Origin of the sequence: Enterobacter sp. WCHEn045836 (assembly GCF_003965585.1) — a bacterium.
GTDB lineage: Bacteria > Pseudomonadota > Gammaproteobacteria > Enterobacterales > Enterobacteriaceae > Enterobacter > Enterobacter dissolvens.
In genome coordinates, this window is sequence record NZ_RXPT01000005.1 from 1 (window position 1) to 57671 (window position 57671).

The 57671-nt window shown below is 45.9% G+C and carries 51 protein-coding genes and 7 pseudogenes (1 of these 58 running past the window's edge); 14 read left to right on the plus strand and 44 right to left on the minus strand.

Annotation, left to right across the window (positions count from 1 at the left end; genetic code table 11):
• Window positions 1-1153, plus strand: a 1153-nt coding sequence (locus EKN38_RS07750; protein ID WP_126521869.1) for an iron-containing alcohol dehydrogenase, incomplete at its 5' end; no start/stop codon positions are given.
• A 16-nt stretch (window positions 1154-1169) separates the two neighbouring features.
• On the opposite strand, the pseudogene EKN38_RS26215 reads toward EKN38_RS07750, so the two are convergent.
• From EKN38_RS26215 to EKN38_RS07780, 7 genes and pseudogenes are all read right to left on the minus strand, one after another.
• Window positions 1170-1299: pseudogene (locus EKN38_RS26215) on the minus strand (IS3 family transposase); the annotation flags it as partial.
• A gap of 730 nt (window positions 1300-2029) precedes the next feature.
• The gene (locus tag EKN38_RS07755; RefSeq protein WP_126521871.1) at window positions 2030-2626 is read right to left on the minus strand and encodes a TetR/AcrR family transcriptional regulator; all 597 of its coding nucleotides are present in this window, start codon (window positions 2624-2626) and stop codon (window positions 2030-2032) included.
• Between the two features lie 73 nt (window positions 2627-2699).
• On the minus strand, window positions 2700-4094 hold the full coding sequence (locus tag EKN38_RS07760) for an efflux transporter outer membrane subunit (RefSeq protein WP_126521873.1): 1395 nt from the start codon (window positions 4092-4094) through the stop codon (window positions 2700-2702).
• 105 nt (window positions 4095-4199) lie between these two features.
• The gene (locus EKN38_RS07765; protein ID WP_126521875.1) at window positions 4200-5099 is read right to left on the minus strand and encodes a helix-turn-helix domain-containing protein; all 900 of its coding nucleotides are present in this window, start codon (window positions 5097-5099) and stop codon (window positions 4200-4202) included.
• Window positions 5089-5721, minus strand: a complete 633-nt coding sequence (locus EKN38_RS07770) for a TetR family transcriptional regulator (protein ID WP_126521877.1) — start codon at window positions 5719-5721, stop codon at window positions 5089-5091. The genes EKN38_RS07765 and EKN38_RS07770 overlap by 11 nt, the downstream gene beginning before the upstream one ends.
• 104 nt (window positions 5722-5825) lie before the next feature.
• On the minus strand, window positions 5826-8960 hold the full coding sequence (locus tag EKN38_RS07775) for an efflux RND transporter permease subunit (RefSeq protein ID WP_038992669.1): 3135 nt from the start codon (window positions 8958-8960) through the stop codon (window positions 5826-5828).
• The gene (locus EKN38_RS07780; RefSeq protein ID WP_284733109.1) at window positions 8960-10126 is read right to left on the minus strand and encodes an efflux RND transporter periplasmic adaptor subunit; all 1167 of its coding nucleotides are present in this window, start codon (window positions 10124-10126) and stop codon (window positions 8960-8962) included. The genes EKN38_RS07775 and EKN38_RS07780 overlap by 1 nt, the downstream gene beginning before the upstream one ends.
• A gap of 55 nt (window positions 10127-10181) precedes the next feature.
• On the opposite strand from EKN38_RS07780, the gene EKN38_RS07785 reads away from it, so the two are divergent.
• Complete coding sequence (locus EKN38_RS07785; protein ID WP_126521879.1) at window positions 10182-10808, plus strand: TetR/AcrR family transcriptional regulator; 627 nt, start codon at window positions 10182-10184, stop codon at window positions 10806-10808.
• Window positions 10809-10951: 143 nt separating this feature from the next.
• Here the strand turns inward: EKN38_RS07785 and EKN38_RS25970 are convergent.
• The 5 genes and pseudogenes from EKN38_RS25970 to EKN38_RS07810 form a co-directional block, all read right to left on the minus strand.
• A pseudogene (locus tag EKN38_RS25970) lies at window positions 10952-11074 on the minus strand (IS1 family transposase); the annotation flags it as partial.
• A gap of 391 nt (window positions 11075-11465) precedes the next feature.
• Window positions 11466-11942 (minus strand): hypothetical protein, encoded by a 477-nt coding sequence (locus EKN38_RS07795; protein ID WP_126521883.1) that lies wholly within the window; start codon window positions 11940-11942, stop codon window positions 11466-11468.
• A 582-nt stretch (window positions 11943-12524) separates the two neighbouring features.
• Window positions 12525-13106, minus strand: coding sequence for a TetR/AcrR family transcriptional regulator (locus EKN38_RS07800; RefSeq protein WP_126521885.1), 582 nt, complete (start codon window positions 13104-13106; stop codon window positions 12525-12527).
• Window positions 13103-13447, minus strand: coding sequence for a multidrug efflux SMR transporter (locus tag EKN38_RS07805; protein WP_126521887.1), 345 nt, complete (start codon window positions 13445-13447; stop codon window positions 13103-13105). Before EKN38_RS07805 ends, EKN38_RS07800 begins: the two co-directional genes overlap by 4 nt.
• Window positions 13447-13761 carry a DMT family transporter gene (locus tag EKN38_RS07810; RefSeq protein ID WP_126521889.1) on the minus strand — a complete coding sequence of 105 codons (315 nt, stop codon included), beginning with the start codon at window positions 13759-13761 and terminating at the stop codon, window positions 13447-13449. Before EKN38_RS07810 ends, EKN38_RS07805 begins: the two co-directional genes overlap by 1 nt.
• 891 nt (window positions 13762-14652) lie before the next feature.
• Here EKN38_RS07810 and EKN38_RS25730 point away from each other — a divergent pair.
• Window positions 14653-14814, plus strand: a complete 162-nt coding sequence (locus tag EKN38_RS25730; protein WP_185812833.1) for a hypothetical protein — start codon at window positions 14653-14655, stop codon at window positions 14812-14814.
• A 248-nt stretch (window positions 14815-15062) separates the two neighbouring features.
• On the opposite strand, the pseudogene EKN38_RS07815 reads toward EKN38_RS25730, so the two are convergent.
• Window positions 15063-15868 (minus strand): annotated as a pseudogene (locus tag EKN38_RS07815) (IS110 family transposase); the annotation flags it as partial.
• A gap of 43 nt (window positions 15869-15911) precedes the next feature.
• On the opposite strand from EKN38_RS07815, the pseudogene EKN38_RS07820 reads away from it, so the two are divergent.
• Window positions 15912-16088 (plus strand): annotated as a pseudogene (locus EKN38_RS07820) (transposase domain-containing protein); the annotation flags it as partial.
• A 665-nt stretch (window positions 16089-16753) separates the two neighbouring features.
• Window positions 16754-17428, plus strand: a complete 675-nt coding sequence (locus EKN38_RS07825) for a MarC family NAAT transporter (RefSeq protein ID WP_126521891.1) — start codon at window positions 16754-16756, stop codon at window positions 17426-17428.
• Between the two features lie 72 nt (window positions 17429-17500).
• On the opposite strand, the pseudogene EKN38_RS07830 reads toward EKN38_RS07825, so the two are convergent.
• The 4 genes and pseudogenes from EKN38_RS07830 to EKN38_RS07845 form a co-directional block, all read right to left on the minus strand.
• Window positions 17501-17673: pseudogene (locus tag EKN38_RS07830) on the minus strand (type II toxin-antitoxin system VapC family toxin); the annotation flags it as partial.
• A gap of 8 nt (window positions 17674-17681) precedes the next feature.
• Window positions 17682-17909 (minus strand): annotated as a pseudogene (vapB, locus tag EKN38_RS07835) (type II toxin-antitoxin system VapB family antitoxin); the annotation flags it as partial.
• A 377-nt stretch (window positions 17910-18286) separates the two neighbouring features.
• Window positions 18287-19219, minus strand: a complete 933-nt coding sequence (locus tag EKN38_RS07840; RefSeq protein ID WP_085522083.1) for a DMT family transporter — start codon at window positions 19217-19219, stop codon at window positions 18287-18289.
• A 73-nt stretch (window positions 19220-19292) separates the two neighbouring features.
• Window positions 19293-19619 carry a gamma-glutamylcyclotransferase family protein gene (locus EKN38_RS07845; protein WP_085522085.1) on the minus strand — a complete coding sequence of 109 codons (327 nt, stop codon included), beginning with the start codon at window positions 19617-19619 and terminating at the stop codon, window positions 19293-19295.
• Window positions 19620-19734: 115 nt separating this feature from the next.
• On the opposite strand from EKN38_RS07845, the gene gcvA (EKN38_RS07850) reads away from it, so the two are divergent.
• Window positions 19735-20637: a transcriptional regulator GcvA gene (gene gcvA / locus EKN38_RS07850; protein WP_250899550.1), complete on the plus strand. Its 903-nt coding sequence runs from the start codon at window positions 19735-19737 to the stop codon at window positions 20635-20637.
• A gap of 59 nt (window positions 20638-20696) precedes the next feature.
• Here gcvA (EKN38_RS07850) and EKN38_RS07855 read toward each other — a convergent pair whose 3' ends face one another.
• The 3 genes from EKN38_RS07855 to EKN38_RS07865 form a co-directional block, all read right to left on the minus strand.
• Complete coding sequence (locus tag EKN38_RS07855) at window positions 20697-21299, minus strand: site-specific integrase (protein WP_024906933.1); 603 nt, start codon at window positions 21297-21299, stop codon at window positions 20697-20699.
• 227 nt (window positions 21300-21526) lie between these two features.
• Entirely contained in the window at window positions 21527-22459 is a 933-nt protein-coding gene (locus EKN38_RS07860; RefSeq protein WP_126521893.1) for a DMT family transporter, read from the minus strand.
• A gap of 74 nt (window positions 22460-22533) precedes the next feature.
• Window positions 22534-22860 (minus strand): gamma-glutamylcyclotransferase, encoded by a 327-nt coding sequence (locus EKN38_RS07865; RefSeq protein ID WP_126521895.1) that lies wholly within the window; start codon window positions 22858-22860, stop codon window positions 22534-22536.
• Window positions 22861-22976: 116 nt separating this feature from the next.
• On the opposite strand from EKN38_RS07865, the gene gcvA (EKN38_RS07870) reads away from it, so the two are divergent.
• A complete protein-coding gene (gcvA, locus tag EKN38_RS07870) occupies window positions 22977-23879 on the plus strand; it encodes a transcriptional regulator GcvA (RefSeq protein ID WP_250899551.1) in 903 nt (300 codons plus the stop codon).
• Between the two features lie 523 nt (window positions 23880-24402).
• Here gcvA (EKN38_RS07870) and EKN38_RS07875 read toward each other — a convergent pair.
• From EKN38_RS07875 to EKN38_RS07895, 5 genes are all read right to left on the minus strand, one after another.
• Entirely contained in the window at window positions 24403-25722 is a 1320-nt protein-coding gene (locus tag EKN38_RS07875; RefSeq protein ID WP_126521897.1) for an FAD-binding oxidoreductase, read from the minus strand.
• Window positions 25723-25977: 255 nt separating this feature from the next.
• Window positions 25978-26679, minus strand: a complete 702-nt coding sequence (locus EKN38_RS07880; RefSeq protein ID WP_126521899.1) for a GntR family transcriptional regulator — start codon at window positions 26677-26679, stop codon at window positions 25978-25980.
• A 95-nt stretch (window positions 26680-26774) separates the two neighbouring features.
• Window positions 26775-27083, minus strand: coding sequence for a hypothetical protein (locus tag EKN38_RS07885; protein WP_250899552.1), 309 nt, complete (start codon window positions 27081-27083; stop codon window positions 26775-26777).
• Entirely contained in the window at window positions 27058-28560 is a 1503-nt protein-coding gene (locus EKN38_RS07890; RefSeq protein WP_126521901.1) for an aldehyde dehydrogenase, read from the minus strand. The genes EKN38_RS07885 and EKN38_RS07890 overlap by 26 nt, the downstream gene beginning before the upstream one ends.
• 9 nt (window positions 28561-28569) lie before the next feature.
• Window positions 28570-29466, minus strand: a complete 897-nt coding sequence (locus EKN38_RS07895; RefSeq protein WP_126521903.1) for a dihydrodipicolinate synthase family protein — start codon at window positions 29464-29466, stop codon at window positions 28570-28572.
• Between the two features lie 395 nt (window positions 29467-29861).
• Between EKN38_RS07895 and yddG the strand changes: the two genes are divergently transcribed.
• The gene (yddG, locus tag EKN38_RS07900) at window positions 29862-30773 is read left to right on the plus strand and encodes an aromatic amino acid DMT transporter YddG (RefSeq protein WP_126521905.1); all 912 of its coding nucleotides are present in this window, start codon (window positions 29862-29864) and stop codon (window positions 30771-30773) included.
• 262 nt (window positions 30774-31035) lie between these two features.
• Window positions 31036-32418, plus strand: a complete 1383-nt coding sequence (locus tag EKN38_RS07905) for an MFS transporter (protein WP_126521907.1) — start codon at window positions 31036-31038, stop codon at window positions 32416-32418.
• 93 nt (window positions 32419-32511) lie between these two features.
• Here the strand turns inward: EKN38_RS07905 and EKN38_RS07910 are convergent, their stop codons facing one another.
• Window positions 32512-33528 carry a GlxA family transcriptional regulator gene (locus EKN38_RS07910; protein WP_126521909.1) on the minus strand — a complete coding sequence of 339 codons (1017 nt, stop codon included), beginning with the start codon at window positions 33526-33528 and terminating at the stop codon, window positions 32512-32514.
• Entirely contained in the window at window positions 33506-33994 is a 489-nt protein-coding gene (locus EKN38_RS07915; protein ID WP_126521911.1) for a MarR family winged helix-turn-helix transcriptional regulator, read from the minus strand. The genes EKN38_RS07910 and EKN38_RS07915 overlap by 23 nt, the downstream gene beginning before the upstream one ends.
• Before the next feature lie 96 nt (window positions 33995-34090).
• On the opposite strand from EKN38_RS07915, the gene EKN38_RS07920 reads away from it, so the two are divergent.
• The 4 genes and pseudogenes from EKN38_RS07920 to EKN38_RS25735 all read left to right on the plus strand — a co-directional run bounded on the left by EKN38_RS07920 (window position 34091) and on the right by EKN38_RS25735 (window position 38461).
• Entirely contained in the window at window positions 34091-34666 is a 576-nt protein-coding gene (locus EKN38_RS07920; protein ID WP_126521913.1) for a UbiX family flavin prenyltransferase, read from the plus strand.
• A 10-nt stretch (window positions 34667-34676) separates the two neighbouring features.
• On the plus strand, window positions 34677-36143 hold the full coding sequence (locus EKN38_RS07925) for a UbiD family decarboxylase (RefSeq protein ID WP_126521915.1): 1467 nt from the start codon (window positions 34677-34679) through the stop codon (window positions 36141-36143).
• Between the two features lie 448 nt (window positions 36144-36591).
• Window positions 36592-37767: pseudogene (gene umuC, locus EKN38_RS26220) on the plus strand (translesion error-prone DNA polymerase V subunit UmuC); the annotation flags it as partial.
• Between the two features lie 145 nt (window positions 37768-37912).
• Entirely contained in the window at window positions 37913-38461 is a 549-nt protein-coding gene (locus tag EKN38_RS25735) for a hypothetical protein (protein WP_256767805.1), read from the plus strand.
• Window positions 38462-38523: 62 nt separating this feature from the next.
• On the opposite strand, the gene EKN38_RS07935 is transcribed toward EKN38_RS25735, so the two are convergent.
• Complete coding sequence (locus EKN38_RS07935; protein ID WP_126521917.1) at window positions 38524-39195, minus strand: CPBP family intramembrane glutamic endopeptidase; 672 nt, start codon at window positions 39193-39195, stop codon at window positions 38524-38526.
• Window positions 39196-40164: 969 nt separating this feature from the next.
• On the opposite strand from EKN38_RS07935, the gene EKN38_RS07940 reads away from it, so the two are divergent.
• Window positions 40165-41064 (plus strand): integrase domain-containing protein, encoded by a 900-nt coding sequence (locus EKN38_RS07940; RefSeq protein WP_126521919.1) that lies wholly within the window; start codon window positions 40165-40167, stop codon window positions 41062-41064.
• A gap of 1208 nt (window positions 41065-42272) precedes the next feature.
• Here the strand turns inward: EKN38_RS07940 and EKN38_RS07950 are convergent.
• The 16 genes from EKN38_RS07950 to EKN38_RS08025 all read right to left on the minus strand — a co-directional run.
• Complete coding sequence (locus EKN38_RS07950; RefSeq protein WP_080940460.1) at window positions 42273-42863, minus strand: tyrosine-protein phosphatase; 591 nt, start codon at window positions 42861-42863, stop codon at window positions 42273-42275.
• The gene (locus EKN38_RS07955; RefSeq protein WP_126521921.1) at window positions 42864-43853 is read right to left on the minus strand and encodes a hypothetical protein; all 990 of its coding nucleotides are present in this window, start codon (window positions 43851-43853) and stop codon (window positions 42864-42866) included. It abuts the gene before it with no gap.
• A gap of 28 nt (window positions 43854-43881) precedes the next feature.
• Window positions 43882-44643, minus strand: a complete 762-nt coding sequence (locus EKN38_RS07960) for a hypothetical protein (RefSeq protein ID WP_126521923.1) — start codon at window positions 44641-44643, stop codon at window positions 43882-43884.
• A complete protein-coding gene (locus EKN38_RS07965; RefSeq protein ID WP_126521925.1) occupies window positions 44630-45760 on the minus strand; it encodes a hypothetical protein in 1131 nt (376 codons plus the stop codon). The genes EKN38_RS07960 and EKN38_RS07965 overlap by 14 nt, the downstream gene beginning before the upstream one ends.
• A 28-nt stretch (window positions 45761-45788) precedes the next feature.
• Window positions 45789-46433 carry a 2OG-Fe(II) oxygenase gene (locus tag EKN38_RS07970; RefSeq protein ID WP_126521927.1) on the minus strand — a complete coding sequence of 215 codons (645 nt, stop codon included), beginning with the start codon at window positions 46431-46433 and terminating at the stop codon, window positions 45789-45791.
• A 34-nt stretch (window positions 46434-46467) separates the two neighbouring features.
• Window positions 46468-47790, minus strand: coding sequence for a hypothetical protein (locus tag EKN38_RS07975; RefSeq protein ID WP_126521929.1), 1323 nt, complete (start codon window positions 47788-47790; stop codon window positions 46468-46470).
• A gap of 30 nt (window positions 47791-47820) precedes the next feature.
• Complete coding sequence (locus EKN38_RS07980) at window positions 47821-49143, minus strand: radical SAM protein (protein WP_185812834.1); 1323 nt, start codon at window positions 49141-49143, stop codon at window positions 47821-47823.
• A 50-nt stretch (window positions 49144-49193) separates the two neighbouring features.
• Window positions 49194-50234: a tRNA pseudouridine(13) synthase TruD gene (gene truD, locus EKN38_RS07985; RefSeq protein WP_126521933.1), complete on the minus strand. Its 1041-nt coding sequence runs from the start codon at window positions 50232-50234 to the stop codon at window positions 49194-49196.
• A 50-nt stretch (window positions 50235-50284) separates the two neighbouring features.
• The gene (locus tag EKN38_RS07990; RefSeq protein WP_126521935.1) at window positions 50285-50773 is read right to left on the minus strand and encodes a hypothetical protein; all 489 of its coding nucleotides are present in this window, start codon (window positions 50771-50773) and stop codon (window positions 50285-50287) included.
• On the minus strand, window positions 50754-51806 hold the full coding sequence (locus EKN38_RS07995) for an aminotransferase class I/II-fold pyridoxal phosphate-dependent enzyme (RefSeq protein ID WP_126521937.1): 1053 nt from the start codon (window positions 51804-51806) through the stop codon (window positions 50754-50756). Before EKN38_RS07995 ends, EKN38_RS07990 begins: the two co-directional genes overlap by 20 nt.
• Window positions 51799-52335 carry a GrpB family protein gene (locus EKN38_RS08000; protein ID WP_045359898.1) on the minus strand — a complete coding sequence of 179 codons (537 nt, stop codon included), beginning with the start codon at window positions 52333-52335 and terminating at the stop codon, window positions 51799-51801. Before EKN38_RS08000 ends, EKN38_RS07995 begins: the two co-directional genes overlap by 8 nt.
• 2 nt (window positions 52336-52337) lie before the next feature.
• Window positions 52338-52937 (minus strand): 2OG-Fe(II) oxygenase, encoded by a 600-nt coding sequence (locus EKN38_RS08005; RefSeq protein ID WP_185812835.1) that lies wholly within the window; start codon window positions 52935-52937, stop codon window positions 52338-52340.
• A 23-nt stretch (window positions 52938-52960) separates the two neighbouring features.
• The gene (locus EKN38_RS08010) at window positions 52961-54259 is read right to left on the minus strand and encodes an alkaline phosphatase (protein WP_126521941.1); all 1299 of its coding nucleotides are present in this window, start codon (window positions 54257-54259) and stop codon (window positions 52961-52963) included.
• A 54-nt stretch (window positions 54260-54313) separates the two neighbouring features.
• Window positions 54314-55165: a nucleotidyltransferase domain-containing protein gene (locus EKN38_RS08015; RefSeq protein WP_126521943.1), complete on the minus strand. Its 852-nt coding sequence runs from the start codon at window positions 55163-55165 to the stop codon at window positions 54314-54316.
• Between the two features lie 109 nt (window positions 55166-55274).
• Window positions 55275-56378: a hypothetical protein gene (locus EKN38_RS08020; RefSeq protein ID WP_126521945.1), complete on the minus strand. Its 1104-nt coding sequence runs from the start codon at window positions 56376-56378 to the stop codon at window positions 55275-55277.
• A 12-nt stretch (window positions 56379-56390) separates the two neighbouring features.
• Window positions 56391-57671, minus strand: the 3' portion of a protein-coding gene (locus EKN38_RS08025) for a peptidase domain-containing ABC transporter (protein WP_126521946.1). The gene runs 819 nt beyond the window's last position; the window shows 1281 of its 2100 coding nt (coding positions 820-2100); its start codon lies beyond the right edge, outside the window — the gene reads right to left on this strand; the stop codon is at window positions 56391-56393.

Below are 57671 nucleotides of genomic sequence, written 5' to 3' on the forward strand. Positions count from 1 at the left end.
CTATGCAGACCAGATCACCTCTGTGCTGAAAGCGGCTGGCGTCGAAACAGAAGTCTTCTTTGAAGTTGAAGCTGACCCGACACTGAGCGTTGTGCGCAAAGGTGCTGAACTGGCGAACTCCTTCAAACCAGATGTGATTATCGCACTGGGTGGTGGTTCCCCAATGGACGCGGCGAAGATCATGTGGGTCATGTACGAGCATCCGGAAACCCACTTCGAAGAACTGGCGCTGCGCTTTATGGATATCCGTAAACGTATCTACAGGTTCCCGAAAATGGGCGTGAAAGCGAAAATGATCGCCGTCACCACCACGTCCGGTACGGGTTCAGAAGTCACACCGTTTGCGGTTGTGACTGATGATGCCACCGGTCAGAAATACCCGCTGGCTGACTATGCCCTGACTCCGGATATGGCTATCGTTGACGCCAACCTGGTGATGGATATGCCGAAATCACTGTGTGCATTTGGTGGTCTGGATGCCGTCACTCACGCCCTGGAAGCATATGTTTCCGTACTGGCCTCTGAGTACTCTGACGGTCAGGCTCTGCAGGCGCTGAAACTGCTGAAAGAAAACCTGCCTGTATCTTACAACGAAGGGTCTAAAAACCCGGTAGCGCGTGAGCGTGTACACAGTGCAGCAACCATCGCGGGTATCGCATTTGCGAACGCCTTCCTGGGTGTCTGTCACTCAATGGCACACAAACTGGGTTCTCAGTTCCACATTCCGCACGGTCTGGCAAACGCCCTGCTGATTTGTAACGTTATCCGCTATAACGCGAATGACAACCCGACCAAGCAGACTGCGTTCAGCCAGTACGACCGCCCTCAGGCTCGTCGTCGTTACGCTGAAATTGCAGACCATCTGGGGCTCAGCGCACCGGGTGACCGTACTGCGGCGAAGATTGATAAACTGCTGGCATGGCTTGACTGCATCAAAGCAGAGCTGGGTATTCCTGGATCTATCCGTGAAGCTGGCGTTCAGGAAGCTGACTTCCTTGCACACGTTGACAAGCTGTCTGAAGATGCGTTCGATGACCAGTGCACCGGTGCCAACCCGCGCTATCCGTTGGTGGCTGAGCTGCGTCAGATACTGCTGGCCAGCTATTATGGGGAAGCTTATCGCGAAGGGGATGGAGTGACCACATCCCTGTAGACATTTCTTGTCATCACTACCGGACATGTTCAAAGCACTGTGTGCAAACGTCGCTGAGATAACTGTGACGGCGGGCACTGTTGTAGAAGACATTAATGTAATCGAAGATATAAACTCGGGCCAGTCCCGGGTTTATAGATCCGTTTTCACAGCCGTATTCATCGGCCCTGCCAGGCAGGGATGAAGGTGATATCTGCCAACCCGACTGGCCGATACAACGGTAAATTACCGTTGCTTGCAATTATGAGATATCGAATTCATCATTAATTGACATGACACCAGCTGAATTAATCCGGAGTCTTCTGCAAACCGAAGAACTTTGAACCAGTACTGTACTGATTTTTGTCCCGAATCAGAAATGATTAAATCCGCAATACCTATAACATAATTACCATGCGTTATTATTCCCAAACTGATGATAAATAAAATCCATCTTTGAATTAAATTCAATATGATAACTAAGCTGACGCATACCAAACCACAAGTGGCTTGACAAAGAAACAGGTTTTAGTATGATTATACTAAACCTGTTGAGCATAGTTTTGTTTATTGTTTAGTTATGATAAAACGGCTGAATTCTTGCTGGTAAATTATTACACATAAATTTCAACCTAAAGGAATTAGCAACAATCATGAAAAAAATATTTAGACTTCACTTATTAACATGCATAACTTTTATCTTTTGTAGTATGCTGGCAATATCATTTTCGTTCTATTTTTCACGACTGACTGAGTATGTTTTATTTAATTATTTGTTTAGGTGTGGTTTTATTGGTGCTGTGTTAGGGTTAGTTATTATAAATATTGTATGTATATTACTCACTGGTTATCTTGTTTACCGTTTATGTAGTAGGGGCATATTCAGGTAAGAAAATGTTAAATGATATTTTTAAAACCCGCCCCCAAAGGCCTGAACAGTTCGGTTATTTTTTCATAAAAAAACAGTGTTTCTTCATCATTGTTTTTTCGTGAATTCCTTTTCAAGGTAGTATCAGTAATAAAAAACTCAACAACCTCTGCCATTATCTTCGCCTCCTTTAATTTTATTGATTTATTAAAATTCGTCATATTGACGATGTGGCTTTCAAAGAGCAGACGGGATTCATGGTCAAAATCTCGCGCCAGATCTTTATAATACATTTTTTCTAAACAAAAAATTGTCTTCACGTCATATATTAAATGGACAGGATTACTTGAATCAATGAAATTAGCTTTTAATATATAGTAAAGTGGATTTTGTTGGGCGTACATATGTGGAAGTAACTTGATTTGCCGGGAGAAGTTTAGCTTAAGTGCTTCATGCATGATTTCCATTTTATCACTAAAGTAACGATATATATTCCCTTGACTCATATTAGAACCATTACTGATATCAGACATGGAAGTACCATTAATTCCTTTTTTACTTATGCAGTCAATAGCCACTTCAGTGATAAAAAACCTTTTCAAGCTAATATTGTTATCTGATTTCATTGTGGAACCTCAAGCTGAAGATATAATAAAAAGTTAAATGACGGCCACTTGCCGTCATTTCTTTATTCAGAAACTAGGCTTTCCAGCCTCCACCGAGAACTTTATAAAGGGTAACCTGTTGTGTAATTTCGCTTAAACGAGTCGAAATTTCAGTTTTCCTTGCCTGAAATAATGAACGTTCAGCGGCAAGCACATTGAGATACCCATCCACGCCCTCCTGATATCGACTATTCGCCAGAGTGTAGTAACGTTGATTTGCCGCGGTGTCTTGTACCCGAGCAGCCAGTTCATGTTTATAGGTCGCCTGACCCGCCAGGGCATCCGAGACCTCCTTAAATGCCTGCTGTATCGCTTTTTCATAATTTGCTATTTCAATTCTTTTGGAAATTTCCGCAACGTCAAGATTGGCTTTGTTTTTTCCCCCATCAAATATTGGCACACTTATGCTGGGAACGAATGACCAGGCAGCCGTGCCCCCTTCAAGCAAATGTCCAAGGCTGTCTGAAGCAGATCCTCCGGAAGCAGTAAGGCTGATGGTAGGGAAGAAAGCGGCTCTGGCAGCACCAATATTCGCATTAGCTGCCTTAAGGGTATGTTCGGCAGCGATGATATCTGGCCTGTTTGTCAGGACTTCTGATGATATTCCTTCAGGTAACGCCGGGAAATGCCATTTTTTTAGTAAAGTCGCATTTTCTACAATACTGACCGGTACATTAGTACCCAGTAATAGCTGTAAAGCATTTGTATCCTGTTTAACCTGCCGTGTATATTGGTAAACTTCAGCCTCAGCACTTCTTAATGAAGTTTCCGCCTGAACAAGATCCTGTTCATTAGCAATGTCCGTCGCATACCGTTGCTTAGTCAGGTCATACGTTTTACGCTGACTATTAGCTGTATCATTTGCGAGTTTAAGTAAATCTTTATCAGCACAAAGCGTCAAATAGCCCGATACGACCTCTGATACCAGGCTAATTTGTGTGGCGTGAGCAGTAGCCTCAGTCGAAAGGTATTTTTCAAGGGCCTGAGCTTTCAGACTCCTGAGCCTGCCAAAGAAGTCAATTTCCCAGGATGTTACACCAAGATTCGCTTCATACTGCTGGTATGAAACAGGTCCGGAAGACTGGGTTGAATAAAGATTACCCGGCAGATGAGCAGAAGTCTGACTACCATTAGCATCTAATGCCGGAAATAAGGCGGCTCTTTCAATCCTGTACTGTGCCCTGGCTGATTCAATATTTAAAGCAGCAACTCTGAGATCCCGATTATTTTCGAGGGATAATCCTACCAGCAGTTTTAACGTGTCATCATCGAAAAAATTTTGCCATGCAAGATCTGAAACTTTATTCATGTACTCATTACTCGCCCATTTTCCGGAGACCGGTACAGGTGGACGTTCATACTTAGGCTGCAGGTTGCAGGCCGTCAGACTGAAGAGTACTGGTATAACAATAAATAGATGTTTCTTCATAACCTGTCCTTCTGAGGATAACATATTGCAATGTCTGAATTCTAAGCCCTGAGACTTAAACAGAAAGCCCGCCTGACTATTTGAAACTGTCGCTTTATATACGTATTATATAAATCTGCCTGAATCAGATTTATATAATACATCCGAACATGGCACTAAATAGCTACAGGTTACAAAACTTGAATGTAATGAACGTTTCTTCGGCTCAGTAATAAAATAACGTTCTATGTCATAACCTTTTCGCCTTATAATATCTAATCTTGGCAAGTGATAACGGTTTATATCCATGATGAATTGCTGAAATCCGGCTTTTGTACCTGAGTAATTAAATTGTGCATAATGACCTTCAGGAATTATTATTTTTTTAACTTTATTATTCACTGTACATAAGTCATGATAGTCTATTGCAGTAAAGTACTTTATAACAATGCTTGAATTTACTGCCATCTCTGGTTCAAAATAACTGATGCCGTAGACGTAAGAAGGTAGTGCCTGGCAGTCCCTGAGAAACCTGTTAAAAAAATTCATTCTGACATCTATATTGAATTTACTGAGTTCTTCAAAGGCACAAGGAAAAGATTTTTCAATGCCGAAGAAAATTTGTTCAGGCAATGAAATAATGTCCGGTTCGGGTACCGGATGCATTATCCTCTGGAATGGTGGGTAGAGTTGTGAACAATCCCATTCGTTATTAGTTCTGTATTTTGCAGGTGTCTGATGAAAGTAACTTTTGAATGAACGGGTGAAAGCCTGTTGCGTCGTAAAACCATATTTCAAAGAAATATCGAGAATAGGTGTTTTAGTTATCTGCAATTCAGCAGCTGCGGCTGATAACTTCCTTAGCCTTATATACCGACCAAGTGTTATTCCTGTTAATATATGATAAGCCCGCTGTAAATACCATTTCGAATATCCTGATCTGGCTGCCACTATATTCACGGATAAATCTGATGCGAGTTGAGATTCGATCCATTCGGCAAGATCATAAATGAAATCATTTTTCATTACACACCGCCTTATTCCCGATTACCATATCAAAAGCGAAATCCAGCGCTGATTGAGAGTAACGGTGAATCAAAGTATCGCCTGGTGTCATCACTATTGACCGGAGCGCTCCCATAAAAACAAAGAAAATCATTGAGCTTAGCATTTTTGTTGAAATATCTGCATGAATCATTCCTTTTTTTTGCGCTTCTGAGAAAACAGAATCTATTACGACAAATACTTTATTCATCTTATCTTCCATATGAACATCATGGTCATTGACTTCGTCTGGATTTCCTCTGCGAAAGATGGTCATCTCAATTATATTTCTCAGATGATTATTTCTCTTAACACATTCAATTTCCCTTAATAAACAGTGACGCAATGCCATAACGGATTCCGAACGTTTTAAAACCCCTTCAATTTCTGTGAAAAGTAAAAGCGGCGTTCGCTCAATGACCTGTTTAAAAAGATCATTCTTTTCCCTGAAATGCCAGTAAATAGCACCTCGCGTACAGCCAGCTTTCATTGCTATCATCTGTAATGTTGTGCGATAAATTCCCGTATCCCGAAAGCATTGCTCAGCCGCATCCAGAATATGCTTGCGGGTTTCTTCAGCATCTTGCTTGGTTCGTCTGGCCATTTGCAAGCCTCCAGAATAAATTAAAACCTATCGTATAAATATTACTCATCAGATTAAAGATGTTAGTACTGGTACCCCCAGGGATACCAGTACCTTACACACAACTATTTATCTTCAATTACAGATAATACTTCTTTTTTGCTTTTCTTCTTCGCAAAAAAACCAGCAACAAGAACATAAAACAGCGGGATATAAAAAATAGCTAATACCGTCGCTGTAAGCATCCCTCCCACCACACCTGTACCTATGGCATGCTTGCTTCCGGAACTTGCTCCTGAAGCAACAGCAAGAGGAATAACACCAACAATAAATGCCAGTGATGTCATAATAATAGGTCGCAGACGAACTCTGGCTGCCTCAATGGCTGCCTGCGAAAATGACATTCCATGTTTTTCATGTAGATCGCGCGCAAATTCAACAATTAAAATTGCATTCTTTGCAGACAAACCAATCGTCGTTAATAACCCGACCTGGAAGAAAACATCGTTCCCCAGTCCACGTAAAAGGGTCGCACTGACAGCGCCAATAACCCCCAACGGTATGACTAACATTACCGAGAAAGGAATACTCCAGCTTTCATAAAGGCCAGCCAGACAAAGGAATACGATTATCAGTGACAGTGCATAAAGCGCCGGAGCCTGCGAACCTGAAAGACGTTCTTCAAATGAAAGACCTGTCCAGGCAACATTTAAGCCGGGAGGCAATTTTGCCGCGATCTCCTCTACCGCTTTCATCGCATCCCCGGAGCTGTAACCCGGTGCGGGCTCGCCAAGCAGTTCAACTGCCGGTAAACCGTTATAACGCTCCAGTTTCGGGGAACCATAGGTCCATTTCCCGCTGGCGAACGACGAGAATGAGACCATCTCTCCGTCACTGTTACGTACGTACCACTTATCGAAATCCTCCGGAGAAATACGTGAACTGGCTTCCCCCTGGATATAAACTTTTTTAACACGCCCGCGATCATTGAAGTCATTAACATACGTTGACCCCCAGGCTGAGGACATCGTGTTATTTACATCAGAGAGGCTGAGTTTCAGAGCCTGGACTTTCTCGTCATCAATCAGAATTTGATACTGTGGCTCATCATTCATACCGTTGGGGCGAACCATTTGCAGTGCGGGATTTTGGGCTGCCATCCCAAGAAACATATTCCGCGCCTGCATGAGTTTTTCATGGCCGCCTCCGGTTGTATCCTGGAGAAACAGGTTGAAACCAGTGGCATTACCCAATTCCATCACTGCCGGGGGGGCGAAAGCAATAACCGTTCCCTCTTTTATTGTGCTGAAATATCCCATTGACCTGCCAGCCAGTTCAAATACAGAACCTTTCCTTTCATTCCATGGCTTAAGTCCCACAAACACCATAGCGGAACCCTGACCACGCCCTGCAAAGTTAAATCCATTGACAAGCATTGTTGTGGCAACCATGTCTTTTTCCTGGGTCAGAAAATATTCCGATATTTTGGTTAATACTTTCTGGGTCTGCTCCGCACTACTGTTTGGCGGCATCTGCACCTGCACAAAGAGATTTCCCTGATCTTCATCAGGCAGGAAAGATGTCGGTATCTGTGGGAATAGCGCAATAAGTAGCGCGATGATTGCCAGAAAGAAAAGCATCGCTCGTTTTCTGGCCCGCAATGTACGTTCGACGCCATTGCGATAAAGCGAGGTGCCGCGTTCAAATTTACGGTTAAACCAGCCAAAAAATCCCTTTTTCGCCTGCGCACCATGATGCGTTTGCTTCAGGATCGTTGCGCATAATGCCGGAGTGAAAATTAGCGCAACGAGCACCGACAACGCCATCGCAGAAACAATAGTGATAGAGAACTGGCGATAAATCACACCCGTTGAACCACCGAAAAATGCCATCGGAAGAAATACAGCGGAAAGAACCAGACCAATACCAACCAGAGCGCCCGAAATCTGCTCCATCGATTTTCGGGTCGCTTCAAGCGGCGGGAGCTTTTCTTCTTCCATCAGTCGCTCGACGTTCTCCACAACCACTATGGCATCGTCGACGAGAAGCCCGATAGCCAGTACCAGGCCAAACATGGTTAATATGTTAATTGTAAAACCAAATGCAGCCATAATGCCGAATGTGCCCAGCAAAACGACCGGAATGGCGAGTGTAGGAATAAGTGTTGCTCTCCAGTTTTGCAAAAAAAGCAGCATCACGACAAAAACGAGAACGATGGCTTCAATAAGAGTATGTACCACTCCCTCTATCGAGGCACTTATAACAGGAGACGTATCGTAAGGATAGATAATCTCCACGCCTTCCGGTAGACCAGGCTTAAGCTCGTCCAGCTTGGCCTTAACCGCTTTAATGGTATCCAGCGCATTGGCACCGGTTGCCAGGCGCAACGCAATGGCTGTACTGGGAAGATCGTTCCCGTATTTTGACTGTATTGAGAAACTCTCGGATCCCAGTTTTACTTTGGCCACATCCTTTAGTAACACCCGGGCTCCATCAGGCTGAACCTTAAGGAGTATATTTTCAAATTGTTCAGGGCTTGTGAACCTGGTCTTGCCAATGACAGTTGCACTCAGTTCAATATTTTCATTGGTTGGTAAACCACCTAACTGGCCCGCTGATACCTGTACGTTTTGCGCCTGAATAGCAGAGCTCACATCCAGTGGGGTAAGTTTATATCCATTCAGCTTATTGGGATCCATCCAGATACGCATCGCATACTGGGACCCCATCATAGTGAAATCCCCCACACCGGTGATACGGGTTAAAGGATCCTGGATATGAGAAACCAGATAATCACCGAGGTCAAAGCTGCTCAAACGACCATCAGTGGATACCAGGCCGGCAAGAATCAAGAAGTTAATCTGATACTTAGCAACCCGGATCCCCTGGTTCTGAACTTCATCCGGTATTAAAGGCGTTGCCAGTGATAGCTTATTTTGTACCTGTACCTGAGCAATATCCGGGTCTGTTCCCTGATCAAAGGTGACGGTGATTGTGAATGAGCCATCCGAATTACTTTCAGATTTCAGATAGCGCAAATTATCAAGACCATTCAGCTGCTGTTCGATAACCTGCACCACAGTATCCTGAACGGTATCTGCCGATGCGCCTGGATAAGATCCGGTCACAGCAATCGCAGGAGCAGCAATATTCGGGTACTGGTTAACAGGTAACCTTATAATAGAAAGTACGCCAGCCAGCATAATAATGATGGCTACAACCCATGCAAGTACGGGACGGTCAATAAAAAAACGTGACATTACGGCTCCTTACTCAGGCTGATTTGCGACTTCAATCGAAGGGGGGGCGTCTGAGCAATCCTGACTTCACTACCTGGCTGGGCTTTTTGTGTCCCATCTACAATAACCCGATCGCCACTTTGCAACCCGTCTCGTATCAGCCACTGATTACCTACAACGCGATCGGTTACAACCGTTTTGCGGATCACTTTGTTATCTTTGCCAACGACAAGGGCTGAAGCCTGTCCAGTCGGATCGCGGGTGATTGCTCTTTGTGGAACAAGCAGGGCATTTTCGCTCACCCCCTCTTCTAATCTGGCGCGGACGAACATACCAGGCAGAAGCCGTCCGTCCGGATTGGGAAACTCGGCACGTATGATTACAGAGTCCGTACTTTCATCTACTGTTACTTCTGAAAGTTTTATACGGCCCGGATGCGAATATTCAGTGCCATTGTCAAGGATGAGTCTGACTTCAGCCTGCTGGTCGCCATTTCGTTTCAGGCGCCCTGCGGCAAATTCATCCTGCAGTTTAAGAAGAGCCGTTGAAGATTGCGGAATATCGACATAGATAGGATCAAGCTGCTGGATTGTTGCAAGTGCAGTGCTCTGATTGGCGGTCAGCAACGCCCCCTGAGTAACGGAAGATCGTCCGATGCGGCCTGATATTGGAGCTGTGATGGTTGTATAACCTAAATCAATGCGTGCTGAGTCAACATCAGCCTGAGCCTGTAACCAGGTTGACCGTGCATCATCCCGATCCTGCTGGCTTATCGCGCCCGTTTTTATCAGGCGTTCATAACGGCGGGCTAAGAGTTTAGATGATTCCAGGCTTGCTTCCGTTTTAGCAAGCGTCGCCCGGTAAGGTGCCGGATCAATCTGATACAATGCCTGTCCGGCTTCAACAAGGGTGCCTTCATCGAACAGTCTTTTCTGAAGTATGCCGCCAACCTGGGGACGCACTTCAGCCGTCCTGAAAGACGAGGTACGGCCAGGGAGTTCAGTCGTCAACGTGACGTTTGCTGCGGTTACCGTCACAACGCCCACTTCAGGAACCGAATTTTGTACTGGCCGCTGTGGCTTATCACATCCAAGGAGTGCAAGCGACAAAAGTACTGACAGCGCCGGATATGCAGGACGAAAAAGCACAAACATTGTGAGTGTTCTCTCTGTAGTTTGAATGTTCATTCTAGTATATTCATACTAAAATTAGACTTGCAAGAGATATTAAAGAGGTTAACAAATGAGCGACATACAGGACGAAGAAATTGGCGTGAAAAGCAGAGACAGGAGAAAGCAGGTGCTTGATGCAGCGGCCAAATGCTTCCGTGACCTGGGGTTTCATGGATGCAGTATTGCAAAAATATCGAAAGAGTCCGGTATGAGTCCCGGTCACATTTATTATCATTTTGCTAACAAAGAAGCCATCGTGGAAGCCCTGGTAGCACAACAGGAAAGCACCATGTTTGAATTGATCAATGATATAGCCTTGTCGCCCGTCGATGAAAAACTCACCGTGACGCTCAAAAGGCTAACGGCACGCATGGTTGAGCTCCATACCTCTCCAGAATTTATTAGTTTATGGCTTGAGATTGCCGCTGAAGCGGTGCGAAACCCTAACGTTTCACAAGTTCTTCAGGTGTCCCATAACACCATTAGCAACAGGTTCAATGAGCAATTACTTAAAAGAGCAAAAAAAAATGATGACCATGAAATCAGGCAGCTACGCGCACGTATGGATATCATTGCATCCATCTTTGCGGGATTATCGCAGCGCACTGCATTACAATCTCTTGATGAGAAAGGAGATAAAGAAATGCTGATTGAAATGATAAATAACATTATCGATCTCTTCTTCAAGGAATATTAGACCTTACTCATTCAGCAATATTGACTAAAAGCCCCTGCCCTCGTTTCAGAGGGCAAAGCGTAACGCTTTAGTGTTGATAAATAATGAATTTATCTACTAAAGTGTAAAAAACCACCCTTAATAATAATTTAGTTAATCCATATTTATTCTTTGATGAAGGCATTAATGGCTCTTTCGTATAATACTACAGAGCATGAAAAGCAGACTTTTCGCGGGGCTAGCTTTTTTCGGCTCCTCAGCATAAGGTTGTTATTTTTAATATGCTGAGTAAATACTTTTCAGTCAGATGCTTCTCCTTCGGTGACTCTCACATACTGCCTGTTGATATGTTAGTAATGCCTTCATCAGTCATATGAGGGTATCACCGCGCTGTTTAGCGGCTCCAAGCTTGAGCTTCGTATGCAGGCAACGGCCTGGGCTACATCGCTCTGATTAGTCAAGACAACTATGCGAAGTGCTGACTGAACTGTCCAGGCCTTTAGGCCTGACGCTTCTCGATAATCCGCTACGTGCGATAGAGTTGGTGCTGGAAGACTGTCCAGACACTTGAGCGCAGAACAGGAAGAAGCACTGGAAAACCTGATTGCTCTCCACTCGTTCAAGGGTGCCCCCCAACATGGATGCACAGATCCTGATCACCACGTGCTACGACAATGGTCATAGGTTCAAGACCATACTTTTCAAGACTGCTGGCATTGCAGCAGACCACGTCTTTTCGAGTTCGGTGGAAATGGTTGCTTCACCAGCCGTGAGTTCGATTTTTCCGGCGTTTCCGGCCAACCCTTTTCCGGAAACCGTATCAGCCATACTTTGTTGATCAATGGGGTGGGCCATGCGACCAAACGGATCTCCAGCGAAACCCAGCGTTTGCTCAATGGAATGACGGACGACAGCCAGTTTTATCTTGAAGAGTATTTTTATTTTGCCATAAGGCTGCTTCTTACTTAACAGGACGTCTAACTTTTTGAGGGCAGTCCACAGTCCCCGGCGAGGACGACCATTTACCATACAAATACGGAGAATCACATTATAAATAATACTTCCAATCATTTCGCGCACGAATATTACGCTTTCGACATCCGGCACACTGTCGTCATCAGCATGATCACCATCCACAGGCAGACGCGGCCCCATCAAAGGCACAACTGACTGACGACCAAGTGGCTTACCGTGCTTGTAACTTCAACGAGGAATTCGTGCTGATCACTGAAACACACCCTGCCAGACGAACTCGATTCGTTCTGCGGCTGCAGCGGTACCGTACAGGCCATTGTATTACAAACAGGGCAGCCAAAGGCCGCCTCACACATGTAAGTGACGGCCTACATGCAAGAATCCATGCCGGACATGGTGTGCAACCTGTAAAGACCGGTATACAGTCGCGCCTAGGAGTTGAGCACCGTGGACCTCACCAAGCAAGCCAGTGACTCCTGATGTAATAGGTGAACATCGCCACTCCGACCGCCTTTCTTTTTATCGAATTGCGTACGCCATAAAGCCCTGCTAACGGTATCAAGCAGTTATCCACATATCCATCAGCGTAACATGGAAGGCATCATAGCTGGGTAACTGCAGCAGAAATTCCTCGAAAAGGATGTGCTCGACGGCCTGCCTCTGTTCGAAGACTGAGTCTGATGACATGGTCAGAATATTCCCGTCTCGCTCTCAAGGAGTATCCTCCTACAGGATAGGATACCTCTTTTTTGTCTAGTTTAATCAGGTTCGCGACTTGCCCTCTCTCGCACCCCTCACCACGGCACTCATCGCAGACAGGAGATCCCCGATTGTCGGCAGACGAGCCGACAACAGCCCTTCGATCACAAAACCATCCACCAGTACAGTCAAGGCCTGAGTAGTCGACTCATCGGCAAAGCGTCGTATCGTGTCGCGCAGCACCTGGGTGGATGTTTCGCTGTAGAAGCTGAACGCCGGGCGACGCAGTGCCAGGAAGTAGAGTTCATAGGACAACACGGTTTCCATCCTGTCACGCGTCAGCCGGGTGACTATCAGTTCGGCCAGCCTGCCGATCAGCTCTTCCAGCGTCGAGATATCGGCACACCAGGCGCTCATCTCCTTTCGGCGTCGCTGTATCAGGTGTTCGATGGTCGCGATCAACAGTGCATCGAGATCACGGAAATAGTAGGTGGTCGACCCTAGAGGGACACCTGCCTCGGCAGCCACTGCGCGATGGTTGATCCCCTGAACGCCCTTAACCAGCATAATCGCCAGTGCCGCATCCACCAGGCGTTCTGGCCGTTCAGGGTCACCAAAACCTCGTTTGCCCCGAGCCTTCGTCATGCGATTTTTTTCCCCTTCCGGTTGATCAGGATTACGCCGACCACAATCAGAGCAATACCCCCAAGATTGGCAAGCGTCATCGCCTCGCCGAAGAACAACCAGCCGGACACAATCAGCAACAAGGTGCCCAATCCAGCCCAAACGGTATAGGCCACACTGGCAGGAATCCGCGCCAACACGTGAGAAAACAGTAAGAGAACCAGCACATAGCCTGCAAAAGATACTAGGCCGGGAGTGAGCCGCCGGAACCCGTCGGAATATTTCAGCAGCGACGTCGCAGCTGCCTCTGCAAATACCGTAACCACAAGCAGCATCCACGTACGCAAGTTGAGGGATTGCATTATGTTTGCCCTCCCAGAACTGCGATGCCTGCCAGAACGCAGAGGAAACCAGCCATGCGACTACCCGAGACAGGAAGGTGGAAATAAAAACGATCGACGCCTAACAACGCGAGTGCGACCAAGCCGGTCCACACTGCATGGGCCAGGGCGACAGGCATCAGGGTCATTGCCCGTGCTAGCAGAAAAGTCGAACCAGCATAGCACAGCAGTGCCAATACGGTTGGAATAGGTCTTTGAAAACGCTTTGAGCCTTTCAGCGACAACGTTCCAAGGGTGCTGCATAGAGCCCCGAAAATAAGAGTTTGTACAGCCATTGTACCCCCAAGAACACAAAATAGTGTACTACCGTACACATTTTCCCTGAGGACTTCACCAAATTCTGCGGTAAATGCGGCCTGTCGTTCATTTTATAATCAATTATTCGCTATTTAACATTTCACTCCTATGGCATCAGTAGGACAGGCTTGATCGTGCTTGCTGTCACCGCATCGGCCCATGCGCTGGCAATTATGTAAACGTATAGGTCTTGATTAGGCGACCGAATGGCCTGACATCAATATTCGGCCATGAGTGGAATTAAGGTTTGTGGGATCACCAGAGGATGGTGAAATAATTATCTATGATGATATAACTATTTAATCCTAGCCAAATGTAAGAATATCATGTGAGCACCAGTAAGTCTGAAATGCTCACTTCATTCGTCGAACTCGCCGACGCTGCCTTGCGGGCCGCACGCAAACGGCGGGGCTACCCGGCTCTAGCTGTGAGGGCAGACGTACCATTTGCGAACACCACAGCCTTCCTGTGTTGAGGTGATCCTAATGGACCGCCTACCTAACTCCGTTGATAGTCTGAAAGTCATGGCGTCACTGCCCCATCGACAGGATGGCGTAAAGCGTTCCGCTACGCATCGAGTGAGGCATGGCCCAACATCCGGCGAATGTTCGCCAATAATAACGTTTCAGTGGAAGTCGTTCTTTAGTGTGCATGAGGTGTCCACCGTCAAAATATGCGGGTGATGAAGTACAGGATTCTGAGCCAGACGGTATTGAGATGACGCTTACAGTGCGCCCAAATATCCATAATCTTACAAGAGTGGGTGGACGACATTCACCTGTTATCAAACTTTCAGCGCAAAAGGTCAAAAGATACTATTAAGATTGAATTAAGCTGAATGTCCGTTTATCGTCCGCAAAGGAACAGATATGAACAAAGATCCACTGGAAACCAGCGTAAGCGAAGGACTTGCAAAAATGCATGAGTCTGCGGAGTTAGTCTCCGAAGAAACTGCACTGAAACTTGCAGAGAAAGCACGTAAAGACGCTGAAGAAACTAAGAAGCAGTATCGCAAAAAGCAAGAGCGATAAGGTCCGCTTGCCAGGCAGAGGGTAGAATTTAAAATTCTGCCCTTTTCTTTGTTTGAATGTAAGCGTCCAGCGAGGGCCGTCTGGTCATAATCTAATGCATCCGACAAAGTGGCGTCCACCAAATATGTGTAGTGGGAACCAAAGTGTCAGATATGCAGAAAAATTTGACTCCCGGCGGGCGTAAGGGCTGTCCTAATTATTCTCCTGTATTTAAGTAGCAGCTCGTTGCTGCCTCCAGCGAACCCTGGATATTCCCCCGGAATTAACCCTATATTATAGGCCATGATTTGTTTGGATTAGTGAAACGAGAGAAATCTCCCAGTTCTGACGCCAGTGAGATGGCAATCGTTTTACCCACACCTTACAGCACCTGAAGTTGGCAGACCAGATTGTACAATGACCATTCGGGTAACAGCCGGTCAATTTCCTGATCCAGCTGTATTATCCGGCTTTCTATCTGTTCAAGGTTCTGGCAATAGTACTGAAATGCAATCTGCTGCGATGGCAGAGGAAAAGTCTGATTGGCCAGCCATATCCGATGTTTGTAACTCCACGGTTTCTTGTCATATCGTCGGTCATTACGCAGTAATATGCTCTGTATCCGCAGTCTGGCGATTCGGCTATCTTGCTTTGAAGCAGCCCTGGCCCGAACCAGATCACGCATAGCTTCGTGCGTCAGGTCAGGGATCCAGACAGGAGTTAATTCACCAGCACGTAATAATCTTGCTAGACCAACTGCATCACGGTGATCGTTTTTGATGCGGTCTGTGGGGGATTTTGGGATCCGTGATGGTGCTACAACAATACACTCAATGTCCATCGCTGTTAGCTGGTGACGAATATTGTATCCACAGGGACCCGCTTCATAACAAGCCATAATGGATGAGTATTGCTTTTTTATCTTTAAAAATAGGTAATTAATGCTTTGCTGTTGATTTGGGATGTTACCATAAAAGCGGATTTCTCCACCGCGCTCAGGACTGGCTATCGCGATAGCCAACGATTCTTTATACACATCCAGACCAACATAAATCGAAGGGGAATTTTGTAACATGATGACCTCCAATAATGCACCGATGCTAAAGTAATTATATAAAGGTCATACCATCTTCCTGTTCTTCGGCTCTGACCATGGTGGTGAGCGCGGAGCGCTGCTGTACAGCCTGATCGGTACATGCAAACTGAACGGCGTGGATCCAGAGAGCTACTTCCGTCATGTGTTCAACGTCATCGCTGAGTGGCCAGTCAATCAGGTCAGTGAACTGTTACCTTGACGTGTAACCCTGCCAACTGAATAACACATCCACGCCAATACGGTTCTCGCTGTACGCTTACGTTTGAATAACGGCAGAATCTGGAACAGAGTCACTATCAGCACCTCAATTATCTTACCCACTCGTGGATTATCTATGCTAATCGCGCAGATATTGCTGACCTGCATCGTGACGTTGGGTCACTAAATAGCTATATGGACACCGACCCAACTCAAGCATAGTTTGATTATTTCTGACAAAAGTACTAACAAACATATACCTAGCTTCGTGAGCCCTGATGAACATCCGCACTATCTGTAACGTGATGGACTGATATGGGCGAGTTATTACAGAACCATATAATCTTTTCCTTTGTTTACCTATGCCCAGCCCACTTGGGCACTTTTGTTCACCAGCGTTCCAACAGCCTTATTCACGCCGCCGCGAAAAATAAAACCCTTAGACACTTCTGCAAGGCACTACTTCGCTCATTCGGGAAGTTAACTCACAGCGACTATACCGGCCGATTATTATTCTAAAATTTGGGTTCGCTTTCAGCTGAAGTTATCAGGAATAGCTATTTTAGACATAAAAAGTTAAAAATAAGACGTGGATATTCACTAATATTACTGCTTTAGGCAGCCCCTATGCAGTAAGCGTATTTAATTATTTTGACAGGAACTTGCATGCTGGAACTCATTAAGGCTATCGGGCTGGGGCTGGTAATGATTTTGCCCCTTGCAAACCCACTCACCACCGTGGCCTTATTTCTGGGGCTGGCTGGGGATATGTCAGCCGGCGAGCGGAACAGGCAGGCCCTACAGACCTCAGTATATGTATTCATCATTATGATGGTTGCTTTTTATGGTGGCCAATTGATTATGGATACATTCGGCATCTCTATTCCCGGATTACGTATCGCAGGTGGGTTGATCGTCTCTTTTATCGGTTTCAGAATGCTGTTTCCCCAGACCCTGGTGGAAAGCACCCCGGAAGCTGCCAGCAAAGCCAGCGAAATTCAGCGGCGTAGTCCTGCGCGTGCCGTCAACATAGCCTTCGTTCCCCTTGCAATGCCCAGCACTGCTGGTCCCGGCACCATTGCCATGATCATCAGTTCAGCTTCCCAGATTAAAAGCGGCGTCGACATGACCCCTTGGGTACTTACAGTAGCGCCAGTGCTCACAACCCTCCTGGTCAGCCTGATACTGTGGTTGTGCCTGCGCAGTTCGGGATTCATCATGCGCCTGATTGGTAATAGCGGTATTGAAGCGATTTCTCGTCTGATGGGGTTCCTTCTGGTCTGTATGGGTGTGCAATTCATCATCAACGGCGTTCTGGAAATCGGTGCAACCATGCCGTGACCCTGACCCAGAATTCTGTTTCTGAATGGCGTGATTTCGGGTCAGGGTCAGTGATTTGCCCGTTGTTGACAGCACGTGGCGCGGCGAGGCTTTCGGGCCGGTGGCACCGAAGCGCATTTCGGAGTAGGTGATGGCCGATACCACGATGCGGTGTCCGCGCAGTACCGCCTGCTCAAGGCACTTACGAACGGCTTCCGGCTGCTCGCGCATGATGTACGAGCAGATACAAGTGTCGGCATATACATTTTGTTGGCAGGTCAAATCGTCTTTCATCGCTGACAACGTCCTCACGCTCCGCCATAAAGTCCGGCTCGGCTTTTTCGAACTCAAAGAATGAACCCCAGGTCGGCCGGACCGGACGCAGGATGATGCTGTCCCCTTCCCGGACAATCTACAGTTCGCTCACCCCCTCAAAATCCAGATCGCGGGGCCGGCAGATGGCGCGGTTGTTGCCGTTTTTAAATATGGATACGGTTCTCATATTACACTCCCCAACAGTGTGGATATGTGGAGCATATCCGGAATGAAGTTCATCCACCGGGTGTGCGTATATGTCAAGTATAGGTAGATACTCAGCAAGTATATGCAGATGCTTAGTATATGTGTATGCCAAGAAGCATAGATTGTTACTGAGCGGGACTGTTCGATGGGTTAACAGCAAAGGATTAAGGTCCGCAATGAGCGAACAGCAGACATCGCTCTTGCCCGAGAATTGTACATGATACGTTCAGGGTAATTTATTCTCTGCATTCGAATCTGAAGAGCGTTTTAGCACAATGGGCCATCAATTGAGCCAAATCTGAACTGGCATGCTGGCATCGTCAGATTATATTATCTGTAACCAGCCGACAGTCTTCTTTATTTTTTAATATACACTGTTAAATATCTCGACCTGAACCAGGACCAGCCGCTAACTATACTTATGCCACTCAGGGTTAGTATCGTGCCTAAAATAAACCCTGACTGTAGTTGTTCTCGCAAAACAAAGACTGCCGTAATGACTCCAAATACGGGCGTCATGAATGAGAGAACGCCGAGCTGTGATGCCATATATTTGCGCATTAAACTGAACCAGGCTAAATAACTCGCAAAGCCAACTATTGCACTTTGGAAGATTAAACTGGCAATCCCGACGGTACCCGGCTCAAAGTGATTCTGGCCGGAAAAGTATGAATAGGCTGATAAAAGTAAAAAACCTCCTGCAAGTTGACAGAAGAGTGTATGTGAGGCGGGAGACTCACCAAGAGAAGAGCATCTGACAACTATGGTAGTGGCTCCCCATGACAGTCCTGCAAGTAATCCCATTATGTCTCCTGTCAAAGTCAGGCTGGAGCTACTAACCGGATCCTTGCCTGACAGAAACGCGACACAAATCCCTGAAAAGGTGATTGCTATCCCTAACCATTGTGGTGCACACAGTCGTTCATCGGGCCTAAAAAACTGTAGCCCTATAGCAGCAAAAACAGGAGCTGTATAAAGGAATACTGACATGTGAGATGCCGAGGTGTATCGCAGGCCTTCAGCAACAAACAGGAATTGCAAACCAAAAAGTATGCCCACAGCTCCCCCGGGAGCTAAGCAATTAGTAAAACTTCTTAGAGGCGTTTTTTTGAAAATCATTATTAAACATATAAGGCCCGCAGCAACTCCACTTCTGATAGCTACTTGCAGAACCGGAGAAATTTCATCAGCTACGCCTTTAATTGCGACTTGCTGAATTCCCCAAACTATACACAGCGAGGTCATGGCCAGTGTGGCATATGTGTCAACCGGTTTTAGTTGTAGCGTCACTTAATTCTCCCTCAAATTGATTTTTTTTGGAACCCTGGCCATTGTGTAATCCGCTCACAGCGGGCCTCATAGTTTATGCTTTGAGCATATAGATAAATGATTGCACTGTCTGACCGGTAGATGTGATTACCTCTACCGGAACACGTTCATACTCGGAACCTTCGAACTCATCGAGAGTGTGCCAGTGATTATGCAAATTCTCTGAAGTGAAAAGAAAACCCTGTACACGATTACCTGAGTCATCCAGCAAAATTCCCGGATAACCCATCTCTGCACCCCAGCCTTTCTCTAATAAAGAGCCACCAACGTGGCCTTCCTGCCATGCGCCCCCGATATTTTCAAGAATATGAGCATTAGGACGGCCAGGACCGAGTGTTCCATAAACAAACAAACTTTCCATTGTTCCTCCGGTATCGCAATGAAAATAGTAATCTTCTTTAGGCTAATTTTGATTTTCCGACTCTGATCTGACAAATCATTTGTTCTCACAACATGCGTGAATTATTATCACGCGTATGATGTACGATCACCTCCCCCCATTGCAGACTCTGCGCGCTTTTGAAGCCACTGCCCGCCTTTCAAGCATGACGCTGGCGGCAGCGGAGTTGCACGTTACGCATGGCGCGATAAGCAGGCAAATCCGGAAGCTCGAAGAGCATCTGGAATTTAAGCTATTTTTCAGGCTAACACGGCAGATAATTCTGACGGATCAAGGGGTTGAATTTCACCATGTGGTCACCCGTCTTTTGAGCGATTTATTGAGGGAGTCTGAGCGTCTGCGTGGAAGAAACCAGATAAAGAGTTTACGTATAAGTACAACGGTTTCATTTGCCAGTAAGTGGTTAGCACAGCGTCTCAGCCGGTTCAGTCAGAGATATCCTGAATTTGATATTCAACTGGATGTTACAGACATTAATGTGGATCTCAATGATGGTCAGGTAGATGCTGCAATTCGTTACGGCCTTGGTAATTATCGAGATGTTTCGTCTGAACGAATGTTTGATGAAACAGTCACCCCTGTCTGTAGTCCAAGTTTTCTTAAGAAACATAATGGCCTGACAGAAATAAAGGAACTTTTAAACTGCATTCTTCTTCATGAGTACAAAATGCAGGCGAACTGGCAGGCATGGTTTGAGATGGCCGGAGAAAAAAACTTCAGTTGCCATCAGGGGCCCTTATGGACTCTTGGCAGCATGGCGACTGAGGCTGCTATACGTGGTGAAGGTATTGCTCTGGGACGCAGTGTTCTGATTGCAGATGATGTGGCGGCTGGAAGGCTTGTTGTCCCGTTTCCACAGTATAAGCTTAAGGCTGAGCGGGGGTACGATTTAGTCTATCGTCCATATGATAAGGATACATTTAAAATAACCATTTTAAGACAATGGCTCACTGAAGAAATGAGCTTGCTAAAAGATTGAATGGCGCGCTAAATAAGGTCCGAATCTGGCACAGGGCTGCTGTTGCAGCCCTGACAACCTTAGACTTCAATCGATTCAGATATCTCTAACGCATCATCGACTTCGATGCCCAGATAACGGACTGTGCTTTCCAGTTTCTTATGGCCCAACAGAAGTTGGATCACCCGGAGATTCTTGGTTTTCTTGTATATCAAGTAAGGTTTTGTTCTTCTCATGGAATGTGTGCTGTAAAGCGAAGCTTCGAGACCAAGCTTTTCTACCCACCCATGAAAAATTCGGCTGTATTGTCGGGTTGATATGTGCCGGTTAGTTCCGATCCGAGACCGAAACAAGAAGTCTTTGCTGTGCAAATTGCCAAGCTTTATCAATGCAGCAACAGCTTCTCTTGTCCCTTTGGTTATCTCAAATTGCACAGGACTACCGGTTTTCTGTTGCAGCACCGTAGCTCTGCTTGAAACCGAGCTACCATATGCAACATCAGATACTTTGAGGCTCACCAGATCGCAGCCTCGTAGCTTACTGTCTAAGGCCATATTGAACAGAGCTAAATCACGCGTTTTACCTTCCAGTTCAAGCCGGATTCGAATCCCCCAGATATGAGATATCTGAAGTGGTCTTTTTTGGCCTATGATACGGTCTTTATTCCACGGTGACGTGTTCATACTCAAATCTCCTGCAATGTGGGAGATTTGAGTATGGTTGTCCCTTATGAGCGAACAGCGGACATTGTTGAGGCCAGAGAATTGTGCATGATGAGTTAAGGATGATTTATTCTCTGCATTAGAACCTGAAAAGCGTTTTAGCATCATGGGTAGTTAAATCAGCCATATCTGAACTGGCTTGCTGACATCGTCAGATTATATTATCTGTAACCGGCCGACAGTCATCTTTATTTGTTAACAGATACAGTTAAAAATCTCGACCTGAACCAGGACCAGCCGCTAACAATGCTTATGCCACTCAGGATTAGCATCGTTCCTAAAACAAACCCTGACTGTAGTTGTTCTCTCAAAATAAATACTGCCGTAATGACCCCAAATACAGGCGTCATGAATGAGAGAACACCGAGCTGTGATGCCATATATTTGCGCATTAAACTGAACCAGGCTAAATAACTCGCAAAGCCAACTATTGCGCTTTGGAAGATTAAACTAACAATCCCGACGGTACCAGGGGCAAAGTGATTCTGGCCGGAAAAGTATGAATAGGCAGATAAAAGTAAAAAACCTCCTGTAAGTTGACAGAAGAGTGTATGTGAGGCTGGAGACTCACCAAGAGAAGAACATCTGACAACTATGGTAGTGGCCCCCCATGACAGTCCTGCAAGTAATCCCATTATGTCTCCTGTCAATCTCAGGCTGGAGCTACTAACTGGAGCCTTACCTGACAGGAACGCGACACAAATCCCTGCAAATGTAATTGCTATCCCTAACCATTGTGGTGCACACAGTCGTTCATCAGGCCTAAAAAACTGTAGCCCTATAGCAGCAAAAATAGGAGCTGTGTAAAGGAATACTGACATGTGTGATGCCGACGTATATCGCAGACCTTCAGCAACAAACAGGAATTGCAAACCAAAAAGTATGCCCACAGCTCCCCCGGGGACTAAGCAATTAGCAAAGTTTCTTAGAGGCGTTTTTTTAAGAATCATCATTAAACATATAAGGCTCGCAGCAGCCCCACTTCTGATTGCTACTTGCAGAACTGGAGAAATTTCATCGGATACGCCTTTAATTGCGACCTGCTGAATTCCCCAGACTATACACAGCGAGGTCATGACTAGTGTGGCATATGTGTCAACCTGTTTTCGTTGTACTGTCACTTAATTCTCCATCAAATCAATTTATTTAAGGTGCCCTGGCCATTGTTTAACCCGCTCACAGCGGGCCTCATAGTTTATGCTTTGAGCATATAGATGCATGATTGCACTGTCTGACCGGTAGATGTGGTTACCTCTACCGGAACCCGTTCATACTCAGAACCTTCGAACTCATCGAGTATGTGCCAGTGATTATGTAAATTCTCTGACGTGAAAAGAAAACCCTGTACACGATTACCTGAGTCGTCCAGTACAATTCCCGGATAACCCATCTCTGCACCCCAACCTTTCTCTAGTAAAGAACCACCAACGTGGCCTTCCAGCCATGTTCCCCCGATATTTTCAAGAATATGAGCATTAGGCCGGCCCGGACCGAGTGTCCCGTAAACAAACAAACTTTCCATTACTCCTCCGAGTATCGCTATGAAAATGATAACGTTCTTTGTGTTAATTTTGATTTTCGGACCCTGACCTGACAAATCATTTGTTCTCACAACACGCGTGAATTATTATCACGCGTATGATGTTTGATCGCCTCCCCCCATTGCAGACTCTGCGCGCTTTTGAAGCCACTGCCCGTCTCTCAAGCATGACACTGGCGGCAGCGGAGTTGCACGTTACGCATGGCGCGATAAGCCGGCAGATCCGGAAGCTCGAAGAGCATCTGGGGTTACAGCTATTTATCAGGCTGACACGACAGATAATACTGACGGAGGAAGGGGCTGAATTTCACCATACAGTTACCCGTCTTTTGAGCGATTTAATGAGGGAGTCCGAGCGTCTGCGTGGAAGAAAACTGATTAAGAATGTGTGTATTAGTACAACGGTTTCATTTGCCAGTAAGTGGTTAGCACCACGACTCAGTCGGTTCAGGCAGAGATATCCTGAATTTGATATTCAACTGGATGTTACTGACATCAATGTGGATCTTAATGATGGTCAGGTAGATGCTGCAATTCGTTACGGCCTTGGCAATTATCGAGATGTTTCGTCTGAACGTATGTTCGATGAAACAGTCACCCCTGTCTGTAGTCCAGGTTTTCTTGAGAAGCATAATGGTCTGACAGAGATTAAGGAACTTTTAAACTGCGTTCTTCTTCATGAGTACAGAATGCAGGCGAACTGGAAGGCATGGTTTGAGATGGTCGGAGAAAAAAATTTCAGTTGCCATCAGGGGCCCTTATGGACTCTTGGCAGCATGGCGACTGAGGCTGCTATACGTGGCGAAGGTGTTGCTCTGGGACGCAGTGTTCTGATTGCAGATGATGTAGCTGCTGGAAGGCTTATTGTTCCGTTTCCACAGTACAAGCTTAAGGCTGAGCGGGGGTACGATTTAGTCTACCGTCCAGATAATCAGGATTCATTTAAAATAACCATTCTAAGACAATGGCTCTCTGAAGAAATGAGCTTGCTGAAAGATTGAATGGCGCGCTAAGAAAGGTCCGCTCCTGGCACAAAACGGACCGTCATTGTCACGCATTTTGTCAGCGGTCAGTTAATCCAATCTCCCGGAGTGAGGTTAGGCAACTGCTCAAACGCTCTAATATTGTCGTTACCAGCACGATGCCGGCACCAATGGTATGCCCAGCGATCGCAGGGCCATTCAGGCCATTCAGGCCAATCGGCGTCCGGCGTCGGTATAACATATTTAACAAACTCGTGGTGATGTGGTTTGTAAGGTGCAGAATTGTTATGGGCACAGTTACAGGACAGTTAGATCGAAGCCACTGGATCACACAAACAGCCTTATAACAAGCTGCACGCCAAGCAAGGAATCCGAGCAACTCTATCTCTGGCCGCTGGGTAGACGTCTAGCGGTCACCCGAATCTTAGCGATATTGGGCTATAAGGCATTAAGTAAGAGCGTCAGGTGGTGCTGCATTTATCCGACCTACACTACCCGTAGGCCTGATAAGCGCAGCGCCATCAGGCGTTTTCACGGAATGCTATACCTCCAGTCCTGCCCGGAACTGGCCCCATTTCAGCACCGAGTTCACGCCAATCGACAGGAATGGCTCCGGCGGGGTTCTGTTCGGGCCTGGGGACGCCACCAGGAAATCGATCAACTCATTGCGCTCCCCGGCGATCATATCCGCCAGCAGTTTGCCGGTGGCGGTGCCGCGGGTGATCCCCAGACCGTTACAGCACAGCGCGCCATAGACGTTCGGTGCCAGCTGACCGAAGAAGCCTTCGTGGTTGTCCGACAGGCAGATAGCCCCGCTCCAGGAGTATTCGAAATCGACCTTGCTCAGCATCGGGAAGCGGCGCTCGAAGGATTTACGGTGGGTTTCAATATTGTGCTTTAGCTGTTTTTCACGCGGGCGACCGTCGGGATGGAAGCTAAAGCTGTTGCGCATCAGGATGCGGTTATCCACCGTGCGGCGCACGGTGCTGCCAAACGGATGCGCCGGGATCACGCCCCACACTGGTTTGCCGCCGAGCTGCGCCTGCTCTTCAGCGGTCAACGGACGGGTCAGGCTGCCATAGAGGAAGGTCGGCAGCAGGCGACCGCGCAGGAAGCCAAAGTGAGAAGCAAAGGCGTTATTCGCCAGGATCAACGTGTCGGCGGTGATGCTGCTCTGACCATGCACCAGCGTGACCTTGTCGCCATAATCTATAGAGGTAATGGGCGTGTTTTCATACAGGGTCACGTTAGACGGCAGGCTGTCCGCCAGCCCTTTCACCAGCGCCGAGGGCTGGAGCAGAATGGTGCCCGGAATGTAGAGCGCCTGCTGGTAGTAAGAGGTGCCGATATGGTCCGGCAGATCCTTCCCGGGGATCATCTCCGCGTGGCGGCCAATTTTCTCCAGCCCGCTGCGGTAGGCCTGCAGAATGGCAATCCCCTTCTCCCCCACCGCGGCCTGGTATTTACCGGACTCGGTCATCTGACATTCGATGCCGTGCTCCTTCACAATCTCACGCAGGTAGTTCTGCCCGAGGGTATTAAGCTTGAGGATCAGATTGGCGGTGGTCACGTCGCCGATATAGTCCTTGGCCCCGATATCGTGCGGGACATCAATGGCGAAACCGGCGTTGCGCCCGGAGGAGCCGTAACCCACGTCCTGCGCCTCAATCAGCACCACTTCATCATCCGGGAAGTTCAGCGCCAGTTGACGAGCCGCCGCCAGCCCGGTTAGCCCGGCCCCGACTATCGCCCAGCGGGCATGCTTTTGCCCCACGTGGGCAGGACGCGGGGTACGCGGTTGACTGGTGTGATACCAACCCGGCAGGGCGTCGTCAGCAGGCAGAGAAGTGATCTTTTGCACGTTGGTTACTCCGGTAAGCTCTGATTATGTTCTCGTCACGTCACCGCAGGATCCGGCAACTGATATGGGATCAATGTTAGCCATCCTGATTAAATGAATATGTGATGTATATCTCATGTATACATGAAGTATAAAAATAGTTGCGAAGATGATAAAAAGGCGTGAAAAACCCGGCGCAGCGGGGCGTCAGAAGATATAACAGAACGGGAGAAGAGGGCCTGTCAGCGGGCGCCTGCAGGCCTTAGATTGAGGCGTTCAGCGGTTATCGCCCTCCGGGAATGGCGCGAAATTATCGGCCTTCAGCCCCTGCGGCGCGATGAAGATTTCCATGTTTTCCCGCGACAGCTCCCAGTGCTCAAACACCAGATCCACCACCGCCTGTTCGTCACGCGCCTCAATGGCAACGATAAAGGCGTCGTGATGATCCGCGGCCAGCTGTAAACGGCGCTCCATATCCTCGTTTTGCGGCCGGAAGAAGGTATGCCCGATGCGACAGTGGTCGATCAGCAAACGCCCCAGGCTCGGCTGCAGATAGGGGTTGGCCGCCATCTCGCCCATGATCTCGTGAAAACGATTGTTCTCCAGCGCCAGCGCCTCGGCATCGCGGGTTTGCACCGCTTTGCGAAAGCGTTTCTGGGTCTCTTTCAACGCTTTCAACTGCGCCGGTTTGTAATGCTGCACGGCCAGGCGTCCGGTGGCGGCGTAGATCATCGGTGCCACCAGGAAGAAATTGCGCAGCGTCGAGTGGCTCATCGGGATCACCCGCACGCCGCGTTTTTCCACAATTTCGAGATAACCTTCCCCCGCCAGGCGCTGGAACACTTCGCGTACCGGCGTGCGGGAGAGGCCGTACTGCGCGGTCAGCGCGGCTTCATCCAGCAGCTCGTCTGGATCCAGCTCCATGGTCAGAATATGGCGCTTGAGATCCTCATACAGCGCTACCTTTCCCGTTCTCATTGACGCCTCCTGAAAGTCGACCTGTGATGCTTAACTATGATGTTGCTTAACCTACAGATAAAGATGTGCAACAGCAAAATTATCAGCCACGCCAGTCATGCTCTGCGCATTTCTCTGGCAGTCTGATAGATCAGCCTCAGGAGGGGCTCCGGATCCCGGTCCGGCGGGTGACGCAGGATCTCCCCACGCAGCCAGGCAATTTCACTGCCGGCAACCTGGCGAAATGACCGCAGCTGCCCGGCATTTTTTAGCCACTTCATAATAAAGGCATTTTTCTGCCGGTTTGAGCCAATGCGTCCCTGCTTTCTCGACAGGCCAACCGCCACCAGAAGACAGAAATAGAAATGAATTCTTTCTTCCAGACCGTTAAAAACGGTTTCAGGCGTCGTCTTCAGAGAGGTCAATCCAGATCGTCTTCAGTTCGGTGTACTGGTCGAGGGCGAAAACAGATTTATCGCGCCCGCCAAAGCCCGACTGCTTGTAGCCGCCAAACGGCGTGGTGGCATCGCCTTCCCCGAAGCAGTTCACCGTCACCGTACCGGCCCGAATGGCGCGGGATACGCGAATGGCCCGGTTCAGCCTGCCGGTGTAGACCGACGCGGCCAGACCGTATTCTGTATCGTTGGCCAGCGCAATGGCGTCGGCTTCGGTTTTAAAGGTGGTGACGCACAGCACCGGACCGAAGATCTCCTCCCGGAACAGCGCGCTCTCCGGCGTCACGCCGTCGATAATGGTCGGCTGGACATAAACGCCCTGCTCGGTATCGCCGCCCTGCACCATCCGCAGCCCCTCCTGGCGGGCGGTGTCGAGATAGCCGCTCACCTTGCTGAAATGCTCCGTCGAGACCATCGCCCCCAGTCGGTTGTTGGGATCGAGCGGGTTGCCCATCGGCCAGTCGCCAATCTGTTTGGCCATCTCGGCCAGCAGCGCCTCTTTAACACTTTCCTGCACCAGCAGGCGCGAGGTGGCGGAACAGTTCTCGCCCATGTTCCAGAATGCGCCGTTCAGCACGTGGCCAGCCACGGTCGCCAGATCCTCAGCATCGTCAAAGACAACCGCCGGGTTTTTACCGCCGCACTCCAGCACCACCTTCTTGAGGTTGGACTCTGCCGCATAGTGTAGGAAACGCCGTCCGGTAGCGGTAGAGCCGGTAAAGCTCACCATGTCGATGTCCGGGTGCAGGCCAATCGGCTCACCCACTTCTTTGCCGGTACCGGTGACGATATTCAGCACGCCCGCCGGGACGCCCGCCTCAAACGCCAGCCCGGCGACCCGCAGCGCGGTAAGGGAGGTTTGCTCCGCCGGTTTGACGATCACCGAGCAGCCCGCCGCCAGCGCCGGGCCAATTTTCCAGGCCAGCATCAGCAGCGGGAAGTTCCATGGCAGGACGCAGCCCACCACGCCAATCGGCTCGCGCACCACCAGCGCCATCGCGCCGTTACCGACCGGGGCAGTATGGTCGTAGAGTTTGTCGATGGCTTCGGCGTGCCACTTCAGCACGTGAATGGTTTCCGGCACGTCCACCGCCAGGCATTCGCTGACCGGTTTGCCGCTGTCGAGGCTCTCCAGCACCGCCAGTTGGTCGATCTCCTGCTCCATCAGCGCAGCCAGTTTCAGCAGCACCGCTTTGCGTTCGCCCGGTGCCCGCTTGCTCCAGCTTCCGGCCTCGAACGCGCTGCGCGCCCCCTCCACCGCCGCGTTAACGTCATTAACATCACAGGCGGCGATGTGGCCGAGGGTCTCTCCGGTAGCCGGGTTAGTAGTCGGCAGCGTTTTGCCGGATTGCGCGCCCACGAAGCGCCCGTTGATAAAGGCCTTGCTCGCCAGGGAGAGTTCCCGGGCGATGGCCGTTACGTCGTCCAGGGTGTGCAGCTGACTCATAGTGCCTCCTTACAGCGCCGCAGCGACGTTGCGTTTCACATCGGCAATCACCGCTTTCAGCTGCACTTTTTCTTCTTCATTCAGATCCTGCAGCGGCGCGCGCACCGTGCCGGAGGTCAGGCCGTTCAGCTCGCAGCCGTAACGGATCGACTGTACGAACTTGCCGCCGTCGAGGAAGTTCATCAGCGGCATCATCGCGGCCATGATCTTGCGGCCTTTAGCGAAATCCTTTTCCACCACGCAGGCTTCATACAGCGCCACGTGTTCACGCGGGATAAAGTTGGAGCCGGCGCAGACCCAGCTTTGCGCGCCCCAGGCGAAGAACTCGAGAGCCTGATCGTCCCAGCCGCAGGAGAGCGCGATGTTGGGGAACTTACAGGCCAGCAGGTGCAGGTTATTGAAATCGCCGGAGCTCTCTTTGATGGCGACCACGTTCGATGAGCGGCTCACTTCGCGGAAATAGGTTTCGCCCATGGTGATGCCCATGCGGCCCGGGTAGTTGTAGAGCATGATCGGCAGCTGGGCGGCTTTATCCACGGTCAATGCGTGATGGGCGTTTTCCAGCTCGGTCGGCAGGGCGTACGGCGGTGAGGTCACCAGAATGGCATCGGCTTTATGCTCACGGGCATGTTTAGCGTACTCCACCGCGTCTTCAGTACGGGTAGCCCCGGTGCCGACAATCAGCGGGAGGCGGGTGCCAATCACCTGGCGGGCATGTTCTACCAGCGCTTTACGCTCTTCCGGGCTCTGGGCGTAGTATTCACCGGTAGAGCCACCGATGATGATGCCATGTACGCGGACCTCGATCAGCGACTCCAGCACATCGGAAAAGCGCGGGAAATCAATGCTGCCATCGGCTGCGTAAGGGGTAATTGCCGGGGTGTAGATACCTTCAAATGTCAACACGATAACCTCCAGGGGGAATTCACGACCGTTTCAGTCTGCTACGCAACCCTGATGGACTGCGTTTGTTAAAAATTTGCATACGGGGAGGCAAAAGGTCAATGAATGAATATTTTTTGTATACATAAAAAATACAACGTAAATACGTAATAACAGGAGATTTTGACAGGAAATGAAAATTTATATTCTATAAATCAATAAATTAAACAGTTTATTTCTTCGTAGTAATTTTCTATATGATTTCCGATAGCGATCACATTCCCGAATTATAACGCTCCGAGACGTATTTACAGCGCCTTTCCAGCGGCATAGTTTTAATGCTGTAGTTAACCAGAATTTAACAAAGCAGCGCGCCGGAACGCCGGGTTGTGACCAGAATGTAAACAGAGGTACAGGGTATGCCCCATAAGAAAGCGACACTCATCGGCCTGATCGCCATCCTGCTCTGGAGCGCGATTGTCGGCCTGATCAAAAGCGTGAGCGAAGGCTTTGGCCCGGTGGGCGGGGCGGCACTGATCTACTCCTCTAGCGCGGTACTGCTGCTGTTTACTATTGGCTTTCCGAAGATCCAAAAGTTTCCGGTGAGCTATCTCATCATCGGCAGCGTGCTGTTCGTCTGCTATGAGCTGTGCCTGTCCCTGTCGCTGGGCTTTACCCATTCCGGGCGGCAGGCGATTGAAGTGGGGATGGTGAATTATCTTTGGCCAAGCATGACTATTTTACTGGCGGTGCTGGTTAACCGGCAGAAAACCAGCCCGTTAATTATTCCCGGCGTGATTTTAGCTATTATCGGAATAGGCCGGGTACTAGGCGGCGACGGCGGATTTTCACTGACGGAGATGATGAATAACGTCATGGATAATCCGTTAAGCTACGGCCTGGCATTTAGCGGCGCGGTGATCTGGGCTATTTATTGCGTGGTGACTCAGCGCATTGCCCAGGGAAATAACGGTATCACCTTGTTCTTTATCCTGACGGCATTGACGTTGTGGGTGAAATATCTCACCTCACCCCAGCCGGAGTTTAATCTGTCGTGGCATGCATGGATCAGCCTGCTGCTGGCGGCGATGGCGATGGGCTTTGGCTATGCCGCCTGGAACGTCGGGATCCTGCACGGCAACGTCACGGTGCTGGCGGCAGCGTCCTACTTTATCCCGATTATCTCTGCCGTACTGGCCGCCTTTATGCTGGACTCGCACCTGACCCTGGCCTTCTGGCAGGGGACGGCGATGGTCAGCCTCGGATCGCTGATCTGCTGGTGGTCGACGCGTACGGTTGCCGTAAAACGATTATCAGACGAAGCGTCTTAGAAATAAGAAACACAGTAACAACATAATAAATATAAATAACATCTTATCCGACCACCTGCAGCGGAGGAGTATTTGCCATGAATTACGCGAAATAAAGCACGCTCTTATTTAACGCTTGAACCTTCTTAGACCTATATTTATTCCGTGATCGTAATTAACGGGTATGGCTTCGCTCGGCCTGAATAAACATCCATCGCTATTAATGTTTATTCATGCCTGTAACCCATTAATTCAACGATATCGGGGAAAGACAGGAGTTACCATGTCAAATACCGTTTCTGTTGAAGATGTACCCCTCAACCGCTTTCACCGTCTGCTGACCGTTCGCTCCGGCGGCGGCTCCTTCGTCGATGGTTATGTGCTGAGCATTATCGGCATCGCCATGATGAAGGTCTCTCCGGCCCTGGGGCTGACCGCCTTCTGGGAGGGCCTGATTGCCGCCTCGGCGCTGATCGGCATCTTCTTTGGCGGCTTTATCGGCGGTGCCCTCACCGACCGGCTGGGCAGACGGATGCTCTATTTCGTCGGCCCGACGCTGTTTGTGCTCTGCTCCGTGGCGCAATATTGGGTGCAGAGCGGCGAGATGCTGTTTGCCCTGCGCTTTTTAAACGGCGTGGCGGTGGGCATTGAGTACCCGGTGGCGACCGCTTTCCTGGTGGAGTTTCTGCCGAAGAAAAACCGCGGGCCGTGCCTGGCAACCCTCACCATCCTGTGGTTTGCCGGTGCCGCCGTGGCCTATATCACCGGCGAAGCGCTGCTAAACTTTGGTGGCCCGGATGCCTGGCGTCTGACCCTGGCGAGCACTGCGGTGATTGGCGCTTTGCTGTTCCTGGTACGTCTCGGCACCCCGGAATCCCCGCGCTGGCTGATCAGCAAAGGTCGTCAAGCCGAAGCCGAAGCGATTATTCGCAAGGTGTATGGCCCTGACTTTGGCCTGGACAACCTGCCGGAGCAGGCGGAAAGCAAAAACCTCTCCTTCTTTAACCTGCTGCACTCGGGTTATGGCAAACGCATGGCGTTCGTGACCATTTTCTGGACCTGCTCGGTGATCCCGGTGTTTGCAGTGTATGCCTTTGCGCCGAAAGTGCTGGATGCCCTGCACCTCAGCGGCAAATGGGCGTCGTACGGTTCGGTGGCGATCACCCTGTTGTTCGTGGTCGGCTGCATTATTGCTACACGTCTGGTGAACACCCTGGGCCGCCGCAAGCTGCTGCTGCAAAGCTTCCTCTGGTCGGGGCTGGCGCTGCTGCTGCTGGGCCTGCTGCGTGATGGTCCGTCGATGATCATTCTGCTGATGTTTGGTGCCTACGCGCTGTTTATCGGCGGGGCTCAGGTGCTGCAGCTGGTCTACCCGAACGAGATCTTCCCGACGGAGATCCGTGCCGGTGCCGTGGGTGTGGGGACATCGCTGTCGCGCATCGGTGCGGCGGTCGGGACCTGGCTGGTGCCCGCCTCGCTGCAAAGCCTGGGGATCGGCACCACCATGTATATCGCCGCGGCGATCACCTTTGTGGGCTTAGCCGTCTCCTGGTGGCTGGCACCGGAAACCAACGCCCGCAGCCTTGCCGACGCGGCCTCGCTGGATGAGACCCCATCACAGCAAGCGAGTATGCCAGGAAATATGGCCAAGCGGCACATGCTGTAACTTTCGTAAAAAGGACGCCGGGTGGCGCTGCGCTTACCCGGCCTACAAGTACTCCACGCCCGTGCAAGCAAAGCGCCGCCGGGCAATAGTCCTTTACTCTTTCACCAGCTTTTCCACTTCCCGCCGCCGCTTTCTGAACGAACTGGGGGTTTCACCGTACTGCTTACGGAACCAGGCGATCAGGTGCGAGGCATCCGCAAACCCGGTGGCGGTGGCGATGGCGTTAATACTGTTGCTGGAGTCGGCCATCAGCTTGCGTGCCTGCTCGAGACGCATCCGCCGCCAGTAAACCGCCGCCGAGTGGCCGGTACACTGGGTAAAGATCAGGTTAAGCTGGCGGAAAGTGACCCCGGCAAAGGCTGCCACCTCCGCCAGCGGTACCGGCGAGTCGAGGTGATGCTTCATAAACACAATCACCTTCGTGACCAGCGGATTTTCGTAAACGTCGGGTTCGCTAATCGGCGCTTTGTGCTTCGTTTTCGGCGTGGGCACCTCATCCACCAGCAGATATTTCAGCACCTTTTGCGAGCGCACCAGCCCGCAGTGCTGGCGGATCAGATCCGCCGCCAGGTCAATCGCCGTGCCGCCCGGACAGGAGATAATCCCGCCGTCCTTGATGTAGGTTTTATCGATCACCGGAATGGCATTCGGGAAGCGCAGCCGGAACTCATCCCGGGTGGTGAAGTGGATCGCGCAGTGGCGACCGTCCAGCAGCCCGGCGTTACCGGCGACAAAGGCCCCGCTGCACAGGGTAATGATTGGGATATTGCGGGCATGCAGGTCCCGCAGGGCCTGCAACAGCCACTCCGGCGACTGGCGGGTCTCTTCCAGCAGTCCGCCCGCGACCACAAAGTAATCCCACTCTTTTGAGAAATCGAGCTTAGCGGTGGGTGACACCGGCAGGCCGCAGCTGGCGGTAATCGGCTGGTCATCGCAGGTCATCCACTCCCAGCGGCAGAAGATCTGCCGGCTGGAGAAGGACTCATCCGCCGCAAAGCGCAGGGACTCCACCAACCCCGCCACCGAGGCCAGCGTAAAGTGCTTCATCAGCAGAAAGCCGATCGTCAGATCGGGCTTCGGCTCACTGTCAGGCAATTTCGTTGGAGGCATAGTCATCCGGCTCCTGCAATCCTCCCAGCTTGCTCAGCAGACGCTTCAGATCCGCGATATCCTGGGTATTCAGACCCGCGGTAATCAACTTCTCGGCGCTTTTGGCCTGCTCAATCATCCGGGCCAGCATCGCCTCGCCCTCTGCCGTCATGGAGACCAGCTTGCGGCGGCGGTTGGCGGGATCGGTCTCTACCGTCAGTAACCCGCTTTTGGTCATGCGATCAATTACATAGGTGCCGGTGGCTTTATCAAACCCGGCGCGGCTCCCCAGCGTTTGCTGGTCGCAAGTGGTTTCTTCCGCCAGCACTACCAGTATGGCGTACTGCACGGCAGATAACCCGGTATCGACGCACTGGCTCCAGCAGGTGGTGGAGTGCTGCCCTGCGCGGCGCATCAGGTGCATTAATGAACAATCGCCGTGCGGCCACAGGGGCGCGGCAAGGATTAAGTCGCGATTTTCTGCCATCGGCTCTCTTGACTCCTGAAAACGACAAACATATAGTTCGGGCACAAACAGTTTGAACTCAAACTATACATGAAAGAATACATTCAGAGAACCCGCATGAAGCTTGTTGTAGGCATGACTGGCGCTACTGGCGCTGCAATTGGCGTTCGTTTACTGGCCGCGCTGAAGGATCTGGACGTCGAAACGCATCTGATCGTCTCCAAATGGGCGCGCGCCACCATTCAACTGGAAACGCCCTACAGTGTACAGGAGGTTATCGCGCTCGCCTCGAAGACTTACAGCGAGCACGATCAGGCGGCGGCCATCTCCAGCGGATCCTTTCACGTCGACGGCATGATCGTGGTGCCGTGCAGCATGAAAACCCTCGCTGCCATCCGCTGTGGCTATGGCGATGGTCTGATTGCCCGCGCCGCCGACGTGACCCTGAAAGAGCAGCGCAAGCTGGTGCTGGTGCCGCGTGAATCGCCGCTCAACGCCATCCACCTGGAGAACATGCTCGCCCTGACCCGCGCCGGGGCGATGATGCTGCCGCCGATGCCCGCCTTCTATAACAACCCCACCAGCACTGACGACATCATCAACCACTTTGTGTCGCGCATTCTGGATCAGTTCGGCCTGGATAACGCTTTAACAAAACGCTGGGGTGAACCTCACTCCGTCCCCACGGCTTAAGGAGAGCCTGATGAACTATTACGGTGATTTACGCAGTTATATCGATGCCCTCGACGCCATGGGCGACATCATGCACGTGACCCGCGAAGTGGACGGTGATTTTGAGCCGAGCGCCATTACCCGCCGCAGCTATGAGATCCAGTCCCCTGCCCCGCTGTTCCACAAGGTGGCTGGCGTGGCCCCCGGTTTCCGCCTGTTCGGTGCCCCGGCCAGCCTCTCCTCCCGTCAGGAGATGCCTTATGCCCGCGTGGCGATGTCGCTCGGCCTGGCCCCCGAGTCCACCGGGCCGCAGATCGTCGAAGCGCTGTCGGCGGCGCGCCATAAGCCCGGCATTCCCCCGGTGCGGGTTGAGTCTGCGGATGCCCTGTGTCATCAGAACATCCTGCGTGGTGAAGAGGCGAACCTCGATCGCTTCCCGATCCCCTTTGCCCACGACAAGGACGGCGGTCGCTACGCCAACACCTGGGGCACGCTGATCGTCAGAACGCCGGACGGCAAATGGGTGAACTGGTCCATCGCCCGCGTGATGAAGGTCGACGGCAAACGCATGGTGGGGCTGATTGTGCCGAGCCAGCATATCGGCCAGATCTGGACCGAGTGGGTCAAGCTCGGCCAGCCAATGCCTTACGCCCTGGTGCAGGGCCCGGCTCCGGCGATCTCGTGCGTGTCCGGCATGCCGATCCCGGCCCACGCCGACGAGGCGGATTACATCGGCACCCTGGCGGGCGAGCCGGTGCCGGTGGTGAAAGCGGTCAGCATCGATCTGGACGTTCCTGCCACGGCAGAGATCGTGATTGAGGGCCACGTCTCCATCAATCGAGACTGCCAGGAAGGCCCGTACGGCGAGTACGGCGGCTATCTTGGCGAGGGTTCCTCTGCCCAGCCGACCTTCCACGTCGAGACCATTACCCACCGGGACGACCCGATCTGGCCGATGTCGATCACCGGCCGCCCGACCGATGAGTCGCATACCCTCTGGGCGATGGGGCTGGCCGCCGATGCCCTGACGTATCTGCGTGAAGCGGAGCTGCCGATTGTCACCGCCTGGATCCCGGAAGATTCGACCGTCCACTGGCTGCTGGTGGTAGTGCCGCAGAACTGGCGCGAGCTGCTGCCGGGCGTCACCAGCGAAGCTCTGGCTCAGCGCATCGGCGAGGTGCTGTTTAAGACCGACGCGATGGTGTTTATTCCGAAGGTCTACGTGGTGGATGATGATTTTGATCCTACCAACCTGCGCGAAGTGGTGTGGGTCCTCTCAACCCGCGTCCACCCAGTTGGCCGCCGCGTGGTGTTTGACGATCAGCGCGTGATCCGCCTGCCCCAGTGCTATGAAGAGGAGGAGTACGTGGCAGGTCTTGGGGCGAAAGTGGTGTTTGATACGCTGCAGTCCACCCGCCATCTGCATGCCTCGTTTGAGCAAGGGTATCCGGAAGAGGTACGCCAGCGCGTACTGGAGAACTGGCCGTCGGAGCTATAAGTCTCTTAAGCCTGTCTGTTTAAACAACTGACAGGCATGTCCGGGTTTCCCATCGCTCACTTATACGGCGATGAAAAACGACAAGGTCAAAGCCATTGTCGCCTTCGACCCTGGCAGCAGCTCTGTATTCCCGGAAATATCTTGAGTATGTTGCCAGTCGTACCTGCCTGTGGCGTTTATCTCAGTAATACCTGAATCAACTGAAAGAAGATATACACTGACCTGCTCCCCACAGATTGATGCAGATAGATGTTAGTAAGGTCCGCTCTTGGCACACTACGGACGGTGACTGATCATTTCCTTTTGAAGATGCTTCTCATCGGATTCGCTCTAAAAGTTGCTAACTTATGTAGCCCTCTGGGTCTTAACACACAGAAAAAGCCAGTGATTAAATACTATTAAAAATCATGTAGTTACATATTGCTAACTGTTAGCGCTATTCAGATATAATGATGGATGCATAATAGCCCGTTCAGCAGCTGCGAAGTCACTTGGGCTAAAAATGGGTGACCCCTGGTTCAAGATTGGCCGCGAGGCGGAAAGAAGAGGCGTTGTTGCCTTTTCCAGTAATTACAGCCTTTATGCTGACATGTCTGACAGAGTGATGACTATTTTGCAGATGTTAGCTCCCCGCGTAGAAATATACAGTATTGATGAAGCCTTTTGCGATCTTACGGGAGTAAGTAGTCTTTTATCACTTGAGGTTTTTGGCCATCAGATACGTGAGCAGATCAGGCGCAGGACACACCTCTCCGTGGGGGTGGGGATAGGCCCAACGAAAACTCTGGCTAAACTGGCCCAATATGCAAGTAAACGCTAGCCAGCTACGCGAGGAGTAGTTGACCTGAGCAATATAGGGCGACAGCGAAAGTTAATGGCCTTGGTGCCAGTCGAAGAGGTCTGGGGTATTGGCCGTCGGCTCGGTAAAAAATTGCAGTTGATGGGGATTAACAATGCACTCCAGCTGTCTGAGCTGTCTCCTTCATTTATTCGTAAGCAATTTTCAGTGGTTGTTGAACGAACAGTAAGAGAACTCAACGGCACGCCCTGCCTGGGCCTTGAAGAGTTTACAGCTCCAAAGGAGCAAATCATATGCTCCCGCTCCTTTGGAGAAAAACCTACAGATGAAGTCAGCATCCATCAGGCCGTCTGCGCTCATGCCGAACGTGCAGCAGAAAAGTTACGCGCAGAGCACCAGTTTTGTAAACGAGTAGCGGTATTCATCAGTACCAGTCCCTTTGCAGAGAATGAATCGTTCTATAAAAATCAGGCTGTAACGGAGCTTGCTGTTCCGGCCCGTGATTCCCGGGATATCATCAAGGCGGCTGTAAGAGCTCTTGAAACAATATTCATCCCGGGGCATCGTTATCAACGCGCAGGTGTAATTCTCACCGATTTTCGCAGCGCCGCAGTATCTCAACTTACCCTGTTCGATGACCTTCAGCCTCATCGTAATAGCGATGAATTAATGACACTCATAGACAGCATTAACAGCTCTGGTAAGGGTTCAGTCTGGTTTGCAGGGCAGGGCATTAAAAGTGATGCCACAGGCTGGAAGATGCGAAGAGAAAGACTTTCGCCCGCTTTTACAACCAGATTGGATGATATTGTCAGAGTAAGGTAATCATCTTTTTTATATTTGCTCGAAACCGCACCATTGACATTACAAACTCTATACGGCAGGGTTTACAGTCTGTTACATGGTGAATAAGTCAAGCGTACTTTTCATTGACCGCTTTTTTATTAAATATGTTTGGAGGATACGGATCGTGAGGAGTCTTACCGCCATTTTAATAATTCCTGCTCTTGTCACAGCCTGTAGTATGCAGGAAATAGCAGATACAAATAATAAAATCAGTGATGGTGCTTCAGGTATAATGAACTCTTTGAGGGGAAATTCTAACCCATCAACTGATGTTACGACACCAATGCATTTACCTCAGTCATTAAAAAAAGAATCCAAGTCCAAAAATTATACTGTAGCTGTTGATGTAGATACTGCTGCTGCCAGAATAAAAAGACATTACAAGTTTATGTCAAGTCAGGAGCTGGATAGTTTACGGAATAGCTCTAATGACGGGGCATGGAAAGCGGCCGCTGAAGATAATGCACATCCAGTTTGGGAGGCAATACCTGGTAGCTATTATAAAATGGGCTCTGACTGGAATGATAACGATCATTTAGATGTGGAAATTGAAAAAAACGGGAGTGGGAGTAAACTCTATATAACATATTCATCGGCATCTGCAGAAAGGCTATCGGGATCTGGCGTACAGAAGTTGATGAAGGAAATTCATTCCGTGGCTATAGGTGAGTGATATTTTATCGGGAATAGGTAGTTATTATTATGTGTTAATGATAACTACCTTTTTTAGTTGGTTTATTTTAACTCAATATATAGGCCAAGCGCGATACAAAAAGCATGCAGTAGAATTGGTAAAAGAAGCCCTCTGCTTTGATATCTTGCTCCACAGAAAATTAATGAAAGTGAAAACATTTGGATTTTGGTGGGCAATGAATACTGTGTGTGTATAACTGCAAACAAAACAGAAACTGTCAGCCCACCGATGATATAGCCCGCCTTTTCACCAAGGGCGTTTAAAAAAGAACTCAGGATAATTCCTCTGAAAACTAGTTCCTCCAGTAGAGGGAAAATAATAATTGTGGCTGCGATTTTTACAGCTGCCATTTCATGTGACAAACCTTTAGTAAATTCTGTAACGAAGGGTTCTTTCGGCGTAAGGTAGTATGAAGCAGTGTAAGCAATAATTATGAGCAAGAAAAAAACAAATGACTGCTTGTTAGGTTTCCCCCAGGTTAATCCTTGGTAAAGTGAGGTGTTATTTAATAAGTGAGTTATGGATAAAAAAATTAAAAGCATCATCAGAGGCTTAATTATCTGCAAATGTAATATTGAGAAATTAAGCCTGGTCATTAAGAATATATTTAGATCGATAGAGGTTAATAATAAATAAAAGAATAAAAAGTTAGATAATCCGAAAATCAGAATCATAAGGCGTTGTTTTAAAATATCCATATCAACCACTTTCATCGGAGAAAACTACATATTACTCACCCAAAAAACGATGTCTACATCCATTTGACGTCGTATTTCCCTGTTGGTACTATCAAACAGTTGTACTGTCGCACTGGCGACCACCAATGCTCTTGTAGCCTGTGATGAGCGCCTTCGGGTGGCTACAGTCGCACTTAAGCTGCGACCACCAATGTTCCGGCAGTCTGTGAGGAGCGCCTTCGGGTGACTGCACAATAAAACTCTCTAAGCCTGAAAGGGAGTACATGAAAAATGTGGCAAATCTGCTCACCTTTGAAAGCAGATATCGTCTATGAAAGCGCACTATGACGCGGCGATGAAGGTTTACTGTGTAGCAAATCTGCCAGTTTCAATTCTCTTCCGTTCTGTGAACGGCATCAGTTCAACGTCTTCTCATTTGCAGTGATACGCCCTGAGTTTCGTACGACTTTTGCACCGACGTATAAGGCCATTTGGTACATTTGGCCGCTTACGGAGTTGCATTAGGAGCACGAAGCTGCGCGGCGTCACTTGTGAAGTGGCGAAGACACTACCAAGTGACGCGCGCAGCGCATAACGTCTCAACCCACGTACGACGTGGTTTTCAACGTTTTACTACCATCTGACCAACATGTAGTCCGTGTCAGTACGGTATTAAACTCACTTTTACATCAACGTAAGCACGACGGAAGGCCGTCTGAACGTTCAACTATCAGTAAGGAGGAAATCGACTCGGTATCGATGGCGACACTACGAACAGTAGTGTTGGAGGCAGCTTGACGTAAGTCAGCTCTGCATAAGCAGCAAACAGATCAGAGATCTGGGGTGCCTCGCAAGAACTCAACAATTCGCCGCCCCGATGCACAGATACCAGTTGAGACGCAGGAAGCGCAAAAGCAACCGTGTCGTCGGGGATGAATTACTGGGGTACAGATCCGTCCGCTTATTTACAAGCCGAGGGACGTGTATCCCTGTGGAGATATAGGAATGTCCAGATTCGGTAAACAGCTAGGAAAACAACTTGTCACGCTTGCTCGTCAGGGACGAGGGAGTTTTAAAACCGTTGCTGACCGTTCCAGAATTGCGGACCGTTTTTCTGAACGTCTGGCAAAGTTGAATATTCAAATTCGTGATGTAAAACACATCAAGACGACCCATATCGAAAAATATATTCATAGCCGGCAGGCTGAAAACCTGTCGCTCCGTACATTGCAAAACGAGATGGCAGCAGTGCGTTCAATCATGTCAGCTGCGGGGCGAAATAAACTTGCTGATCCCAACCATGAGAAATTGAGCAACCAGGCTCTCGGGATTTCAGGTGCTAACCGTGATGGGACAAAAGCCCCTATTTCGGATGAAAAATTAACTGCTGTCATAAATCACGTCTTAAAAAAAGATGCAGGGGTAGCATTGGGTGTTCAGTTGTCTCGCTATGTAGGTTTGCGAACGGAAGAAGCTGTTCAGTCAGCAAAGTCTTTAAAAACATGGAGGCAGGCTTTAATTAATGGGGACGAATGTGTTCGGGTTGTTTTCGGCACGAAAGGGGGGCGTCCTCGCGATACGACCATTTTTAATCGCGAAAAGGTTTTATCTATTTTAGATGCGGCAATAAAATATTGTGATGAACACAATGGGAAATTGATTGATAAACCTTCATTGCATACAGCAATAGAACGGTACAGGAATATTGTTCGTGAGGCTGGAATGACAGGAAAAGATGCTCCGCATAGTTTGCGATACGCGTATTCACGCGATGCGGTGACTCATCATGTCAAAAATGGAATGAGTCGCGTAGAAGCAGAGGCACTGGTATCGATGGATTTAGGGCATGGGGATAGCCGAGGGCGTTACATTAAGCAAGTATATTTTAAAGGTGATGTGGAATAATGCTTTAATCGCATTCAGTGTACAGGATTTTAATAATTTAAAAATCTCGGATGTGATGACAACTTGTTGATGACGATTTTAGGCCATAGTAATTCACGCCTTGACTTGTGCATATTCCGTCCCAAACCGATCATTGATTCCCGGTAACAATGAACAGGTCACTCACGACGAGAAACCCAACAATCCCACCAGGGGTTGATGGTGGAGAAGCTGAAAGGAAGAGACCTGCAGCTGTCCGCAGGGTAATGTGACCCGCTGACAACAGGGATTGAGGTGAGACAACTAAGCCGAGACGATCTTCAAGGTTGAGTACTGAAAGGCTGAGGAACATGAACCCGTTAATTCGCATAAATGTTACCAGGGCCTACGTGATCTGACAGGCCGAGCAGGAGGAACTTGCAGTTATACGTAACTACTGCCAGACGAAAATATTATTTTGGCATGTATGCAAAATTCAGGGACAGGAGCGTCTATCATGCTCGCGTTGCTGACTACTAGCAACTTGGAGTAAGTAAGGACAAAGAGTACGAAGGGCAGCGACCTCAGTACGTCTGAGTCCAGACAGATCAGCGACGGATGTTAAGGTGCATGGTTCCGATGACACGTTGATTGGCGGAGCTTCCGTAGTAGTCCGTGATGAGGAAAATCCATTATATAGTGAAGGGAAGCAGTTTAAATGTATTTGCAAAGTGAATTGGACTTCTACCTTACCATTGTAATATCTGTGTTGTCAGGATAATGTGTGATCTGCTCCTGCCTATGACCTTTTATAAAACCCTTGCTGTTGCGGTATCAAAGGTATATGGCATTACTAACATCGCGGTGTGTTAAGTGTGTTAATAAACGGGGAGCAGACCACCGTTTCATAGCGGCAAGGCTGTCTCTCCGTAAGCCAACGGTGGTGGGTTATCGTATTGCTTACCTTTAGTGTGAGACACATGACATGTTTGTCAGCATCCTTAGTGACCTCAGAATGTATTAAGTATGATTCATTTTTATTTGATTTAAGTATCACGAAAAGAGTGCAACACATAGCAATTAAAAAAAGAATAATGACGGAAAGGATGAAAGTTTTCATTCCTATACCTCCAGTAATTTTTAGCTCAAGTAGTAGACCTTATTGACAAGGTGTATTACAGTCAGGGAAACAAAATTGAGTATCCAAAATTTATTTGCAATGGTAACCATCGCAAATTGGTTGAAATAAACTACTCATCAAGATAGCAATCGATGCTCCCGTATCGCTGAATAAGATAATGGTCGAGTGTTTTAATAGCCTGACTAGGGCATGCCAGCCTTTTTATATAGCTCTCTTTGCTCATATTTCTTTTAAGCCAGTGAGCAGAAAACAGATCGATATTTTTGATCAGCTCATACTCTGACTGGGTATAATCAAGGATGATGTCATCAAGTGTAGCATTGAGTTTTTTACCAAGAAGGTAGCTTGCTATGCCTGTACGATCTTTACCGAAATAACAACCGAAACCAACCATAGGTAATGAGTAAACAATTCTGAATAATTGTGAAAATTCATTTCTGTGCTTATCAACTATTTCTATATAAAAATCAATAAGTTCATCAACTGTAGGCGTAAGGGAGCGGCGGTAAGCTTCTCCAACGGTATCCATTGGCATATGAACAATCTTTTTGGCAAAAGGAAATAAAACCTTAGGAGCCATTCGTCCTCTGAAATCAACTAAAACATCTAACGTTGCAGGGAAAAGTGCTCCTGATGAATATGAAAGAGATGTTCTGAAAAAAGAGATGTTACCATAGTTTACTCGTCTACAATTGATCATTTATTTATCGCTTTTCAGTTCATAAAGAGGAACGATTTTTTTGCCAAAACGACTTTTATACTGACGTAACCGACTTGTTTTCGGTTCCTCAGAAAGTCGGGCGATAGAGAGGTTAAACGTACTTAAACCCTGGGATTTTGCCCACTCCGCTGCTGCCATCATTGCATAATAAGATGAGCCAGGATCTTTATAATTAGAGCGATGATTAATAGCAAGTTTTCTTAGATAACATTCAGAACCAAGAATCACAATATTCAGGCATGACAATATCACGCCATCTATAACGGTAAAAAAACTCCTGCTGATGCCTGCGTTATCCTGTAAAATAATGGATTCTATCGCATTTAAAGCAGACTGATCATAAATTTTATTTCTTTCATATCCTTGTTGAATCGCATTAAGATAATGCACTCGATACAATTCATCCCTTGCGTAAACCATATTTTCTGAACAAGTAATGATATCGACATTATCACGTTTTACTCTATCAATAATATGCTTTATTTTCCTTTTTTTTCCTCCTGAATAATAAACGGCATCAAGCCATAAATCGGTAGTTAAGTCTTTTTTAATAAGTGTAGATAATGATATTTTTAAGCTCAGTTCTTGTGCGTAATAACATAGGTGGTTACAAAGTGACAATGTCTCAAATGTGTCATCTGCTGTAAAACTCGCTTTATTTATACTTAGATTAAGAGAGCTAAGCCACTCAAAAAATTTTTTAACTAGCAGAGGGATTTGCTGGTAAGCTCCAGAAATAACTGGCCCGCAAGACCACTTAACCGTACCCGTATTTTCATTTATCAGTACTAGGCATCTTAGGCAAGCGCCTTGGATATCAATCGAAACATAGGTCGGAGTGTAGCCATAGCAGGCCATAGAATATTCGCCATTATAAGTAGATTGTGGATAAGGTGTACTGGAATGTTGGCAAATAAAGTTGTTCCACTCTAGGGCGTTAACTTTAGTATGCGAATAGGAAATTAACATGAAAGCCTCTGATGAAATAAATAAAGGACTAGTCTGCGTTGCATGCGAGGAAACTATCCATATGAGACTTAATCAAAGCGATCTCCTGCTTGGGCAAATACTGCGAATGATTTAAAATCATATGGGCCAATGAAGAGAAGGTATGAAGCTGGGAAACTTGCGCCCAAGTTCCCCCCTCAGCCAATAAAGTATCTTGCAATGTGTACAACTGAGATAACACAGATATAGGTACTAGCCTTTTATGATTAACCCCACCCTGTCCGGTTCTGACTTTAGCAGCATTTGTTAATGCGCCTGAGAAGTATCCCTTAAAATCCTTAGCAGGTATAATTACTTTTACCGCTCTTTCCGGTTGTTGGTTCAGTAAAGGCAAAAAACGGTACATGGATATTCCCGTACCGGTGATAATGACATTTGCTTGCTGTAGTAAAACTCGTGAAAAACAGTAAGCATTAGCGAGCGGTGTGAGAGAACGATTAATCTCACCCCGACCGTTATGATAATTGGGCAGATCGCCTGTTTCAGTGACTTTACCTTTGTTAAGGTGAATGTGTTGCGGAAGTGCTAACCCGGCACGATGTAAAATACGATTAAGAAGGCATAACGAAGCATCAGGATGAATAGAAATATATTCCGCTAAGAAGTCATCAATAATTTTGACAGTACGCTCTGTACTAAGGTTGTTTTCCTCGGCTGCAGTGATAATAGTTGAAATAAAAGGAGAAAGGGTTGTTTTACCGCATCCAGGCGCACCGACAATAATAGCAACAAGACCATTATGATGCAGCATGACGCTTTATTTCCTGCTCGATAAGTTGCCATGTTTTACGAAAGTCCGAAAAAATATTTGGACCGTAGCTTAGCTGAAAAAGGTTGTTATGAGAACTCAACTCGGTAAAAGTATGCTTAACGCCGGGGACAAGCGGTGAAGGTGCCAAATTAAGGTAATCAACAAAATGGCGTTCTTGGTTAGGGTTGGTGAAGATGTTATGGTCATCCACTCCGTTCAAATGGGTTAGTCTCAATATATTCTCCTCATTAACAAAATTAAGCATTAGAAAAACAATCCTTCCCGTAAAATCGCTATAATTAGTATTAAATGTCTGCATAAACTCATCGACATCAAATAAGATCCTCTTCCGCGAATTCGGTGGATAATGCTGTCCAATATCATTGAGCCAGTTATCCTCGAGGGGTTGTTTACGTCTAAGAGAGAACGGTTTTATAGTACCTACCACAGAGCTATCTAAGGAACTTAATGAAATACCCATCCGGCGTGGCCAACCTGAAAGCTGGACATCATTTCCCTCTGACCAACAAATTAATAGGTCGTCAGATTTAAAATCAGCATTGAGATCGGTACAGCATCGTAGGAGAAAACTAGATTTTCCGGAACCTCTTGGTCCAAAAAAAACATAACTGGTGTCTTTAATTATTACACATGAAGCATGAAGAACTTGAGCTTTCTTTTTGTAAGTACAATACCCTACCAGTTGCTTAATTATTCGGGAAAAGGTTTTATCATTTAGGTGGCCATCTTCAGAAATGGTGATATTCCAAGTTCTGTTACACTGATTAACTTCAATGAGAGCCCCTACGCTATCCTTTTCAGGTTCTCGGTAAATGATTTTTTCTTCGTCAGAATACTTTACTATTCTTAAGCCGCCACCATTGCCATCTAGATCGACGTTCAACACAGGCGGCATACGCCAAGGGCGATTTTCGTCTACCCAGGTTTGAACAAATTTTCTAACGTAGAGGTTGATGGTGCAGGTAACGGGGGTTGCCACATTTATTATTCTGAAGGCGGGTGTCAAATATAAGATAACTTCATTTAAATTAACACCATCCCGGGAAATTAATGAGAATTTCTCTCCGGCAAACTCAAATAAAAGGCGTTCGGTCATATAACAATCCTTTTCAGTCCATAAGGTTTTATTTATTCAAATACGTAATCCTGCCTATGGGAGTGGCTGGTGGTTGATGTTCCCAGAAAACGATCTGGATAGAGTTTCTTTTGTATTTTTTATGCATCTTGTTGACGGAATGATAAGAATTTTCGGTCCGTTTGAAAATTATACTCTTGCCGGGTATTGGTTCTATCGCATCAATAATTTCTCCACTTTTATTGTGAATTAGAAATTCTCCACCTAATCCACAACCTGGAGAACCTGTCAGGTAAATAAGATGAGTTAGCAATTTTGGCTTTCTATCGGTATGTATCGACATAAAACAATTTTCGTAGTATTGATTAATTATCACTTCTATCCATGCTCCTGACACGTCAATATCTAGTAACTTTTCAACTTTACTTTTGTATTCATTAGTTTTAACCATGGCGAGTAAATACTGCCAACATGCATCGAGTGATGATGTGTCAATTATGCTCTCATCGAACTGTGAATAAATCTTAGCCTGCTTACACAGGTAGCTTTTATCCGATCCATTATTACGCTCAGTAAGTACCAGTTTGTCATCGGGGAACGTATTGGATAGACTTTTAATAAAACCGGGTAGAAAAAAGTCATCTGAAACAAACCAGGGCCAAGGGCCTCCCTGTGTAAAGTTTGAAAAGTTCATGACCTGAAATCCTCTAAAAATACAAACTATTGTTTTACAAAAGATATTGAACACGAGCACCTAGTCTGGATAAATTTGCAATTAAATGAGTATACCCACGCTCAAGATGTTCGCTTCCAGTGATAGTGGTTTCTCCATTTCTGACAATAGCGGCAACAAGCAAAACAGCAGCAGACCGAAGATCATGTGCGTGTAGCGACTGCGAAACAGAGTGCAACCGAGCTGGGTTTATTGTAATACTTCGATCACAAACAGCAATAGCTGTCCCTATTTTGTTTAGTTCATGGGCATAAGAGAAGCGATTTTTCCAAACCCTTTCCTCCATTGAAGATTTACCGTCGGCATGGCACAAAAGTAATGCGAAGAAAGGTTGATGGTCACTATAGATACCCATACTGTTGACGACGACATCAATCGCTTTTAACGGATGAGGTGTTTCGGCATAGATATCACTAGCATTATAATTAATACAAATACCAATACGTGCAAACAAGTTCAGTTCGGCTTGTAATCCCTTAACAACACGATCTAAATTTTTGCAATGCAAAACTATCTTTTTACCGGACAAAGCAGATAAAGTGAGATAAGTGATAACTTCTGACAAGTCGGAAAGCAGAGTCATTGTTACACAGCGATCGGAGTGCATATCAACAGGAATGTTGGGAGGGAAAATAACAATCTTATTTTTGTTATAATGAATATAAAAGCCATTTAATTTCAAAAAATCAAGCAGTTCGGTCACATCAGGTTTTAAATAAGGATTGAGAATATTGGTAACACCTTGAGTCACAAACATTGACGCCAGTATCGCCGTTTTTGTCGCCCCAGACACAAGTGGGCCTGTAAGGTCGTCTGTAAAATCTGAAAATTTCATAATATCGATGGTACAAGGACTAAACTCCTTAATACGTCCAACAATTTTCTCGTCATTGAATGAAAAATGGGCACCAAAATGCGATAGTACATCCAGCATATGCTGTATAGGGCGACCTCCATTCTCACCAATAGCGCAACCACCAAACGATGAGAAAGATACTTGCTTAAATCGTCCTAATAGCACCGGTATAAGATAGATAGCGCCATGGATTTTTTCTGCCAGCTTGCGTGGGATATACCAGTTATTGAGTTGTGAACAATTAATCTTCAGGAGTCTCTCCTGATAGCTGGAAAACCCACCTAAATTGTTAATAATCTCGCTAATGATATGAGTATCCAAAATGTCAGGTGCATTGTTGATAACCACATCTTTTTTTAGGGCGACTGAGGCTGCCATAATTACAGTCGTAGCATGTTTAAATCCGGCGATCTCGATTGAACCTTCTGTTATCCGACTTGGCGAAACTAATAATGTGCGCACGTGATATTACCTCCTGATATAATATATTTATTAAATGTTGTTACAGCCACGTACAGGAATTTTCTTATCTACAGAAGTGATTTTTTTATACTCATAGCCATGAAATAACTTATAGTATTCTTTCTCTTGGTCGTCCGGAATGGAGCGCGTTGGAAATAGTTGACGATTAAATAAAGCAATATCGTCAACAGACATATCATCGTTAATCTGATGATATTGTGTGAATATTGTTGGTCTATAACGAGCATTGTTTTTGTGAACATATTGTATTGTACGTTTTAACCCTTCAATGCTGTCTCCGGGGAGTCCCATCATGATAAAGCAGTTAAGTTCAATATGACTTTGTTGGCAAAGGCTTGATATTTCATCAAACTTTTTCAATGCCATGGTTTTGACCTTTGGTAAACAATTTTCGGCAACTGTAGCTTCAATCGTTTCTATTCCTAAGCTTATTCTTATACAATTAGCTTGGGACATTTTTTTTATCAGCTTGTCGTCCAGGAAGGATAATGTTGTAACGCATTTCCAGGGAATACAAGCATCTTGAGCAATTAACGTATCACAAAGTTCAATCACCCACTTTTTATCAAGAGTGAAAGTCGGTGCATAAAAGGTTACATATTCGAATTTTCCGTATAAAAAAGAATCTTTGATATATTTAACTACGCTGGATACCGTGACACGACGTTCATTTCTGCCTTGCATTAACGGTACATCGCAATACTTGCAACCAATGCTACATCCTCTAGCTACAGGAACAACCAATTCTCTTCTATTAGGAATGCCGCAAAACTTGTTAAAATCATCAAGATACATTTTGTCATAATGAGAATAAGGGATTTCTTTTATATCTGGAAATACCCACTCCTCACTACTGAGAATTCTGCCCTCACCGTTCTTTTTGTATCCTACCGTTGAGCGGTTAAGAAAACCGTGGGCCATATTCCCTCCCATCATCTGAAGGAGATAATCTTGCAACCCTGCTTCATAATCCCCAGAGTAATGTATTGCATCAAAATAAAATTGTTCAAATATATGCGGATTCTGCTTGCTCAATCTGCCAAAAGTGACAAGTTTACTTTGAGGGGATAGTTTTTTACAATAGTGGACAAATCGTGGGAATGTATCGATTCCATCAAAATCATTCATTACGAAGATAACATCGAAAATAGTATTTGTCAGTAGTTCACAAATATGCTTCCAGTTAACATTAAGTGCTGCTGCATCTACTGTTTTGACAGTCAGGTCAGGGACGTTTTTTCTCAAATAAGCTGAAGTCTGGAAAACAGGTAAATGATGACCTGCATTAAAATAAGAAGGTATATAAGGTGGTATTATTATCAACACATTCATTTTGCAAAGTCTCGTCATTAATTATTGAAGGGAAGCTGAACGTCATTATTTCAAGAATGTAATTTCATCATTAACTGCTTAATGAGCATAGTAGCGTAACAACCCGGTGGTAAGAAAAATGAAAGGGTGAATTTATATTTCCCATAATTGAACTCATCTTTTTCCATTTTCCCGAGCATTACTTTAGTGTTGATAATGGCTGGTCTGTTGGTATCAATAGGTATAATATCTTTATCAACAACCACATGGCGTTTATACTTATATGGTAAGTTTTCTAAAATATCCTCTATAGTATTATCTATGCAGCAAGGGAAAACAAATTTCATTCCTTCAATTTCGCTTTTAATACTATTTTTTATCTGTTTGGAATTTTCAAGACGTTCTATTATCTGAGAGTTCCACTTATATGAGGAATATGCAGAGCGGTAGAACGCTATCTTTCTTAAGTCAATACGCGAAAAGAAGTCATCAATGCTTCTCAGAGGGCGCTCAACAATATCTTGTGAATCATTTATTCTATTAACCAACTTAATGGCTGATGTATAGTCCTTTCGCTCAATCGCCGCACCTAAAAAATGTGTTATTTTGTCTCCCCCTGGAATGCCGAAACGCTGGGTATCGTAATAGTTAATAAAAGAAAAAGAAATACAAGAGTTATTGTTTGTTTTATTACCAATGTTGGCATCAATACCACGAGCCGTTATATTAAAGTAATTACCCTCCAGGCTGGCGACATTAATTCGTGCACCTACTTTTCCTGTATGGAATAACCGGATGAATTTATTTTCAAAGTCCATAACATTACAGTAAGTGCCTCGGCAGCATTTGATTTTATCACTGAGCGATGCGGCATTGATAGATATATATTGTTCCGTTACTCCATCAATATCTTTCAATCCGGCATAACCTATGTTCTCTTGATTTATTTTAAAATAATTTGCGATTATCGAAATTGCTTCAAATGTCTCATAGTTTTTCTTTTGGAGTAAGAAGTATATGTTTTGTTCTGTGCTGTCTTTATACTCTAGGCACAAACGATGTTTTTCTTTTACTATAAAATCCTCTGGGATTACTTTCAGTTGATAGTTCATCTTCCCTCTTATATTATCGATGTATGATATCTCGTATCAATGAGAATATATTAGTAATTGTGAACGGTAATGTCTGGGTAAAGGGTTTTTATATTCCGATTAAACCGCTTTGCATAAATATCATAGAATAGAACCTTTTTTATAAAAAAAAAGAGGTTGATCTCTTGATACCACTTTCCATAACCAGCATGGCGCTCATTACCAAATGCGCGTTTAAATATTCTTTTGAAATAGCGAAATGCTGCTCTATACCATCTTATATCTAGGATAATAAGATCTGTAGCGTGAGCCAAGCGTACAGGAAGAGTGTTCAAATAATCACCAGAAATAATCCACGATTTTTTAGCGAGGATAAAACCGAGTTGATTATTTATTTCCTTTATATCAACTCTTTGCCACCCATCTTTCCAGTTAAGATCATCCATATCATAGGCAGGAATACCTAATTCTGATGATAATTTTTCGGCCAATGTTGTTTTACCGCTACAAGGCCGACCAATTACGAGAATTTTTGTACCGCTAAATTCTGGATAGTTCATTTAGTAAGCCCTCATACTCATGGCGTGAACAAACTGTAATTCTGAAATAGTTTTCATAGCCTTCAATGCTGTTTAAATTTGCCACATAAAAGCCCTTTTCTTTTAGTGTTTCCCATAATCTGTTCGCAGATACATTCTTAAGAGATTTAAATAGAATAAAGTTTGCAACAGAATTTTCATAAGGAATAATATCGTTGACCTTTTTCATCCCAATTATCATGTTTCTGCGGCATAGACGCAAGTTATCCCTGTAATGCTGAAGAACAAGAGGGCGATCTAATAAATGTAAAAGGATTTTGATGCTTAGTCCCGATAAATTTGTTTCCGGAAAATGATTTCTTAGCCGTAAAAGATATTTATCTTGAGCAACGATCCAGCCAGCACGAAGACCAGGCAAACCGAAAGATTTTGCGAAACTGTTTATCAGGATTAGATTGTCATAGATATCAGTAAGCGCGGTATGCGGCTCCTTTCCTAAACCGGTATAAACTTCATCAATGATGACGCTGATCCCTTTAGCATCACAACACTGGATGAAGGAGGCTAGTGTTTCATTATCAAAAAAGTCGCCAGAGTAAGGGTCTGGATTGGTAATAACAATGAGATTGCATTTATTATGCTTAGCCCTTGATACTAGTTCATCCAGGTTGTGAGGCTCTTCAGGACCGCGCATATGGATGAGGTAGGGTATTTTATAGAGAGAAAAATATAATTCATAGCCATTATAGTTAGGAGCTGTAAGCAATGCTTTATTATTCTTACTTAAGCTGCTTAAAACAATTCTTATTGCATCATGTCCTCCGCTGGTCAAAAGAATATTCTGTGTGCCGGTATAAAGTGAAGCCTTCGCATATATTTCATCATAGACAGGATACTTATAGATATCCTCAGAGGAAAGTATAAATGCTAGGGAGGACATTTCAGCTCTTAGCAGATCTCCTGTTAGATTCTCATTGCTCTTCAGATTGATAAAATTTCTCTTTGACTCTTTTTTTACCATAAAAGGAAGTGTGGGAATATCAAATTTAATCATCTTCTTGCCTGCTCTTTTTAGCGTGGCTCAACGCAATAGACTCATGTTTTTTGATAAATGGATTTTTATATTCGGAGTAAATCTCCGGTTCATTATTAGCAATGATGATAGCTTGTTTTTTTATTTTTTGGTATTCTTTAGCTATGTCTGGATTATTTTTGAGATAGTCTCGAAATGCTAAATGCCGTACGATATCAGGATGATTTGATTCATAGGCGTGTAAATGAAAACTTCGCACCTGTATCCCTTTGATAAAATAGCGCCGCCCACAAATTCCATTTTCACCTTTAGCTATGTATCCTATCTTTTCCAGTTCTAATTGGCACCTGTCGAGTAAATCTAAAGATGATACAACCAATAGTATATCAATAATCGGTTTTGCAGCCAATCCGGGTACAGATGTGCTGCCAATATGAAAGCATTCGATAACACAATCATTCAGGCTATTAACAATCTGTTTTTTCTCAGCCTCAAACTTAGCAGGCCAGTTGATATCATAGTCAACGAGTGTTATTTGTCGGCTTGACATAATTAATCCTTATAAATTATTTGTAGGCAGTAACGTGAAGGCGCACACAAACTGACGGGCGAAACGCTATGCCATGCATTTTTACAGTTTTTAATTAACGGCGATAAATTGTAGACGGGTAGTATTTCCTCGAAGATATCATCTTCACTGCTACTCCCAAGAATGTTCAAACTTCCTCCATAACCGGCTTCCCAACTTTCATTTAAATATATTAGCTGCGTTAAATGCTTATAGTCTTTATCTACATGGGGTGAAAGGTGGTCGGTTATAGAATAACGCCAGATATTCATTTCAACCTCTCGGCCGCGAAGCTTGCTATTAGTGAATAATTCCAGCTTGATTAGATATTTATCTGAAGTGAGCTCACGTATCAGCTCATTCAGGGCATAGCTTTTAACTTGCTGTTGTTGTAGAGCGATTAACCCCATACTGTAGTTCTTATCGCTTCTGTTACTTGCTACCTGCTGGAAATTTAATAACTTTACTTCATCTGCTATCTTTTTAATCCAGTTGTGAGATACTAAGCCATGAATTATTCCCCATTCCCATGGCTCTTTGTAATAATGAGAGTTGTCAAAAGCACTAAGATTTATAATATTCATGGTCAGTTCCATTTTATTCATGTCTAATTTAACTTATCGGCCATTATGATTTTTTTTATCCTGATTCCTATTTCTGTATTATCATAAAAACCATGGAACATGGTAGCATGTTCTCCATAGGCAAACACCGGTACATCCTCACCTGTATGGCTCTCTGTCGTCCATCCCGTATTAGTGGTTAAACTAATAAGATTGTTAATGTATCGTCGTAAATTAAGTTGGTCATTCTGCCGTTTATACCTTTTTACTTCTTCCCACTGTTGTTCGTTAAGTGGAACATCACTGTATTTTAACCACTCTGAGGTAATATCATTACTCGAAATAAGTGCTTTGCTTATTTTCTCCCCTGATGCATGAATTTTATCAATTACGCTAGGGTTCCAGTATTTCCCGCGTTCTGAACCTATTGTTAATCCTCCAGTCGAGTGATCCGCTGTGATCACTAGCAGAGAATCGGAATGATTATTAACAAACTGCTTAACTAATTCAACTGTTTTCGAAAAGTCCTTCATTTCGTTGACCGCGCAAATAATATCATTCATATGGCCACACCAGTCAATTTGGCTCGATTCGATTAATAGGAAAAATCCATTTTCATTTTTTAGTTTTTGTAAGGTATAATTTGTCATTGCCCTCAAACTTGGTTTCCTGTTGTCGATGGCATACGGAAGTTCCTTTTCACTGAACACACCTATCTCTGGTCGGCGGTCTTTGATATTTAACTCTGTGAAGGCGGTAACATAGTGAAGGTTTTTATTCCTCTTTAGTTTCACTTTTATTAATGGGTTTTTATCAAAATACTCTTTTCCACCGCCTAAAAGTACATCAAAAGCTGGTTGGTTATCCATTATCTGCTGAATATATGAATAGGCTATTTCATTCTGATTGTTGCGACTATCGTTAGTGGTTATAAAACTGGCGGGAGTGGCATCGGTAATTGATGATGTTACAACAACACCTGTTTTTAACCCCCTTTTTTTTGCGATGTTTAATATGGATTCTAGTGGTTGCATATCGGCAGAAATACTAATTCGGCCATTTACGGTTTTTTCTCCGGTGGCTAAGGCCGTGCCTCCTGCAGCGCTGTCGGTAATTTTAAATTTTCCTACCGGGTTGGTTCTGATCATGCCTACGCCCATTGAATCAAATATGGTTGTAGAATTACCTTGGGAATTGGCGGCTTGGTAGTATCGTAATGCTGATAAATATGGAGAACCCATGCCATCGCCGATCATGAGAATAATATTTTTTCCAGAAGCATAAACTGGCAGCCAACCGACTAAGAGCAATAATATTAATTTTATATAATAGTTTGTCTTCATTTATTTTTAAACCAATTTATTTTTAAGATTGAGAGTTTTAAATTCCCGTTTGATTTATGTTATTTTGAATATCATATTTTCAATAAGCTGTTTTGCCTTTTCCTTTGAGATCAAAAAAGCCTCCTTGCCTAAAAATAGTACAATCTGGCCTTCACGTTCCATAGCAAAAAAACTAACATCCCCGCGAAGCTCCTTAGTATCAATAATTCTTTTCTGTTCATATATTGCCGAATATAACATCAAACCCGTGGTAGTCATAACCTGACGTTCCAGTTCATCTATGTCTTTTGTGTTTGTAATGCTGAGATTAATGGTAGTAAAGTATGTATTTAGCAGTACACTATGTTCACCTTCGGTACGAATTAATCTCGATATTAACCACCTAGGTTTGATATAGTTATCACCTAATTTAAAAAGATAAATCTCGGCTATTTTTTCCATGTATTTTTTCAACGAAAAGGCATATTGCTGTAAGTGACAATCACACTTAATACCTTCCAAGGCAGCGTACATTTTTAATGCTTGGTCAGTGTTCTTTATATAATATCGAGTCCTGAACTCCTTTTGCAGGATCTGCCTATCTACATCCCAGTATCCAAAAATTATTTTCCCAAATAATATTTTTTGCAAAGAATAAAAATCTTCTTTCATAAATGCTACTTTTATTAATTCTTTTATGTCACTTTTTGTTATTATTAGCATTTCAATTTTTATGCCGTTTTCTGAGCTTATAACATAGCGATTGCTTTTTACACCATACTCTTCAGGATGTTCTGTAATGATAATGAGATCTATATCGGAAGTTCTTGTAGAAAATCCTTCGGCACGAGATCCCACAAGCAGAATGCAGTTGGCATTATGTTTATATTTGTCGATATAAGGTGCTAGGAAAAAATCATTTTTCATAGTGTTCCTTTTAATAATATTGATGTGCAGTTGCTATTTTTTTCGTATAATATTTGATCTCAAAAATGGTTACTGGTTTTAATAATTATTGCCGTTTTTTCAAGAGTATCTAAATGGAATCAGCATTGAAGAAAAAACATAAGTGCTGGAGATTCATCTTGGGAGTATTTCTCATTTTGAGTAATTTGTATATTTCGTAATTCAAATCATTAAACAGATCAAGGCAATCAATATCAATTTCCCTTTTATCAGTAAAGTCTTTTTTCTCTATTCGGTGTTCGATTTTATTCAGTGTTTTATTTATAGTTTCTGTTAAATAATCGTTTCCTGTGATACACCACGCCAGGTCCTCTAACCTACCTAAAACTTGGATGTCCTTTACTGTACAACTAATTGATGCATTATATAGATGATGGCTATAAGGAATAGTATTCTTTTTTGATGGCAATTTACCTAACATATGAATGTAACATACATTATAAAATTCATAATAACATGACAATACTTCGAAAAGTGAGGTTATGCTTCCATAGCTATAATAATTTTTCACCATAGGATTGACTTTTTCAATTCTCTTAATTGGAGTGTCATTGATGAATATCGCTAACACCTTTTTTATCATTACCGCTGGGCCAGCACAAACCTCTTGCGTCTGATGCCCTATTAGTAATTCTTGACAGTCAATATAGTTGTAAAGCTCATCTATTTTATTATTATCTAAACAATGATTTATAATTCGTTTGTCACAATTGTAAATTAAATGGCAAAGACCATGACAAATTTTAGATAATGCTGATAGATAGGGGGGGCAGGTAAACTCTGTGTCATTTATCACGCTGTTAGCAAGGAGGTAATTAGCCGTTTTAAAACCACTGAGTGCTACAGCATACAATCGATCTGTTCTTGTCACCTCCCTTTTTGATATATTTAATAAATTTCGTGCTTGTAAATTTAATAAGTTCAGAGTGTCGATAATCTCGTCAGTATGTTGCCAGGCTAACTTAAGTGCCCCTTTGTTCATAGGGTAGGAATGTTTTTTTCTTTTCCCTTGATAATGACATACTGAATAATTAGATGCGTCGGGTTTGTGATAAATTGAACGCCCTTCCAGAAGGGGTCTTTTATCCTGATCAAGCAGATCGACAGGAATACACCCAAAAAAAACCGGAAAGTTTTTAAGACTTTTCACTTCGACGGGATAAGGAAGCTTCATATATTACCTATATCATTTTGTGGAGAGTAGCCGATTCATATCTATAACTTCATCTGCTATCTGTGTAGTCTCTTTACGATGCGATATGATAACGATAGTAATATTCAACTCTAACAAACTCTTCAACACTATATCTTCGTTAGCGTAGTCAAGCTGGCAAGTAGCTTCATCGAGAAATAATATTTTCGGCTGCTTATATAAAGCCCTGGCGAGCAAAACCCTCTGCTTCTGCCCACCTGAAAGATGGCTGCCTACATCACCAACGATAGTGTCATATCCCATTGGCATTTTCATAATATCATGATGAATTGATGCCAATGCTGCACTCTGCTCAATAAGTTTGTAATCTTTCGTCGCTGAAAATCCGCTGATATTATCTCCTATAGAACCGGAGAAAAGTTCATCAGATTGTAGTACTGCTGAGATTTCTTCACGGTATTTTTCAATTCCATATGCACGGATATCTACTCCACCTACCAACACTTTACCTGAATCAGCAATTAATAATCCCATCATTATCTTCAGCAGAGTTGACTTCCCACAGCCTGATGGTCCAATAATGGCGGTAATCGCCCCTTCTTTAATGGTAAGGTTTACATTTGTAAAAATAGGTGCTTCTATGGTACTAAATGCGTAGCAAATTTCCTTTAATTCAACACTCATTTTAGTTACAGCTTGATCGACAGAACCATATCTACTGTCTGGTAGCAAGTTTTCTTTTTCCGTCAGCGTTACGTCTGATACGCGTTCAAGATGTAGATAAAGTAACCTTAGCTCCATAATCTTTTCTATAAATTCTCTATATTTGTTTGTAAACATCGTTTTGTAGGCAATGAAGGCAAACATCATACCGATAGTAATAGTTTCATTGATGATTTGTAATGCTGCGATGTAAAGTATAACAATTGCTTCTAAACCAAAAATAAGTTGATTAGCACCAACTGAATAGAGGGATATCTGGCCTAGTTTCATTCCACTATTAATGCTTTCAATTAATTTGTTTAGCCATTGACTCTCTCTTAAACCTGCGTTCCCTGCTAGCTTTATACTTTGAATAGTCCTGATACTTTCAATAAAGTGGCTGTTTTCAATAGCGATAGCATTAAGATTTACTTCACTAATTTTAGAGTAAATGCCGTAAAGAACAACCCGTACAATAGTATATAGGATTGCAATGGTTAGCACGATGCAACTCAGCTGAATATTATAGGAAAACATAAAAACTAATACTACCATTGTTAATACGCCATCAACAATAACTTCTACAAAACCATTGGTGATAAAGTTTTTTAT

Excerpts from the sequence above, each read along its gene's own strand:
- EKN38_RS07755 (WP_126521871.1), bottom strand. The coding sequence starts at position 2,626 with ATGAAATCAGATAACAATATTAGCTTGAAAAGGTTTTTTATCACTGAA.
- EKN38_RS07760 (WP_126521873.1), bottom strand. The coding sequence starts at position 4,094 with ATGAAGAAACATCTATTTATTGTTATACCAGTACTCTTCAGTCTGACG.
- EKN38_RS07765 (WP_126521875.1), bottom strand. The coding sequence starts at position 5,099 with ATGAAAAATGATTTCATTTATGATCTTGCCGAATGGATCGAATCTCAA.
- EKN38_RS07770 (WP_126521877.1), bottom strand. The coding sequence starts at position 5,721 with ATGGCCAGACGAACCAAGCAAGATGCTGAAGAAACCCGCAAGCATATT.
- EKN38_RS07775 (WP_038992669.1), bottom strand. The coding sequence starts at position 8,960 with ATGTCACGTTTTTTTATTGACCGTCCCGTACTTGCATGGGTTGTAGCC.
- EKN38_RS07780 (WP_284733109.1), bottom strand. The coding sequence starts at position 10,126 with ATGAACATTCAAACTACAGAGAGAACACTCACAATGTTTGTGCTTTTT.
- EKN38_RS07785 (WP_126521879.1), top strand. The coding sequence starts at position 10,182 with ATGAGCGACATACAGGACGAAGAAATTGGCGTGAAAAGCAGAGACAGG.
- EKN38_RS07795 (WP_126521883.1), bottom strand. The coding sequence starts at position 11,942 with ATGGGGCCGCGTCTGCCTGTGGATGGTGATCATGCTGATGACGACAGT.
- EKN38_RS07800 (WP_126521885.1), bottom strand. The coding sequence starts at position 13,106 with ATGACGAAGGCTCGGGGCAAACGAGGTTTTGGTGACCCTGAACGGCCA.
- EKN38_RS07805 (WP_126521887.1), bottom strand. The coding sequence starts at position 13,447 with ATGCAATCCCTCAACTTGCGTACGTGGATGCTGCTTGTGGTTACGGTA.
- EKN38_RS07810 (WP_126521889.1), bottom strand. The coding sequence starts at position 13,761 with ATGGCTGTACAAACTCTTATTTTCGGGGCTCTATGCAGCACCCTTGGA.
- EKN38_RS25730 (WP_185812833.1), top strand. The coding sequence starts at position 14,653 with ATGAACAAAGATCCACTGGAAACCAGCGTAAGCGAAGGACTTGCAAAA.
- EKN38_RS07825 (WP_126521891.1), top strand. The coding sequence starts at position 16,754 with ATGCTGGAACTCATTAAGGCTATCGGGCTGGGGCTGGTAATGATTTTG.
- EKN38_RS07845 (WP_085522085.1), bottom strand. The coding sequence starts at position 19,619 with ATGGAAAGTTTGTTTGTTTATGGAACACTCGGTCCTGGCCGTCCTAAT.
- gcvA (WP_250899550.1), top strand. The coding sequence starts at position 19,735 with ATGATGTACGATCACCTCCCCCCATTGCAGACTCTGCGCGCTTTTGAA.
- EKN38_RS07855 (WP_024906933.1), bottom strand. The coding sequence starts at position 21,299 with ATGAACACGTCACCGTGGAATAAAGACCGTATCATAGGCCAAAAAAGA.
- EKN38_RS07865 (WP_126521895.1), bottom strand. The coding sequence starts at position 22,860 with ATGGAAAGTTTGTTTGTTTACGGGACACTCGGTCCGGGCCGGCCTAAT.
- gcvA (WP_250899551.1), top strand. The coding sequence starts at position 22,977 with ATGATGTTTGATCGCCTCCCCCCATTGCAGACTCTGCGCGCTTTTGAA.
- EKN38_RS07880 (WP_126521899.1), bottom strand. The coding sequence starts at position 26,679 with ATGAGAACGGGAAAGGTAGCGCTGTATGAGGATCTCAAGCGCCATATT.
- EKN38_RS07890 (WP_126521901.1), bottom strand. The coding sequence starts at position 28,560 with ATGAGTCAGCTGCACACCCTGGACGACGTAACGGCCATCGCCCGGGAA.
- yddG (WP_126521905.1), top strand. The coding sequence starts at position 29,862 with ATGCCCCATAAGAAAGCGACACTCATCGGCCTGATCGCCATCCTGCTC.
- EKN38_RS07905 (WP_126521907.1), top strand. The coding sequence starts at position 31,036 with ATGTCAAATACCGTTTCTGTTGAAGATGTACCCCTCAACCGCTTTCAC.
- EKN38_RS07910 (WP_126521909.1), bottom strand. The coding sequence starts at position 33,528 with ATGCCTCCAACGAAATTGCCTGACAGTGAGCCGAAGCCCGATCTGACG.
- EKN38_RS07915 (WP_126521911.1), bottom strand. The coding sequence starts at position 33,994 with ATGGCAGAAAATCGCGACTTAATCCTTGCCGCGCCCCTGTGGCCGCAC.
- EKN38_RS07920 (WP_126521913.1), top strand. The coding sequence starts at position 34,091 with ATGAAGCTTGTTGTAGGCATGACTGGCGCTACTGGCGCTGCAATTGGC.
- EKN38_RS07925 (WP_126521915.1), top strand. The coding sequence starts at position 34,677 with ATGAACTATTACGGTGATTTACGCAGTTATATCGATGCCCTCGACGCC.
- EKN38_RS07935 (WP_126521917.1), bottom strand. The coding sequence starts at position 39,195 with ATGAAAGTGGTTGATATGGATATTTTAAAACAACGCCTTATGATTCTG.
- EKN38_RS07940 (WP_126521919.1), top strand. The coding sequence starts at position 40,165 with ATGTCCAGATTCGGTAAACAGCTAGGAAAACAACTTGTCACGCTTGCT.
- EKN38_RS07950 (WP_080940460.1), bottom strand. The coding sequence starts at position 42,863 with ATGATCAATTGTAGACGAGTAAACTATGGTAACATCTCTTTTTTCAGA.
- EKN38_RS07955 (WP_126521921.1), bottom strand. The coding sequence starts at position 43,853 with ATGTTAATTTCCTATTCGCATACTAAAGTTAACGCCCTAGAGTGGAAC.
- EKN38_RS07960 (WP_126521923.1), bottom strand. The coding sequence starts at position 44,643 with ATGCTGCATCATAATGGTCTTGTTGCTATTATTGTCGGTGCGCCTGGA.
- EKN38_RS07965 (WP_126521925.1), bottom strand. The coding sequence starts at position 45,760 with ATGACCGAACGCCTTTTATTTGAGTTTGCCGGAGAGAAATTCTCATTA.
- EKN38_RS07970 (WP_126521927.1), bottom strand. The coding sequence starts at position 46,433 with ATGAACTTTTCAAACTTTACACAGGGAGGCCCTTGGCCCTGGTTTGTT.
- EKN38_RS07980 (WP_185812834.1), bottom strand. The coding sequence starts at position 49,143 with ATGAATGTGTTGATAATAATACCACCTTATATACCTTCTTATTTTAAT.
- truD (WP_126521933.1), bottom strand. The coding sequence starts at position 50,234 with ATGAACTATCAACTGAAAGTAATCCCAGAGGATTTTATAGTAAAAGAA.
- EKN38_RS07990 (WP_126521935.1), bottom strand. The coding sequence starts at position 50,773 with ATGAACTATCCAGAATTTAGCGGTACAAAAATTCTCGTAATTGGTCGG.
- EKN38_RS07995 (WP_126521937.1), bottom strand. The coding sequence starts at position 51,806 with ATGATTAAATTTGATATTCCCACACTTCCTTTTATGGTAAAAAAAGAG.
- EKN38_RS08000 (WP_045359898.1), bottom strand. The coding sequence starts at position 52,335 with ATGTCAAGCCGACAAATAACACTCGTTGACTATGATATCAACTGGCCT.
- EKN38_RS08005 (WP_185812835.1), bottom strand. The coding sequence starts at position 52,937 with ATGAATATTATAAATCTTAGTGCTTTTGACAACTCTCATTATTACAAA.
- EKN38_RS08010 (WP_126521941.1), bottom strand. The coding sequence starts at position 54,259 with ATGAAGACAAACTATTATATAAAATTAATATTATTGCTCTTAGTCGGT.
- EKN38_RS08015 (WP_126521943.1), bottom strand. The coding sequence starts at position 55,165 with ATGAAAAATGATTTTTTCCTAGCACCTTATATCGACAAATATAAACAT.
- EKN38_RS08020 (WP_126521945.1), bottom strand. The coding sequence starts at position 56,378 with ATGAAGCTTCCTTATCCCGTCGAAGTGAAAAGTCTTAAAAACTTTCCG.